This window comes from Paenibacillus sp. CECT 9249 (assembly GCF_918697855.1).
Taxonomy (GTDB): Bacteria; Bacillota; Bacilli; order Paenibacillales; family Paenibacillaceae; genus MSJ-34.
In genome coordinates this window covers 1-56,885 of the sequence record NZ_CAKKLI010000031.1, presented here as the reverse complement: position 1 = coordinate 56,885, position 56,885 = coordinate 1, and the positions used below count along the sequence as shown (strand labels likewise).

General features: G+C 50.6%; 42 protein-coding genes and 1 pseudogene. 30 read left to right on the top strand and 13 right to left on the bottom strand.

The genetic code is table 11. The features are described 5' to 3' along the window. Positions 1-375: 375 nt before the first annotated feature. Both LQ229_RS19025 and LQ229_RS19020 read left to right on the top strand, forming a co-directional pair. The gene (locus tag LQ229_RS19025) at positions 376-1,875 is read left to right on the top strand and encodes a DUF3604 domain-containing protein (protein WP_230192578.1); all 1,500 of its coding nucleotides are present in this window, start codon (positions 376-378) and stop codon (positions 1,873-1,875) included. A gap of 621 nt (positions 1,876-2,496) precedes the next feature. Then, entirely contained in the window at positions 2,497-3,132 is a 636-nt protein-coding gene (locus LQ229_RS19020; protein ID WP_230192577.1) for a DUF2306 domain-containing protein, read from the top strand. A gap of 75 nt (positions 3,133-3,207) precedes the next feature. Here the strand turns inward: LQ229_RS19020 and LQ229_RS19015 are convergent, their stop codons facing one another. After that, the gene (locus LQ229_RS19015) at positions 3,208-3,621 is read right to left on the bottom strand and encodes a GNAT family N-acetyltransferase (protein ID WP_230192576.1); all 414 of its coding nucleotides are present in this window, start codon (positions 3,619-3,621) and stop codon (positions 3,208-3,210) included. 291 nt (positions 3,622-3,912) lie between these two features. Between LQ229_RS19015 and LQ229_RS19010 the strand changes: the two genes are divergently transcribed. Continuing rightward, positions 3,913-4,122, top strand: a complete 210-nt coding sequence (locus LQ229_RS19010) for a hypothetical protein (RefSeq protein ID WP_216540198.1) — start codon at positions 3,913-3,915, stop codon at positions 4,120-4,122. Between the two features lie 787 nt (positions 4,123-4,909). Continuing rightward, positions 4,910-12,535 carry a pullulanase gene (locus tag LQ229_RS19005; protein WP_230192580.1) on the top strand — a complete coding sequence of 2,542 codons (7,626 nt, stop codon included), beginning with the start codon at positions 4,910-4,912 and terminating at the stop codon, positions 12,533-12,535. Positions 12,536-13,139: 604 nt separating this feature from the next. Here LQ229_RS19005 and LQ229_RS19000 read toward each other — a convergent pair. Further along, positions 13,140-13,295, bottom strand: coding sequence for a hypothetical protein (locus LQ229_RS19000; protein WP_216540197.1), 156 nt, complete (start codon positions 13,293-13,295; stop codon positions 13,140-13,142). Between the two features lie 406 nt (positions 13,296-13,701). Between LQ229_RS19000 and speE the strand changes: the two genes are divergently transcribed. Continuing rightward, positions 13,702-14,586 (top strand): polyamine aminopropyltransferase, encoded by an 885-nt coding sequence (speE, locus tag LQ229_RS18995; RefSeq protein ID WP_230192575.1) that lies wholly within the window; start codon positions 13,702-13,704, stop codon positions 14,584-14,586. A gap of 91 nt (positions 14,587-14,677) precedes the next feature. On the opposite strand, the gene LQ229_RS18990 is transcribed toward speE, so the two are convergent. From LQ229_RS18990 to LQ229_RS18980, 3 genes are all read right to left on the bottom strand, one after another. Then, positions 14,678-15,289 carry a DUF1648 domain-containing protein gene (locus tag LQ229_RS18990; RefSeq protein ID WP_216540195.1) on the bottom strand — a complete coding sequence of 204 codons (612 nt, stop codon included), beginning with the start codon at positions 15,287-15,289 and terminating at the stop codon, positions 14,678-14,680. 6 nt (positions 15,290-15,295) lie between these two features. Further along, the gene (locus tag LQ229_RS18985; RefSeq protein WP_230192574.1) at positions 15,296-15,565 is read right to left on the bottom strand and encodes an autorepressor SdpR family transcription factor; all 270 of its coding nucleotides are present in this window, start codon (positions 15,563-15,565) and stop codon (positions 15,296-15,298) included. 161 nt (positions 15,566-15,726) lie between these two features. Beyond that, positions 15,727-17,295 (bottom strand): NAD(P)H-hydrate dehydratase, encoded by a 1,569-nt coding sequence (locus LQ229_RS18980; RefSeq protein ID WP_230192579.1) that lies wholly within the window; start codon positions 17,293-17,295, stop codon positions 15,727-15,729. A 538-nt stretch (positions 17,296-17,833) separates the two neighbouring features. On the opposite strand from LQ229_RS18980, the gene LQ229_RS18975 reads away from it, so the two are divergent. The 25 genes and pseudogenes from LQ229_RS18975 to LQ229_RS18855 all read left to right on the top strand — a co-directional run bounded on the left by LQ229_RS18975 (position 17,834) and on the right by LQ229_RS18855 (position 46,144). Continuing rightward, positions 17,834-20,065, top strand: a complete 2,232-nt coding sequence (locus tag LQ229_RS18975; RefSeq protein WP_230192573.1) for an AraC family transcriptional regulator — start codon at positions 17,834-17,836, stop codon at positions 20,063-20,065. 236 nt (positions 20,066-20,301) lie between these two features. After that, positions 20,302-21,669: a sugar ABC transporter substrate-binding protein gene (locus tag LQ229_RS18970; RefSeq protein ID WP_230192572.1), complete on the top strand. Its 1,368-nt coding sequence runs from the start codon at positions 20,302-20,304 to the stop codon at positions 21,667-21,669. Between the two features lie 65 nt (positions 21,670-21,734). Beyond that, the gene (locus tag LQ229_RS18965; protein ID WP_216541353.1) at positions 21,735-22,655 is read left to right on the top strand and encodes a sugar ABC transporter permease; all 921 of its coding nucleotides are present in this window, start codon (positions 21,735-21,737) and stop codon (positions 22,653-22,655) included. After that, positions 22,652-23,479 carry a carbohydrate ABC transporter permease gene (locus LQ229_RS18960; RefSeq protein ID WP_216541354.1) on the top strand — a complete coding sequence of 276 codons (828 nt, stop codon included), beginning with the start codon at positions 22,652-22,654 and terminating at the stop codon, positions 23,477-23,479. Before LQ229_RS18965 ends, LQ229_RS18960 begins: the two co-directional genes overlap by 4 nt. 26 nt (positions 23,480-23,505) lie before the next feature. Continuing rightward, complete coding sequence (locus tag LQ229_RS18955; protein WP_230192571.1) at positions 23,506-24,507, top strand: Gfo/Idh/MocA family oxidoreductase; 1,002 nt, start codon at positions 23,506-23,508, stop codon at positions 24,505-24,507. 10 nt (positions 24,508-24,517) lie between these two features. Continuing rightward, positions 24,518-25,540, top strand: a complete 1,023-nt coding sequence (locus tag LQ229_RS18950; RefSeq protein WP_230192570.1) for an aldose 1-epimerase — start codon at positions 24,518-24,520, stop codon at positions 25,538-25,540. A gap of 718 nt (positions 25,541-26,258) precedes the next feature. Next, the gene (locus LQ229_RS18945) at positions 26,259-27,362 is read left to right on the top strand and encodes a hypothetical protein (RefSeq protein WP_230192569.1); all 1,104 of its coding nucleotides are present in this window, start codon (positions 26,259-26,261) and stop codon (positions 27,360-27,362) included. Between the two features lie 20 nt (positions 27,363-27,382). Beyond that, positions 27,383-27,859, top strand: a complete 477-nt coding sequence (locus LQ229_RS18940; protein ID WP_230192568.1) for a carbohydrate-binding protein — start codon at positions 27,383-27,385, stop codon at positions 27,857-27,859. A gap of 54 nt (positions 27,860-27,913) precedes the next feature. Further along, a complete protein-coding gene (locus tag LQ229_RS18935) occupies positions 27,914-28,477 on the top strand; it encodes a prepilin-type N-terminal cleavage/methylation domain-containing protein (protein WP_230192567.1) in 564 nt (187 codons plus the stop codon). A gap of 47 nt (positions 28,478-28,524) precedes the next feature. Further along, on the top strand, positions 28,525-30,186 hold the full coding sequence (locus tag LQ229_RS18930; protein WP_230192566.1) for a type II/IV secretion system protein: 1,662 nt from the start codon (positions 28,525-28,527) through the stop codon (positions 30,184-30,186). Positions 30,187-30,201: 15 nt separating this feature from the next. Next, positions 30,202-31,236 carry a type IV pilus twitching motility protein PilT gene (locus LQ229_RS18925; RefSeq protein WP_216540751.1) on the top strand — a complete coding sequence of 345 codons (1,035 nt, stop codon included), beginning with the start codon at positions 30,202-30,204 and terminating at the stop codon, positions 31,234-31,236. After that, positions 31,236-32,444: a type II secretion system F family protein gene (locus tag LQ229_RS18920; protein WP_216540750.1), complete on the top strand. Its 1,209-nt coding sequence runs from the start codon at positions 31,236-31,238 to the stop codon at positions 32,442-32,444. Before LQ229_RS18925 ends, LQ229_RS18920 begins: the two co-directional genes overlap by 1 nt. 69 nt (positions 32,445-32,513) lie before the next feature. Beyond that, a complete protein-coding gene (locus LQ229_RS18915; RefSeq protein WP_216540749.1) occupies positions 32,514-32,957 on the top strand; it encodes a prepilin-type N-terminal cleavage/methylation domain-containing protein in 444 nt (147 codons plus the stop codon). A 33-nt stretch (positions 32,958-32,990) separates the two neighbouring features. Further along, positions 32,991-33,512, top strand: a complete 522-nt coding sequence (locus LQ229_RS18910) for a type II secretion system protein (RefSeq protein WP_216540748.1) — start codon at positions 32,991-32,993, stop codon at positions 33,510-33,512. A 47-nt stretch (positions 33,513-33,559) separates the two neighbouring features. Continuing rightward, positions 33,560-34,318, top strand: coding sequence for an A24 family peptidase (locus LQ229_RS18905; RefSeq protein ID WP_230192565.1), 759 nt, complete (start codon positions 33,560-33,562; stop codon positions 34,316-34,318). A 13-nt stretch (positions 34,319-34,331) separates the two neighbouring features. Further along, positions 34,332-35,348, top strand: coding sequence for a pilus assembly protein PilM (gene pilM / locus LQ229_RS18900; protein ID WP_230192564.1), 1,017 nt, complete (start codon positions 34,332-34,334; stop codon positions 35,346-35,348). Continuing rightward, positions 35,349-35,915 carry a hypothetical protein gene (locus LQ229_RS18895; protein WP_230192563.1) on the top strand — a complete coding sequence of 189 codons (567 nt, stop codon included), beginning with the start codon at positions 35,349-35,351 and terminating at the stop codon, positions 35,913-35,915. Then, complete coding sequence (locus tag LQ229_RS18890) at positions 35,912-36,598, top strand: hypothetical protein (RefSeq protein WP_216540744.1); 687 nt, start codon at positions 35,912-35,914, stop codon at positions 36,596-36,598. Before LQ229_RS18895 ends, LQ229_RS18890 begins: the two co-directional genes overlap by 4 nt. 38 nt (positions 36,599-36,636) lie before the next feature. Further along, positions 36,637-36,984 (top strand): annotated as a pseudogene (locus LQ229_RS18885) (response regulator); the annotation flags it as partial. A 1,225-nt stretch (positions 36,985-38,209) separates the two neighbouring features. Next, positions 38,210-39,565, top strand: a complete 1,356-nt coding sequence (locus LQ229_RS18880) for a dipeptidase (protein WP_230192562.1) — start codon at positions 38,210-38,212, stop codon at positions 39,563-39,565. A gap of 554 nt (positions 39,566-40,119) precedes the next feature. After that, the gene (locus LQ229_RS18875) at positions 40,120-41,460 is read left to right on the top strand and encodes a sugar ABC transporter substrate-binding protein (protein WP_230192561.1); all 1,341 of its coding nucleotides are present in this window, start codon (positions 40,120-40,122) and stop codon (positions 41,458-41,460) included. Between the two features lie 19 nt (positions 41,461-41,479). Then, the gene (locus tag LQ229_RS18870) at positions 41,480-42,442 is read left to right on the top strand and encodes a sugar ABC transporter permease (RefSeq protein ID WP_230192560.1); all 963 of its coding nucleotides are present in this window, start codon (positions 41,480-41,482) and stop codon (positions 42,440-42,442) included. Further along, positions 42,439-43,275 carry a carbohydrate ABC transporter permease gene (locus tag LQ229_RS18865; RefSeq protein ID WP_230192559.1) on the top strand — a complete coding sequence of 279 codons (837 nt, stop codon included), beginning with the start codon at positions 42,439-42,441 and terminating at the stop codon, positions 43,273-43,275. The genes LQ229_RS18870 and LQ229_RS18865 overlap by 4 nt, the downstream gene beginning before the upstream one ends. A 35-nt stretch (positions 43,276-43,310) precedes the next feature. Continuing rightward, a complete protein-coding gene (locus LQ229_RS18860) occupies positions 43,311-45,680 on the top strand; it encodes a helix-turn-helix domain-containing protein (protein WP_230192558.1) in 2,370 nt (789 codons plus the stop codon). A 335-nt stretch (positions 45,681-46,015) separates the two neighbouring features. Continuing rightward, the gene (locus tag LQ229_RS18855) at positions 46,016-46,144 is read left to right on the top strand and encodes an ester cyclase (protein WP_230192557.1); all 129 of its coding nucleotides are present in this window, start codon (positions 46,016-46,018) and stop codon (positions 46,142-46,144) included. Positions 46,145-46,556: 412 nt separating this feature from the next. Here the strand turns inward: LQ229_RS18855 and LQ229_RS18850 are convergent, their stop codons facing one another. From LQ229_RS18850 to LQ229_RS18815, 8 genes are all read right to left on the bottom strand, one after another. Further along, entirely contained in the window at positions 46,557-46,754 is a 198-nt protein-coding gene (locus LQ229_RS18850) for a hypothetical protein (protein WP_230192556.1), read from the bottom strand. After that, positions 46,747-48,138 (bottom strand): sulfatase-like hydrolase/transferase, encoded by a 1,392-nt coding sequence (locus LQ229_RS18845; RefSeq protein WP_230192555.1) that lies wholly within the window; start codon positions 48,136-48,138, stop codon positions 46,747-46,749. The genes LQ229_RS18850 and LQ229_RS18845 overlap by 8 nt, the downstream gene beginning before the upstream one ends. Before the next feature lie 4 nt (positions 48,139-48,142). After that, positions 48,143-49,633: a sulfatase gene (locus LQ229_RS18840; RefSeq protein WP_230192554.1), complete on the bottom strand. Its 1,491-nt coding sequence runs from the start codon at positions 49,631-49,633 to the stop codon at positions 48,143-48,145. A gap of 25 nt (positions 49,634-49,658) precedes the next feature. After that, a complete protein-coding gene (locus LQ229_RS18835) occupies positions 49,659-50,525 on the bottom strand; it encodes a carbohydrate ABC transporter permease (protein ID WP_230192553.1) in 867 nt (288 codons plus the stop codon). A 20-nt stretch (positions 50,526-50,545) separates the two neighbouring features. Continuing rightward, positions 50,546-51,415: a sugar ABC transporter permease gene (locus LQ229_RS18830; RefSeq protein WP_230192552.1), complete on the bottom strand. Its 870-nt coding sequence runs from the start codon at positions 51,413-51,415 to the stop codon at positions 50,546-50,548. 91 nt (positions 51,416-51,506) lie between these two features. Next, the gene (locus tag LQ229_RS18825; RefSeq protein WP_230192551.1) at positions 51,507-52,793 is read right to left on the bottom strand and encodes an ABC transporter substrate-binding protein; all 1,287 of its coding nucleotides are present in this window, start codon (positions 52,791-52,793) and stop codon (positions 51,507-51,509) included. Between the two features lie 203 nt (positions 52,794-52,996). Continuing rightward, positions 52,997-55,240, bottom strand: a complete 2,244-nt coding sequence (locus tag LQ229_RS18820) for a helix-turn-helix domain-containing protein (protein WP_230192550.1) — start codon at positions 55,238-55,240, stop codon at positions 52,997-52,999. 43 nt (positions 55,241-55,283) lie between these two features. Continuing rightward, entirely contained in the window at positions 55,284-55,532 is a 249-nt protein-coding gene (locus tag LQ229_RS18815; RefSeq protein ID WP_230192549.1) for a hypothetical protein, read from the bottom strand. Positions 55,533-56,885: the final 1,353 nt, after the last annotated feature.

Below are 56,885 nucleotides of genomic sequence, written 5' to 3'. Positions count from 1 at the left end.
AAGTAGAGCTACGTGAGATAGTCCCAGCATAACTGTAACTTTATGGATATTAATGTTGCTTAGGAAACCTTTTCGGTCCAAGGGACTTTAGCGCTTTAATGTTAAATAGTTTATTTTCGTACAAAACGATCGGCGCATGAGTTGAGTCCTTCGATTATGTTCGAGATTTCATACAAAAGTCGCGGTTTGTGATGCCAAAACCGGATTTCGTTTCATCATTGCATTTATTTTGTCGCAGGTCCGCGGCGACGTCCGTTGCAACGGGAACGGGGAGCGACTGCGCTGCGCAAAGCAAAACTACCGGTACACGAGATGGCACAAACAGGGGCTTGGCATTGGGAAGGCTTTTAGAAGAGTTAAAGGAGAGTATCATAGATGAAACTGTTCTGGGGAGACCTGCATAATCATTGCGGTATTACTTACGGATTCGGGGCGCTGGAAAACGCGTTGGAGGCGGCGAGAGGACAACTCGATTTTTGCGCGATTATCGGCCACGCGATGTGGCCGGATATACCGGAGCGGACCGAGGAGACGGCGTTCCTCGTCGATTTCCACAAGGAAGGGTTTGCGAAATTGCAGGCGGATTGGGAAGCCGTCCGTGCCAAAGTCCGGGAAGCGAATATTCCGCATGAATTCGTGACGTTTCAAGGGTACGAGATTCATTCCAGCGAATTCGGGGATCATCATATTGTATCGCCGAGCGACGAACTTCCGCTCGTCTACGCGGCTTCTCCGCAGGAGCTCGCCGAGAAGCTCGCGGCTTACGGGGCGATTGCCGTTCCGCATCATATCGGGTATACGCCCGGCTATCGCGGGACGAATTGGGACGCCTTCCGTTCCGATCTATCGCCAATCGTCGAGGTGTTCTCCAAGCATGGCTCCGGCATGTCGGACGGAAGCGCCTATCCTTACTATCATACGATGGGGCCGAGAGACTCGCGCAATACGGTGTTTGCGGGGTTGCGCCAAGGCAAGAAATTCAGTTTTGCCGGTTCGACCGACCATCATGCCGGCTATCCGGGATCGTACGGCGACGGGCGCGTAGCGGTATGGGCGGAGGAGAAAACGCGCGAATCGATCTGGGAAGCGATCAAGGCCGGCCGCACCTATGCGGTTACGGGGGACAAGATCGAATGCCGGTTTACGTTGAACGGGGCCTTCATGGGCAGCGAGGTCGAAGTCGCAGGCGTCAGGAAACTGGTATTGGATTCGGTATGTGCTGACTATATCGACAAAATTACGGTATTTAAAAACGCGAAGCCATGGCAAGTTGTCGCGGGGGACAACATCTCGTCAGCCTTGCGCGGCGTCGCCCGGAAATACAAGATCAGAGTGGAATTGGGGTGGGGCGAGTCGAAGCAAGGCTATCGCTGGAAGGCGGAAGCCGGGGTGAGAAACGGCAGGCTGCTCGGCGCGGACAGCTGCTTCCGCGGCCAAAGCGTGCTCGCGCCCGAGCCCGGCATGAGGCAGAATCCGGACATCAATAAGCTCGATAATCGGATCGTGGAGCGCACTGAGCATTCCCTCGCCTGGACCTGTACGACGTTCCAGAATCCGTCGACGCTCCATCCCGCTACGGCGGCGGTCGTGCTGGAGGTGGAGGGAGACGAGGCGACTACGCTTGTCGTGGAGGCGAACGGAATTCGCATGGAAACCAGTGTGGCCGAACTGCTGGAGGGGTCGCGTTCTACGCATGTGAAACCGTACAGTTCGGAGGCGATCCTGATTCACCGCGCCGTACCGGAAACGGCTTACCGCGTTCATCTGGAATGGAACGATACGGAGCGGGAACAGGATACGGATGCGTATCATGTGGAAATACGCCAAGCCAACCATCAGTTTGCTTGGATTTCGCCTATTTTTGTTAGGTCGTAGTACGCTGCGCAAGGACAAAGACAAGGATAAGGACATCCGTGGAGGGTGTCCTTGTTCCTTTCGTTCCTTTCGCTATCCCCCTCGTGTTTCGCCCATTGGAATCTATACAACGGAAATTCCTGTTAGATTGGCTCAAGGGGCTTTTCATTGGAATTTATCCAATGAAATCCTCCTAAATTCGGCCGAAAGGCGATAATTGGGGAGGTCCATTGGATGTTTTCCAATGGAGGTGTGCCTGAATTCCTAAAACTGTAAACTTCATTGGATGTTTTCCAACGGACAAGGAAAGACGTGAAAGGAAAACCGGATCTGCGCTCGCAGACACGCAAGTGAAATCCTTCCAAATGGCATAGGGTGGAACCACGAGCTGAACACACTCGTCCCTTGGCGCCCGATAAAGTGACGGAAGCGATACGCGAATTTTTTGCCAATTAACGGCGCCGTTATATCGGCATCGGTTCCGAATAAAACCGCATTCGCTTTCGGTTCGCAGGGCGATCTTCTTTCATAAGAAGGTCGCTCTTTTTCATATTTTATATTTTATTTAGAATTCATTTAGAGGTCATTTAGACTTGAAGTCTATGATGATAGATATCGAATAAAATAAGGGGTGAACCGTACGTGACATCGTATAAAAAATGGTGGTGGTTATTGGTCATCGTCTCTTTGGGCGTGACGATTCCTTTTGCCGCCCCCTATTTTACATTGAATCCGGCCTTAAGCCGCGTGCCCGTTGCGTCGACAGCCATACATTTTCCTTTATTGATCGCTCATATTATGTTTGCTTGCCTTGCCCTGGTATCGGGTTTCTTCCAATTTATCGATCGCATTCGCACGAAGTCGCCCAACGTTCATCGTTATCTCGGAAGGGTTTATGTCGGCAGCGTCTTTTTGAGCGGATTGTGCGCTTTGGCAATCGTCGTCTATATAGAAAACTTCACAAAAGCAATTTCTTTTCTCGCTTTATCGCTCGTATGGTTGTTTACTTGTTGGAAAGGATATCGCGCCGCCGTTCGGAAGTCATTCGACGAACATCGCAAATGGATGATCCGCAGTTTCGGCGTAACGCTGGCGGCCGTTAGCGGGCGCGTTGCGGTGCCCGTATTGCTGCTAATCTATTTTGCATTGCATGGATTAACCTTGCCTGAAGGAAGAGAAAAAATGATTGAAGAAGCATTGAATGTCAATATTTGGGCCGCTCTCTTGCTTAATTTCATGATCGTCGAATGGAAGCTGCTCGCATCCAAGCGTAAATGAAGCGCAAGAAGACAGGTCAGCCGGGAAGCGTCCGCCCGTGCCCGTGCTCCCCGGCGATACGGTCTTGCAAAGTTCCTATCGCTTTCTGGACATGCCGTATAATTCCGGATAGATAAGCTTAAAGCCATATTTTTGATAAAATGCAATTTGCGGCAAATCCGTTATTAGCGTCACATCGGCGTCTTTTGGGACATTTTTGTCCGCATATTCCAGCAACTCGCGCATGATAATGTCGCCGATCTCATGATCTTGGTGAGCGGGATTGACAATGACATCGACAATTTGAACGTAACAACCTCCATCGCCAATCATTCTTCCCATGCCGATAAGCTCCGAATTCTCATTCCTGACAGCCACCGATAAGATCGAGCGGCCCAAAGCCGTTTGTACCGCTGAGTCGTCTTTCGAACTTAGGCCTGCAGTTAACCGCAAAGCAATGTATTCCTGTGAGCTTGGAATTTCATGCAGCACATTCACTCGATTTTCCATGAGCATCCTCCTTTTATCGTCGCGGTCGCTCCCTTTTACCGGGAGAACCATTCTTCACCACCCATTGTACAACACTAATGCAAGTGAGAAAGTAGGATATCAGAAACCTTGAATAGACATGAATTCATTACGAAAAAGTTTATCTCAGCATGTTAACGTTTTACTATATTGTTTTCTAAGGATCAAATACATCTGTTGCGATCGAAAATACTTCTTTAATCCGGAGTTGCTCCATCCTTTACAATATAGGAAAGATCCGCCCGCGTATTTGAAAGCAAAGGGGAGAAGGCAATGCTTTTTTGGAAAAAAGCAGCAGGTTCGATCCGGGGAGCCTTTCGCTTCGCCGGCACGGGGCTTACTTTGCGGCGGAAATGGCGGCTGGCGCTGCCCGGGCCGATTCTGTCGGTCGGTGGCGTTCTCATCCGTAATGTGTTCATCAAATACTATACCGATCTGATCGGTCTCAGTCCGCAATATGTAGGCTGGGTGTACATCATCTAAGGTGGCAGGTTGAAGTCAGTAAGTCGTAAGTTGGTGGTCGTAAGCGGTAAGTGAGTAGAAGATAAGCGGAAAAAAAAGGAGCGTCCGCCCGTCGGATAGGCGCTGTTGCCGGCAGTTCGCATCCTGATCGTATAAGTTCGGGATGCGAAGGAGGCCGGTCTGAGTCGGTATGGTTTTCGCACCGCGCGCAGTTCCCGGCGCTCGGTGTTTCGCCCCATGTCGGCGTCGGTCGACTACATGGCATAGACCGAGAAGCTCCGGTTTCTATATGAACGGGAAAAACTGGCGCTAAATTGTTCGTTTTATGCCTTTCGGGGCGTTTAGCGGGATATTCCGGCGTTATTTTTCAGGATATCTTTTCTTGGTAGGCAACATACCGGATTAGCGCCGGAAATTGGCGGTAATTCGAGGGAAACGATAAAAGGGGGAAAAATAGCGGTAGGTTTTGGCGTTACTGATACAGACGGACATCGTTCAGTCTTTTGGATCAAGGTATAGTAGTCCGTAAATCTACCGTTTTCGTTAAACAGTAATCTATTCGCACGGCACACCTATCAAAAAAACAGGGTTGACGAGTGAGCGAAGCAAGAATAAAATGAAAATGCAAACGTTTCCACAACAAACGCTTTTCAAGTCAAGAGACTGACTCGGAAAATGACGAAAATTGCCGTGTTTACGGAATGTGCCGTTTGAATTGAAAAGAGTAAACTCATCGATTTTGTGCAAACGTTTGCACAGAAAAAACATGTATGAAGCATAAATTTTATTAAAGGAGGTTCCAATGAACATGAGGTGGATTGCAAGCTGTAAAAGGTTTTGGTCGCTCGTATCGATCGTCGCTCTCATTATTTCCCTTGTCGGCATTCCTCCCGCGGAAGCGAATGCGAATTCCGCCCAGGGCAAGGTTGTTCTTGCGGGCGATCTGCAAACGGAGCTTGGCGCCGCCGCCGACTGGGATCCGGGCGCTACCGCCACGGAAATGATCCCTCTGGGCGATGGCTATTATGAATTTACGGGAAGACTCCCGGCAGGAACGTATGAATACAAAGTTGCTATAGACGGCAAGTGGAATGAGAGTTACGGATATGGCAACTATTCCAATCCTGACGGAAAGGGTAAAGGCGACAACATTCAGATTACTTTGCCTTACGATTCCGATGTGACGTTCTATTATCATCATGGAACTCACCGGATTGCAGACTCCACATTTTATATCCCGATTGAACCGGACAAGCTTCCAAGAATCATCGGCAGCTTCCAGACCGGCATCGGCGAGCCGGCTGACTGGTCTCCCGCGAATTCGCGGATGGTTTTGACGGATGCCGATTATGACAACGTGTATACGGTAACCGTCAGCGTATACGCCGGAAATCACGAATTCCAGGTCATTTTGGGAACCGATGAGGCAAGCGACCCGGTTTATCCAGCGGGTAGAGAGGAGCTAGGGCTTCCCGAAGACTCGAATGTGACATTTACATACGATGCGACAACCAACGCTGTTGCCGCCGAGTATAGCGTGCCGACAGGCGACGCCGGTCAAGTTCAACCGAAGGAGGCCCCTCCGGTACCTGCCGATCATTTGCGGATTCATTACCAAAGGACGGACGGAAATTACGGCAATATGGGGCTGTGGATCTTCGACGATGTCGCGGCTCCTTCCGACAATTGGCCGTCGGGAGCCACTCCTTTTCCAACCGGACAAGTTGACGAATATGGCGCTTTTGTAGATATCAAACTGACCGATTCGCCTCAGAAGGTCGGCATCGTTGTCGTCAATCGCGTCAGCGGCGAGAAAGACGGCGGGGACAAAAAATTTGCCATCGTCTCCCCGGACATGAACGAAGTATGGCTGAAGCAAGGATCGGACACAGTATATCAATTCGAACCGGCCGATCTTCCGGACGACACGATCCGGGTTCATTACGCGCGAGAAGATGATAACCATAGCGACTACGCCCTGTGGTTGTGGGGAGATGTTGCCGAGCCGTCGACGGATTGGCCTGTAGGCGCAACGAAGTTTCCCGCCGGCCAAAAGGATCGGTATGGCGCTTATGTCGATATTAAAATGAAAGCGGATGCGCAAAAAATTAACTTCCTCGTTGTGGATCCGTCCAAAGGGGATTCCGGCAAGGACGGCGGCGATAAAAGCTTCGGTCTGCCGGACCGCTACCGCCATTTGTTCATCAAACAGGAAGACGACAATGTTTATATTTCTCCGTATAACGAACTGGCGATCGGTCTCGTCTCAGCCGAGATTTTATCACCCGGTAAACTTCGGCTTGGCTTTACGATGACGGCAGGGCTGGAAGCGGATTCGTTGCGTAACGAGCTGCAAATTAAAGATAAAAACGGGGATTCCGTGCCGATCGACAATGTTGAGATTACCGGGGCAACAATAGTAGAGGTGAAGGCCCAATTTGGGTTGGATTCTGCTCCGCTAAACGTAACGTATTCCGGGAAAACGGTCTCGGCTTCCACCGGTTGGAGAATGCTTGACGAGATGTATTACTATGGCGGGGACGATCTTGGAGCGACATACCGGGCGGGCGGTGCCACGTTGAAATTATGGGCTCCGCTGGCTGAGAAGGTAGCCGCAAACTTTTATGACAAAGACGATGCAACGAAGCAGATCGGAACATTGGAGTTGGCCAAAGGCGAGCAAGGCGTCTGGTCGATCGATGTAGAACCCGGCGATCTTGGCGTACAAGACTTTAGAGGGTATTACTATCAGTATGAGGTTACGAATCAAGGCGTAACAAAGAAAGTGCTGGATCCATATGCGAAGTCAATGGCGGAGTTCAGAGTCGATACGAAAGGCGAGGCAGTGGGGCCGGACGGCGATACGGTCGGCAAAGCGGCGATCGTGGATCTTAGCGGGACCGATCCCGCCGCAGACTACGGCTTTGCGAATATTCCGGGATACGAGAAACGGGAAGATGCGATTATATGGGAAATCCATGTGAGAGACTTTACTTCCGATCCGTCGATCCAGGACGACTTACACACTTCAACCTGGGGAACCTTCGACGCTTTCAAATCCAAGCTGGATTACATCAAATCTCTCGGTGTGACGCATGTTCAACTGTTGCCGGTCATGGCCTGGTATTATGGGGACGAAGCGGCGATGAAAGAGAGGGAACTGGAATATTCGGCCAAAGACAATGAATACAACTGGGGCTACGACCCGCACAATTATTTCTCGCCGGACGGCGCTTATTCCGAAAATCCTCGAGATCCGGAACTGAGAATTAGAGAATTGAAAGCGATGATTCATGCCATCCATGAGGCTGACATGGGAGTAATCCTTGACGTCGTGTATACGCATATGGCGAAAGCAGACTTCCTGAACGACATCGTGCCGAATTATTATGCGTTTCAGGATGCGAACGGGAACTTCATCGGAGGCTTCGGAAACAATCTGGCCACCAATCGTAAAATGGCCGAGAAATTGATGATAGATTCCGTTACCTATTGGTTCGACGAATACAAAATCGACGGCATGCGGTGGGATATGATGGGCGACGCCACCTACGAAGCCGTGCAGAACGCCTATAACGCCGCAGCCGCGATTCATCCTAACGCCTTGTTTATCGGCGAAGGCTGGAGAACGTTTGGCGGACATTTATCCGATCCTTCCCTGGAGGGACAAGGAGCGGATCAAGATTGGATGGACCAAACCGATGATGTCGGCGTTTTCTCCGACGAGTTCCGCAACGAATTGAAATCCGGCTTCGGCAGCGAAGGGGAGCCGAGATTTATAACGGGCGGCGCGCGCGATATCGGGGTTATTTTCAATAATATAAAAGCCCAACCGGGCAATACGCCGGCGGATAGTCCGGGCGATATGGTGCAGTACATTGAGGCTCATGACAATTTGACGTTGTACGACGTGATCGCGCAATCGATCAAGAAGGACCCGGCCGTTCCGGCAAACGATCTTGAAATTCACAAACGGATTCGGCTCGGCAACCTGCTGACGTTAACCTCCCAAGGAACCGCCTTTCTTCACGCCGGGCAAGAATACGGCAGGACAAAGCAGTGGAAGGGAGAAGGGGTGCCGGAGCAAAAATATCATAAGTTGATGGACGAGGCAGGCAAGCCGTTCGGCTATTTTATCCATGATTCCTATGATTCCTCCGATGCGGTCAACATGTTTGATTGGGAAAAGGCTGCCAATGAGGATCGATATCCGGTCAACGCTGCAACTAGAGAGTACACCGCCGGGTTAATCGAACTAAGAAAATCTACCGACGCATTCCGTTTGGGCGATCAAACGTTGGTGAACAGCAACGTGACGCTTATGCCGATTCCGGAGATCCAATCGCAGGATCTGGTCATCGCATACGAGAATAGAGCGACGGATGGAACCGGCATCTATTATGTATTCGTCAATGCCGATCATAGAGAAAGGACGCTGACTCTAGACCATGATCTGACGAAAGGCGCTGTATTGGTCGATAACGATGAAGCCGGTACAGCCGAGGTATCCGTTAAATCCGGGTTTGTTCTAACCCCCGGGTCGATCACGCTTGATCCTTTAACTGCGGTGGTCATTAAGCTGGATGCGCCTCCGTCTGTTTTGGAGTCTTTAACGGCCGACAAGGACAATTATTTGCTGCAAGTCGGCACAACGCATCAAACCGCGATCTATGCGAATTATGACGACGGAAGCATAAGAAACGTTACAAAACGAGCTGCGTATGCTTCGAGCAATCCGCACGTAGCTGCGGTTACGGCAACAGGCTTGGTGCAAGCGGTCGCGGAAGGGACGGCGGTCATACAGGTTTCTTATGGCGGCATTCGTACGGACATTTCCGTTACGGTTACTGCCGATCCTGTAGACGACAAACGGTATCTGCAATTCAACTATATTCGTCCGGATCGGGATTATACGGACTGGAATATATGGGTATGGAATACGGGGGTGAAGAACGACCAAATCGATTTCACCGGCTTTGAGAACGGCATTGCTACCGCTTTAATCGAAGTAGCGCCGGAAACGACAAGCGTCGGATTTGTTCTCCGCAAAGGGAAGGATTGGGCCACGGGCAAGCAGGACGTCCCGGATGATCGCATCATTCCGTTGACGCCGGGAGAGTCCTTTACGAAAGTAAACGTCACCAGTATGGTGCGAGAGTTGGATATTTTGCCAAGCATTCAAGGGCCTGAATTAGCGGACGGCAATATTACGTTCCTGTATAGGGACGATAAGCTGTTCCGAATCGGGAAGATGGATAGCATCACCAATGTACAAGTAAAAATTAACGGCAAACTGCATGCAATGAGCTACGATCCGGCGAAGGAATGGTTCGGCTATACGCTGCCCGATGTGCAAAGCGGAACATATGTATATACATTTATCGTAACCCGCAACGGGGAAACCGTCGAAATAACCGACCCTAAGAACACGGTGAACGGCGTTTCGCAGGTCGTATACCATAGGCCGACGGTTGATATCGAAGCGGCAGTGAATCCGGGCGCTATCGCGCACAATGAGAACGCGGTTGTTACGATTCGCGCTTCCTCGGCGGAGCCTGTCGCATTCAGGGAAGCTTATATAGATCTGACCGAACTGGGCGGACCGGCGAAGGTGAAGCTTGACAACGAATTAATGGAACAGTCCATTGCGGTAAAAGAACCTGTTGCTGCGGGAAGCAAGACGATTGCGATTACGCTGGTAGATCAGTACGGCAATCAGCATAAAGGCAGCGCTGCCGTAACCGTTAAAGCGAGAAACTACGGCGGCAAGCTTGATTTCGACTGGGACGAAGCGCGGATTTACTTCGTTCTTACCGATCGCTTCATGGACGGCGACGAATCCAACAACTTCAATGTGGACAAGAGCCATCCGGAAGCTTATCATGGCGGCGATTTCAGAGGCTTGATTGACAAACTGGACTACATTCAAGATTTGGGCGTCAATACGCTGTGGATTACGCCGATCGTCGACAATATCGACTTTAACAAAGGCGCCGACTTTAACGGCAAGCAGTACGGGTATCACGGCTATTGGGCGAAAGATTTTACGAAGATCGACGAGCATTTAGGGGATCTTGACACGTTCAAGGAACTTATCGACAAAGCCCATGACAGAGGCATCAAAATTATGGTTGACATTGTCTTGAACCATACGGGCTACGGCCTGAAACCTGGCGACAACCGGCCCGGCATTACACAGGAAGACAAGGACCGTTTCGCCGGCATGCTCCGTACCGACGAAATCTCGGCGGACGTAGATCCGATCAAAGGCGAATTGGCAGGACTCCCCGATTTTATAACCGAGAATCCGGACGTTCGCCGGCAAATTATCGATTGGCAAGCGGGCTGGTTGGAACGGGCAAGGACCAAGCGCGGGGATACGATCGATTACTTCCGGGTGGATACGGTGAAGCATGTGGAGGACACGACCTGGAAGGCGTTCAAAAATACGCTGACCCAAATCGATCCTAAATTCAAATTGATCGGCGAATATTTCGGCGCAACCGTCGATAGCGACGGTGGAACGCTGCAAAGCGGTCAAATGGACAGCTTGCTGGATTTCGGCTTCAAGGGCAGAGCCAGAGATTTTGTGAACGGGGATGTGGAATCGGTCGAAGCGTATTTGGCCGACCGCGAAGCGAAGCTGGACAATACCAGAATGATGGGCCAATTTCTGAGCAGTCATGACGAGGACGGTTTCCTCTCCCATTACGTCAATGGAGACAAGGCGAAGCTGATGGCGGCGGCCGCGCTGCAAATTACGTCCAAGGGGCAACCGGTCATTTATTATGGCGAGGAACTCGGGCGTTCCGGCAAGAATGCGGGCGACATGAGCAAAGGAGAATTCAGCGAAAACCGGGGAGACATGCCGTGGGATCGACTGGATGCCGAGCGGAAATTGCATAGCCACTATAAAAAATTGCTGAACATTCGAGCCCAATATTCCAAAGTGTTTTCCAAAGGAACGCGAACGACGATCGCCGCTTCGAATGACAAAGGATATTTGGCGTTCGGCAAGCGGTATGAAGGACAAAATGCCGTTACGGCGATCAATGTGAAAAACGCGGAACAAACCGTAACGATGACGGTTCCGTTTGCAGCCGGCAGCAAAGTGAAAGACGTGTATAGCGGCAAAGATTATCGCGTAGCGAGCGATCGAAACGTAACGATCGTCTTGCCGGCGATGGCGGACGGCGGAACCGCGGTTCTCGTCTCGGCCGAGTCCGAAGGAGGCGGCGGGGGAGACGGCTCCGGCTCTAGCGGACGTTCGGAAAACTCCGGAAAGAGCGGCATGAAGGACAAGGCGATTGAAGCGAATCCCGGCCAGAAATTCATTATTGAAGAGACGTTGAGAAGCGGAGAAGGAGAAAAAGTGTCCGTAGATCTTGAAGCCGACGTAAATGAGGTGCTGTTGCCGCTTCGAGCCGCGGAAATGCTCGGATCGAAGTTTCTTGAACTCAAGAAGGGCGGTCTCACGATCATGATTCCGTCGGCACTGCTTAAAGATTTGCAGCACTTGATTGGCGACGATCAAGCCTCCGGTACGCTCATTTCTTTCAAGGTGAATGAAGTGTCGTCGGCTTCCGCCTTATCGTTGTTGGCTAAAGCGAAAGCGGTTGAGAAGGCGAGGCTGAACTTGGCAGGCAAGATGTTCGATATCGACTTATCGGCAATTGCAAAGGATGGCAAGGAATATCGGCTCGACCGCTTTGCCGCGCCGATGACGCTGAGGTTTGATTTAGAAGCTGGAATGAATGCCAAGTGGACGAGCGTTTACTTTGTCGCCGATAGCGGCAAACTGGAATACGCCGGCGGCAAGCGGGCAAACGGCAAGCTGATAGCGGAAGTGTTCCATCTCGGCAAGTATGCTGCGCTGGAATACGACAAAACGTTCGCCGATATGGAAGGGCACTGGGCAGAGTCTGCCGTGAAGGAGCTTGCCGCCATGCAAGTAGTGAACGGTACGGGCGATGGCAAGTTTAGTCCCGGACAACGCTTGACTCGCGCGGAGTTTGCTGCGATGCTCGTACGGGCGATGGCGTTGAACTTGAGCGATGAAGAAAGCGCGGAGTTTGCGGACGTTGATAGCGACGCTTGGTATGCGTCTTACGTTGCGGCGGCTTACCGTCACGGTCTGGTTCATGGCAAGGGCGGAAACCTCTTTGCTCCGCACGCAACCATTACCCGCGAGGAAATGGCAGTTATGCTCGTGCGGGCCTGCCGGATCATAGGCGAGGTGGAACTAGCGGGTGGCGAAGCTGCGTCCATCGCGGATGTGGAACAAATCGCATCCTGGGCTGCACAAGACGTTCATGAAGCTGTGTCCAACGGCTTGATGAGAGGCCGGGGCCAAGGCCAATTCGCGCCAAAAGCCGCCACAACCCGCGCCGAAAGCGCGCAAGCGGTATTGAATTTGCTGCATAAACTTCAATAAAAGGGCTTTCGCTCGAACAAGGGCGTTGTTGGCTATCTCGGGGCTGTCCGCAAGGTCTGAAATGGACCTTGGGCGGCCCTTTTTTATTAGGCGGGCTCTAGAAACTGTTGGGGCAATGCGCACTTGTTGGCTATGGTTGGCTATGTTTTTGGACTGTATGCCTGGCGGACCCTGATTCCGTTACATTGGCCAAATGTGCGAATTTTGAGCGATTGATGGACAGACGTTCCGCTATTTGCCCAGAAATGGGCTCAAATTAGGCGATTTGTCACAGATAGCGCACTAGTGTTGCATCGAGAAGTTGATAGCTTCGAAAACCCGCAATTGGAGTCTGCTTCACATTCGCCACCGTTGATGGTACTGGCTTTATTGCGCATATAGAAGGGGATACCTCTTTGCATTTCGAGTGCGATCGCGCGGACCTACGCTCCTTGTTTGGCGCTAACGAAACTGGTAATTCTTATTAGGCTCAAAATGAAGGAGTTCCCATTTTTAACGAAAGAACGTATCGTTATTCATTGGAAATAGACCGTTTTACCGCCTTTTTTCTCTCATTAGCGTGTTGTAGTTTCGTTACACCGGCAACAAGGTCATTTACAGGCGATTAGCGTGTATCAGTTTCGTTAGCCCGCTCGGGCGGATCGTCAGCCGCCAGCGATATGATGAAGTGGACTCTGATCGCAGGCTTTACGCTTGCCAGCACGCTGTGCAGCTTCCATAACCTCTGCGGCAAATGATCGTTCAGGACTGCATGCAGCAATCCAATCCCGCTCCGTATGTAATAAACCCTGGCTTTCTAGCATCTGAACGAGGGGGATTTACACAGAGGGTCGACAAAACGCTTCCTCGGGCTTGAAGAGCAGCAATACGCTCGATGCAACGCTAATGCAGATAGCGTATTCTCTGTCCGCTGACATGTAACAAAGAGTACTGTCGAACAAAGTCTCTATCCGCAAAATGTTAAAAGGGGGATATTCTCTGTGCGCGTTGCGAATTCAAGCGATGGTACGGCCCGCAAATGGAGAAACGACGATCATACGGTCGACGAGACAACAAGCCGGGATGCATAAGGCCGCGATCGGATTAGCGTTTTGCCCGCTTAAACGGGACTAGCGCGGACTTCTTTGGTACAATGGTAGGGATCATGTAAATATGGGAGGTAGAAAATGAAACGGTTGCCAAGTTATATTCATAGTTCACAGGGTAAACTGTGGCTGACCGAGGACGAAAGAGATAATCTGAAAATCAGTTATCGTATCAAAGATGTTTTGTTTGAAGAAACAAGTCCTTTTCAGCATGTCATGGTTTTGGATTCGTACGATTTTGGTCCGATGCTTGTATTGGACGGGGTTGTGCAAACGACCTCCATGGACGGGTATATCTATAATGAGATGATTGCCCATGTCCCGATGTCTATCCATCCGCATCCGCGCAACGTGTTAATTATCGGTGGCGGAGATTGCGGAGCTGCGAAAGAAGTTGCGAAATACGACTGCGTCGAGCTCATCGATCTGGTGGAAATCGACGAGGCGGTCGTCCGGGCGAGCAAGCGTTATATGCCGGAAGTGTCCGGCAATTTGTCCGATCCCCGGGTTCAATATCATTATGAGGACGGCGTGAAATTCGCGAAACAAGCCCGGAATCGATACGATGTCATCATCGTCGATTCGTCCGACCCGGTCGGACCGGCGCAGCAGTTGTTCGAGATTGATTTTTACAGGGATTTGCATAGCGCCTTGAAGGAAGACGGCATGATGGTCTGCCAAAGCCAGTCGCCGATTTTTCATCAAGCGGTGATGCTGCAAACCTATGAGCATATCGGAGAATTATTCACCGATCGCAAGTTGTTCACGGCCGTCATTCCGACCTATCCGGGAGGATTGTGGAGCTTCACGATCGGCTCGAAGCGCGCCCTGCCCGAACCGAACCGCATTCGCTTCGACAAGCAGGCAAGCTATGCCAATGAAGAAGCGCTGCGAAGTTGCTTCTCCTTGCCCACATTCGTGCAGGAGTTGCTGAAGCGGAAAGAAACCGCGCCATCCGCGCGTTAAACGATAAGAAACCCGGCCCTCTTACGGCCGGGTTTTCCTAATGCTTGCTGCGTTGGCAGCCTTCAAAGATGCGAAATCGCGCAGCGCAACCTCATGTCCGAGCATACCCGATCCATCTGCCGATCGTAACGAGAGCGAAGAAGGCGATAGTGACCAAAAATGCGGGGAGAATGTAATGACCGGGCAACAACCCCAACAGGACAAATACGATCCCCATGACGACCATAAGGCGGCCTTGGAAGCGGAATGCTCTGAGCCGTATTCCTTCGGGAAGTTTCGGCCATTGCATCGTTCCTTGCGGCAAGCGGGGGATGATGTTCCCCACAATCAGGAAAAGGATTCCGACGATCACCGTGGCAAAGGTTGCCGCACTTAATTCGTATCCGAGATTGTAGGCGAGAATAAACCCGTGAACCGCGAAAAGAGCGGCGGCAATTGTGGCGACCATCGAACCGAGGCTCGCTTCCACACGGCGGCGTTTATTTTCATCCTTTTCGAACTTCGCGACGGTAATCACGAACCAGGAAGCAATAAGAATGAGGACGGGCAAGGAAAATGCGCCAAACGGCTTGCTTAGCCAGTTATCGGGCTGTTCGGCAGAACCGAAGTGGATCACCATCGTCTCGGGCAATTTGGCGTAGAAGACGAAACTGATGATGGCCGCGGCGATGGCAAACGTAGCGGGAACGATCCATTTTTTCATAGCAAATCATCCTTTCGATTGTTGTAAGTCAATCATCCATTTCATAATGTCTTGAAATACCGAAGTGTTGAGCGAATAGACGATATTTTGCCCTCTCCGCTCAACCCATACGAGTCCGGCTTGCTTTAAAAGATTGAGGTGGTTGGAAATGCTCGGCTTGGTCATATCGAAATTATCGGCGATTTCGCCGGCTGTGAGATCGCCGTTCTTCAACAAATCGAGTATTTTGCGCCGAGTCGGGTCGGACAACGCTTTAAATGCGTCATTGACAGACATGGGATCGGGATCTCCTTTCATCGAAATTTAATATTTAGAAAATTATCTAAATATATAATAATCGCATGCTTCAAGTTTTGTCAAGGGATATGCAGACAAAAAAACAGGCTGTCTCAGTTCACCTAAAGACAGCCTGTTCTGTAGCGGCAACCGCGTTCCGGTTATAAGCAATCGATGATGTCCCCGGCGATGAGCGAGCCGGGGAAGGGGCGGCTTGCGGCGGCCCGGTCGCCAGCCAGGCCGTGGAGATAGACGCCGAGGGCCGCGGCCAGGCCCGCGGCGCAGCCTTGCGCGAGCAGGCCCGCGGCGCAGCCTTGCGCGAGCAGGCCGGCGATGACGCCCGCGAGCGCGTCGCCCGCCCCGCCCGTCGCCATCCCCGGGTTGCCCGACGTGTTGACGAACACGTCGCCTTCCGAGGTGGCGGTCACGGTGCGGGCGCCCTTCAGCACGAGCGTCACGCCGTGCTGCGCGGCATAGCGGCGCGCCAGGCCGATGCGGTCGCGCTGCACCTCGCTCGCGGCCAGGCCCGCAAGGCGCGCCATCTCGCCCGGATGCGGCGTGAGGATCGCGGGATGCGTGCGCTTCGGCCATGCGCCGAAGTCGCCCGCGTCCGCGATCATGTTGAGCGCATCCGCATCGACGACGAGCGGGCATGCCGCGCCCGACCAGATGGCGCGCAGCCATGCGCCGTCGCCCGCAAAGCGGCCCATGCCCGGCCCGATCGCGAGCGCGCTCTTGCCTGCGGCCAGCCGCAGCACCTCGCCGGCCGGCACGGCCGCCCAATCGCCGCGCCCGTCGTCGGGCACGCCGTGCAGCATCGCTTCCGGCGCCCGGCCGATCATCGGCGCGAGCAGCCGTTCCGGCAGCGCCCAGCTGACGAGCCCGGCTCCCGCGCGCAGCGCCGCTCTGGCGGCCAGCAGCCCGGCGCCGCTGTACGGCAGCGTCCCGGCCGCAATGAGCGCATGCCCGTAGGTGCCTTTATGGGCATCCGCTTGGCGCGCCGGCGGAAGCTTCACGCCGAAGCGGCGCTGGAACAGGGCTTCATCCGCCCAATAGGTCCGTATGCCATGCCGTTCCGCCAACCCCTCGGGGATACCGATCGGCTTCACCGCAACCCGGCCGGCCCGTTCCGCGCCAGGGTATTGCGTCAATCCCCGTTTGAGAAATGCCAGCGCCACGGTCACATCCGCGCGAATGCAGGGATCATGGACTTCCCCGGTATCCGCGTTCAATCCGCTGGGAATATCGATCGCCACCGTCGGCAGGCCGCTGCCGTTCGCTTCCCGGATGAGCGAGGCGTACGGCTCCCGCGGAGCGCCGGCCGTTCCGGTACCGAGCAGCGCGTCCGCAATCCCGGCATACCGATCCCATTGCACATTCCCCGGGGCATACACGGAGGCGGGAATGCCCAGGTTCGCGGCGATATCCCGTTGGATCGCGGCGTCTTGCGTCAATTGCTGCGGTTCCATCGCATACAGCAGCTCCGCCTCGACGCCCAATTCCCGCAAATGCCTTGCCGCGGCGATGCCGTCGCCGCCGTTATTTCCTTTGCCGACCAACATAAGCCACGGCTTGCCCGCCCCAACGGTTCCCCCAGCATGCGCCAATGCGGCAATTTCCTCCGCCACGGCCCGGCTTGCGTTTTCCATGAGAACGAGCGCGGGTATCCCGATCTTCTCGATTGTATATTGATCCAGCAATCGCATTTCATGCGCGGTTACAATATGCATCATCCGTCCGCCTTTCCCACTTATTTGCTCAATTATATCACGCTCGCGCCTCGTTTTTCCCATCCCATGACCCTTATGTGATCGACCGTCCCCCGTCACGCAGCGGAACACCGCGCGCCGGGAGCCGCTTGCGGCACGAAAGGCGGGTTGAGCGGCCATTGTCCGCCGACGCAATGGCGTTGCATTGAGGAATTGCTATCCGGACCGTACGGCCGTTATTTTGCGTCAAACTTGCTTTTTCGCTGTTTAGGCGGACAGTGGTTCCGTTATCTGTTCGTCGGAGGGCTTATTTCTACGCAAGGCGATTGCAGCGGTTCACCCTGCGCCATGGACGCCGATCCTGTCGGCCGTTATTGCCGTCAATTTTCGCAACGCTTCTTTCCAGTCCGGTTCAACCGCCACATACTGCATGCCGATCACTCTTGCCAACGTTTCCTTCCCGTTTGGCAGTGTCGAAATTTCGTCAAATAGTGTAGAATGATGTCGAAAGGTTGAAAGGGCATTCAATCAAAACTCAGAACCGGGTGGGGAGCGATATATGACGAAATCTTGGCTATCTCGGACGCTATTGTCGTATATTCCGTTATTTTTCTTCGTCACGTCTTTTTTATTTTTTATTTTCATCTTTACATTGAACGAGCAAAATCAAAAGGAAACGGCAAGGGCCAATCATTTCCTGGCCGAGCAGGCCGTACGGATGGTCGATCACTCGCTCAAGTCCATCGATCAGAAAGTGACCGTCGAAATGCTGAGAAACGACAACGTTTTGCAATATTACGAGTTTGGGCAGGAGAACAATCTATATACGGATGTCAAAGTGCTTCGCATCTTGCAAGACTGGATGATCGCCAATCCGTTGATCGATTCCATCTATTTGGTTCGTTACAGCGACGAGACGGTGCTTACCGGGAGCACGACCTATCCCTTGCAAACGTTTGCGGACAAAGAATATGTGGGGAGCATGAAGGATACGCCGAACAGCCGATGGTCGAACGTCAGGTTGTATCGGGAGTCGGGGTGGGAGAAACCGAAATCGGTCGTCACGCTGTCCAGAGCGGTCTCGATCTTCTCGAAGGATAAAGGAATGCTGGTGCTTAACGTTCGCACCGACTCGCTAAGAACGTATCTTAGCGAGATGTACAATCCGCAAGTCAGTTATCTGGATTTCTTCGACGGGGCCGGACAAAACGTCTTGTTCCCGGAAGAAGAACAGGCCGGAACGAACGAACGGATGCGGCAGCTGTCGCAGATTCATTCGGATTACACGGGGTGGGAAGCGAAAAGCGGCATGATTCAGACCGGCTTTGTGAGCTTCATTCTAAGCGTTTACAACGTTTGGTTTACGGTTGGCATCATCGTCATGATCGGTGCGGTCGGGTGGATGATTTATGTAACGAGGAAAAATTACCAGCCGATCAAATCGATTGTAGAGCAGATTCAGCAGCGCGCCTCCGGTCAAGCCGCGGACTCTAAAAACGGGACAAGGCCAAACAACGAATTTAAGCTGATCGAATCGACGATCAATACTATGTTTCATCAATTTAATCAATACGAGCTGCAGTTTGAGCAAGATTTGCACATTAAGCGCAATTTCTTCATGTTCGAACTGTTGGAAGGGACCCGTTACATCGGAATGGAGCAATGGAAAGAGGAAGCGGCCAAATATAATTTGCCGGAGCATTTCGGGAACCAGTTGGTGCTCATGATCGAAATCGATAACTACGATAAATTCAGCAAGGATTACAACCAACGGGACCAAGGGCTGCTCAAGCTTGCGCTCGACATGGCGCTCAAGGAAAATTTCGAAATGGGGGGCTTCCGGGTCGTTACGCTTTGGAACGCCTCCAATCAATTGACGGTGATGTTGGGCGACGATTTTGAAATAAGCGATTCCTGCGGCAATCTGGATTCGGCGCTGCACAAGATTCGGGATTGGATCGGCGAATACTTGAAATTTACCGTTACGTTCGGCATCGGCGAATGGGTCGCGGAGCCTTCGGCGCTGCGCGATTCCTACAGGAAGGCGGGCGACGCGCTGCAATTCAAGTCGATTTATGGAGAAAACAGCTTTATTAAATACGATAAAAGCTTGCAATTGCAAGGCAACGTATACGAGTATTTGCATACGCTCAAATCGATTGCCGACGCTCTCGCCTCGTCCAAGGAACAATGGAAGGAAGAGCTTGCGGCATTATTCGAACGAATTCGCACGGAGAAAATGTCCAAGAGCGATATTATCCGATTAATCAGCCAATTGACGCTGCAATTGGATCGAAGCTTGTCCGGCCTCAGTGCGGATATCCAAAAAATTTGGAAGACCGACACGGTCCGATCGTTGCACGCTGCGGTGCAATCTTTCGAGAGCCTGGCCGAACTGGAGGATATTTATATAAAAAGTTTGGCAGAGTTCGATCGGCAAGCGGAAGCGCTGCGCGAGTCGAGAAATCATCATATGCTGATGAATGAAGTGAAGCTGTTTATCGATAAAAATTTCATGGATGCGAACCTTTCCTTGGAAACGCTGAGCGACCGGTTCGGGCTAAACGGCAAATACGTTTCGAAGTTGTTTAAAGAGCAATTCGGCATGAAATTCGTCGATTACTTGATTCATTTGCGCATTGAACAAGCGAAGCGGATGCTGACCGAGACCGACGAGCCGATCCAGACGATTGCGCTGCAATTGGGATATTCGAGCCCGATCTCGTTTTCGCGCACGTTTAAGAAGTCTTCCGGGCTGTCCCCGGGCGATTACCGCAAGGAAACAAGATAAAAGTTTGGTTGCGAAAATAGTTTGTTTTGCGGCTGGATAAAATAAGCAATGAAATTGCCGGAACGCAGCAACGAAGGAGGCTGCCGTCCGGTTTTTTTCTTCTAAGTTTGGCGTTTGAAAAGTGTTTATTGTGAGATTTGTCACGGTCATGCTTAAATAAAACCACGCCTCGCGGCGGGATCGGATAAAGCGGCGGGCGAAATACAACATACATTTACATGAAGGGGTGTTGATTCATGAATCGCAAATCATTACGAAAGAGTTCCCTCTCATTGGCCGCTCTTGTGCTAATGCTCACCACCGTACTTTCCGCATGCTCGGGCGGGGGCAGTACGTCGGCCGGCAGCGGCGATTCCGGCGACTCGTCCAAAGGCGGAAAAGTGACGCTTACGTTTGAAACTTCGGTCTACGCCGAAGAGCCGCACAAAAAGGCTATTGACGCATTAATCGCCAAATACAACGAAATCAATCCGAACGTAGAAATTAAAGTGCACGGAACCGACTACGAAAATTTCTGGGACAAGCTGACGACGGAAGTCATCGCAGGCCAGCAAGGCGACATCGTGCAAGTGTACCCGGAGAACATTAATACTTACAATTCGCTCGTCGAAGGCGGAGCATTCGTTAATTTGGACGAATATATCAAAGGGAAAGATCTTGAAACCGATTTAGTAGGCCAGGAATTAACCCAAATCGACGGATCGTATTATGCCGTATCCAATTACGCATGGGGAACGACGGGGATTTTTTACCGCAAATCGTTGTTCGAACAAGCGGGCATCAATCCCGATGACGTGAAAACATTGGAAGATTTCAAAGAAGCGGCGGTCAAGCTCGGCAAAGACAATCAATACGGGTTTGCCAGCGTCGTCGGATCCCATCCGTTCGTGGCGTCCGAGTGGTACCGGCTCGTAGCGAGACCGGTGTCCGGCGGAATTTACTTCGCGGACGGAGAAGCGGGACCGTATACGACGGATCGCATCAACGTCAACTCCGAGGCGAATGTATGGGCTGCGAAATGGTGGCAGGATTTTATTAACAATCCGCAAGCGACGCCTCCGGGAACAAGGGACAAAAAAGTAGGGCGCGAGATGTTCTGGAACGGACAAGCGGCCATGAATATGGACGGCCCGTGGTTTATCGGCATGACGAAGGAGCGCGACCAGGCGTTGATGGACGATCTCGGTCTGCTGCCGCAGCCGGTCGTTCAATACAACGGCCAAGATTATAAGCCGAATCCGACGATGTATCCGCTCGTCGCCATGATCTCCAAGAGCAGCAAACATGCGGATGAAGCGTGGAAATTCCTGGAGTGGATGACGACTCCGGAAGCGCAGGCCATTATTTCCGGCTCGGGCATGATTCCAAGCAGCAAAACGTACGCGAATACGGACGAGTACACGAGCGAGAATCCGCTCGCGGCCCAGTTCTTCGAGTATCAGGAAAATCTGTACGGTCCTGCGGTGATGGACCCGCCGATTCCGCAGCAAGGGGCGATGTCCAAAATTTTGGTGACGGCGGCAGAGGATATGTTCATCGGGAAAAAAGACGTGAAGGAAGTCTTGGACAAAGCCGCTACGGAAATGAAATACACGATCGAGTAAAACGGTAAGGCTATCCGGTATCTACTTGCCGGGTAGCCTTCCTTTCAAGCAAAGGAGGAGGATGTATGAGGACATCGACGAATGCCGGAACCGGCCGGAAGTCTATTTTCGGAAACAACCGGACTGCCTATCTATTTATTGCTCCTCTACTCATTTCAATTACGTTAATTTTACTGTACCCGATTGCGAAATCGGCGCTGATGAGCTTGCAATATTGGTTTGTGGCAAAGCCGATACCGGGCGGACATCCGTTTGTAGGATTGGACAACTATAAGAAAGTGCTCAACTCGGGATATTTCTATCAATCGTTATGGATTACGTTTCTCTATATTGTCGTGACGGTCGCGGCAAGATATGTGCTCGGCCTTGCGACGGCCATTTTGCTCAACATTGAGTTCAAAGGAAGGGCCTTGGTGCGGGCGCTCGTCATTATTCCGTGGGCCGTGCCTGAAGTAGTCACTTGTCTCGTCTTTATTTTGATGTTCGACTATCAATACGGCGTAATCAACGATATTTTGATGAAAATGTCGTTGCTTACCAACCCGGTGGCGTTTCTAGGGGATACGCAAACGGCATTATGGGCGGCGATGTTCGTCAACGTGTGGAAAGGGTTCCCTTTCGCCGGCATTATGCTCCTGGCCGGATTGCAAAGCATTCCGAAAGATATTTACGAAGCCGCTACGGTGGACGGCGCTTCCAAGTGGAGACAATTCAAGAGCGTGACGCTTCCGATGCTTCGTCCGATTTCCGTCGTCGTGTTCCTGTTGCTCGTTATTTGGACGATTAAGGACTTCGGAATTGTGTATGTATTGACCAAAGGCGGCCCGAGCCGCGTGACCGAAGTGTTGACCGTGTTTATTTATCAAATGGGCTTCAAAAACTTTGAATTCGGCGTCGCCGCCGCGGGAGGAATGATTCTGCTCATTCTCTCGCTCGCATTCACCGTCTTGTATATGAAAGCGACGAAAGAGGGGGAAACGACATGAAGAAACTGCCGATCTATCTTGCCGCCGTACTGCTCTCCCTGTTTGCCGTCGGCCCGTTTTTATGGATGATGATCACTTCGTTCAAGACGCAAGGGGAAATTTACAGCAACCCTGTGCAATATTTGCCCTCCGGTCTGCATCTGAACGGATACAAAAGCATGTTGAATCCGCATGCCGACGCCAATTTGAATTTTATCAATTGGTTTCTGAATACGGCGATCGTTTCGTTTCTAACGACCTTGTTTTCGTTAATTATATCCGCATTGGGCGCTTATTCGATGTCGCGATTCCGTTACAAGGGGCGGATGACGATCGGGTATCTGATCCTGGTAACCCAGATGCTTCCGGGATCGCTGCTCATTATCCCTTTATATATCATCATGAAGGATCTTCATCTGTTGAATTCGCATTTCGGGCTCGTCATCGCTTACTCGACCATGGCGATCCCGTTCTGCACATGGATGCTCAAAGGATACTTCGACAGCATTTCCGTATCGATCGACGAGGCGGCGATGGTGGACGGAGCCAATCGCTGGATGACGTTCAGCCGCATCCTGCTTCCGTTGACTTTGCCGGGACTGGTTGTGACAGGCATTTTCTCGTTTCTCACCAGTTGGAACGAATTTCTGTTCGCGCAGACGTTTATTAGCGATTATGAGAAATGGACGCTCTCGGTCGGCATTGCCAGCTTCCAAGGGCAATATGTGGTCAATTGGGATTATCTTATGGCCGGTTCGGTGTTTACAACGTTGCCGATCGTCATCGCTTTCTGGCTATTGCAAAAATATTTGGTCAGCGGCATGACGGCAGGCGCAGTCAAATAAATTTGGGACGTAAGGAGAGGTTGTTCATGATTAAAGTTGGAATCGTAGGTATGGGGATTCGCGGAAGTTTGTTCGCCGAGGCGATACGGCAAAATCCGTTTGCGGAGGTCGTTGCCGTGAGCGACGCTTTCGAGCAAACGCTGCAGCGCAGCGTCGATCAATACCAAGTACGGGGTTACGCGAACGTGGAAGACATGTTCGACAAGGAGGAGATGGATGCGGTTGTCATTGCGACTCCGGATTTCCTTCATATGAAGCCCGTTATGCTTGCTGCGGAGAAAGGCGTTCACATTATGGTGGAGAAGCCGTTTTCCACCAGCGTCGAAGAGGCCGAAGAAATGGCTGCCGCCGTTGAACGTTCCGGGGTGAAATGTCTGGTCGCATTCGAAAACCGTTGGAACTCGCCTTTTGTCGCGGTGAAAGAAGCGGTGGCGAATGGTGAAATCGGGAAAATAATTACGGTCAATTCGCGTCTGAACGATACGATTTATGTGCCTACCCAAATGTTGAAATGGTCCAAAGGCTCGACGCCGGGCTGGTTCCTGCTTCCTCATGCCACCGATATCGCATTATGGTTGAAAGAGAGCAAGCCGGTCCATGTGTACGCGGTCGGAACGAAGAAGAAGCTGGTATCGATGGGGCTCGATACGTACGATTCGATTCAGGCCGTCGTCTCCTTCGACGACGGAACGCATGCGACGTTTACGACAAGCTGGATTTTGCCGGAAACGATGCCGCTGATTTACGATTTCAAATATGAAATTATCGGCGAGAACGGAGCGCTGTATGTCGATCTGTCGGATCAAATGGTGCGCAAAGCGGCGAGCAGCTATCAGCATGTGCATACGCTTGGAACGCCGATTAACGGCGCATTGACTTCCGCGCCAAGCTATATGCTGAATTCCTTTATCGACAATATTCGCCTGAACACGACGCCTGAAAGCAATGAAGCGGCGGGCTTGCTCAACACGAAGCTGGTTCATGCGATTCATCGTTCCGTAGAGAGCGGAGCGGTGGAATACTTGTAAGGCGGTCGCCATGAGCGGATGTTCAGCAGAACGGATCGCATGGTTCGGTCACGATGGCATACTGGCCCAAACGGACGAGCTTGAGATGGTGATCGTGCCCGGCTTGGGCAGCCAGGTGACGGCGCTCCGCAGCAAGCGGTTCGGTTTGCCGCTGCTGCGCGAGCCGGCCAGCCTTCGGCAATACGCCGATTCGCCTGTATTATTCGGCATCCCGATCCTGTTCCCGCCGAACCGGATCGCGGACGGAACCTTCACCTACGGCGGGCGGACTTACCGGTTTGATATCAATGAACCGGAGAAGCATAATTTTATCCACGGTTTTGTCCACGAACGTCCCTGGGACGTTGCGGATATGCGCGTGGAAGGAGAAGCGGTTATTGTCTCTACCTTGTTCGATGCCGCGCGTTTTCCCGATGTGATGAGGCAGTTTCCGCATCCGTTTCTTATTCGGATGACGTTCCGGTTGGAAGGCGCTCGGCTTACGATGGACGCGAATATCGAAAATGCCGGTACGGAGGAATTTCCTTGGGGTCTCGGCTACCACACGACGTTTCGCTATCCGTTCCGGCCGGAAGGATCGCTGGAACGATGCAAGCTGCAGGTGTCTATAGGCGAACGATGGGAACTGGACGAGCGCTTGCTTCCGACAGGCCGCCTGGCATCTTGTGTATTGGGGGAATCGGTTCGGAAGTCCATGTTCATGGACGGGGTCGATTTGGACGATGTGTTCCTGGCCGCGCCATCGACGGAAGAGGGCGGGAATCGCGCCGTATTGACCGACTTGCACGCAGGCGTCGAAGTGGAGTACGAGTGCGACGGCCATTGGAAGCAATGGGTGCTGCATAACCGTACGGAAGGAGAACGCTACTTATGCCCCGAGCCTTATACGTGGGTAACCAATGCGCCGAATGTTCCGCTCCCTCCGGATATGACCGGATTGCAGACATTGAAACCGGGCGAAACGAAGCGTTTGCGGACGGCCATTACGGTGAAGGCTGCGTCCGGCGGGAATGTAGGGAATGTTAGTTCGTAAGCGAATATGCCGTTAAGACACCCGATGGGGGTGTCTTTTTTTATGGTGAGGTAACTGGTTTTATTGCGCATAGAAGAGGATACCTCCCTACATTTTGAAGGCGATCGGCGTAGACCTACGCTCTAGTATGGCGCTAACGAAACTCATAATCCTTATTAGGCTCAAAACGAAGGCGTTCCCAATCTAACGAAAGTACGTTTCGCTATTCATTGGAAATCGGCGGTTTTATCGCCTTTTTTCCCTCATTAGCGTCTTTCAGTTTCGTTACTCGAGCAACAAGGTGATTTACGGGCTATTAGCGTGTACACGTTTCGTTAGCCCGCCCGGCGGGTCGTCAAGCGTCCTGGTATTCCGCTTATTATGCCGCCTTCTGTCGATATCCCTTTTACTCAGAGACGTAGAAGGGCGGCGAATCATGAGTTTGTTGCCAACCCGATTGAAACGACATCGCTGCAAAACAAATTTGCCTCATTGAAAAATCGTTTTTCTGAACGAGGGGGATTTCGACAAAAGGGCGGGGGGAGTTCAATAGATCACGGCATTCCGTCAAACTCCCTTTTTTTCGAAGTTTTATCCCGATAATGCTCTTTTCAGGGGGAAAAACCTCGAATTATGGGGTAAATATTTACTAAATGATTTCAGTAATTGTATTTTTTTGCTATTATCGTTTACGCATACGGCAAATTGTTGAAATCATTGCTGGAAATGGGGTTTTCGCATGATTCGGAATGAACGCGGAGCTGCGCTCCCGCTGGTGTTTATTCTATCGACGGCGCTATTTATCATCGGTACCGCTTTGCTTGGCGTGAGCGTGAGTCAGGCCTCGCGTACGATGTTTCAAGAGAAGAAGGAGCAAGCTTTTTACATCGCAAAATCGGGAGCCGATGCGGTCGCGTCATATATGATCGACAACTATAACCCGGTGACGTTAACGGAAAAGGCCATCGACGAGTTGAACCGGAACTTCGGTCAAGAAGTTACGCTAGGCAACGGAACGTTTAGCGCCGAAATCAAAAAAGGGCCTCATGATACGATCGTCATTCATTCGCAAGGGACCGTCGGCAATATAACGAATCAAGTTTCATTGCGACTGGGATTGGACGAACCCAGGGCAAATATGGAAAATGCGATTATGGCCGAGGATTACATCGAAAACACGGGAGGTTTTATGGTGTGCTGCGGTGCCGATGTCGTTGCTCGCGAATCAATTCGTGCCGGTACTAGCAATATAGTTGGAGGAGAACTGAAACCCCAATATAAAGGCGAATTTCCTCCCAAACTCGATTTTCCTAATACTACGGACTGGCCTGAAGTACCGATTGGCGCTGTCATCAACCAATCCGGCTATTATGGGGAGTATAATACTTCCCCGGATCCGTTTACAGCTCAGCCCCCATCCCCTGAAACTTTTGCAATCCATGTTACTGACAGTAAAGATATGCATATCGTTTTTAACGATTTCAAGTCGGATAAGGATCCAACAATCACTATCGGCGGCGGCGGAACGGGGATTATTCATATCTATGCACACAATATCAAGGTGGCAGGCGCTATTACGATTAAAAACTCACAGAAGAAAAAAGTGATACTCCATGTCAGGAATTCAATCGAACTGGCAGGATCGTTCAACCTAGATGGCGTGCTCTTATATGCTCCTGAAGCGGAGTATACGTCTACGAACGGCGCGCTCATATTGACTGGCGCTATGGTTGTCAATAATCTTTCACTCAACGGAGCTAGTACGGTCACCTACGACGCCACTATCGCCAACCTGATCAACGAAACCCGCAAGTTCAAAAGAATCGAATGGAGCGGCGGATAGCCGCGAAGGAAGAAAGTGCGGTGAATAGGGTGAGGATCGACAAGCGAAGGCGGGGGAAGGAACGAGGGTTTACATTGATTGAAGTGTTGGCTTCCATCGTCCTGCTTATGATATTGGTTACCGTGCTGCTCGGTTTTTTCACGAACGGGTTTCAAGCGATCACGGCTTCCGGCGAGCGCAGCGAACGGATGCATACGACGAGGCAAACGATCGAAGCTGCGACGGCGGGGAATGATCATATTTTGAAAGTCGGCACAGGCAATGGCGCTATTACGATTCACGGCGAGTTGGTAGAAAACTTGATTGACGGAACGAAAGGAAGCTATATGACCTTGTTTATTCCAACGCCTCCTCCTTGGGAGCCGGACATTCATTATACGCTAAACGATCAAGTGCGGTACAACAAGGAAACGTATAAATGCATTCAACCTCATATATCTAACGCCGGCAATGCGCCATCGAATTCGACAAATACAAAGATGTGGGTAAAAGTATAGCCGTGCACAGTTCAACGGACTGCGGAAACGGCGTAACGGGAGGACGCATGAGCCATGCGAAAACGGAAACTGGATCAAAAGGGGATCACACTTATCGAAGTGTTGGCGGGAATGGTTCTGCTATCTTTGGTTCTCGGTCTGGCCGTATCCGCCTACGCGTTTGGGGTCGGCGCGTTCGATTCGGCGAACCGGCGCAGCGAGCTGCAAGACAACGTACGGCTTGCTTCCATGGCCCTTACCAACGAACTGCGCTATGCGGAAAAGGTTGAATTGCTTGCTGCCTGCCCCTCTAGCCTAGAGGCCCATTACAACTACATTTGTGTCGATTCCGGCGCGGCAGCCATCGTCCAGCACCGATACAACGAGTCGTCGTCGACTCACGACACCGGTCTCCTCGCAGATACTCATGCAAGCCGTCCGGCCATCTATCAATTGGAATTCAACAAGGATCTTACCGCAAACACATTGCTAACCTATACGATCAAAGCCGATAGCGACCGGAATACGTTTGAAGTGGAGACGAACATTTCGTTGCTCAATATAGAACTGCATTCCGGTTCGATCGTGGCTGCGGGTACGGCGCCGTATCAAGCGATTGCCTACAAAAAGTTGCCATAAAATCCATATTAAACGATGCGACTACTATAAATTCAAGGTGAAAAACGATGAAGAAACCGCGCAAAAAAATCGGCGAATTATTCGTTGAGTCCGGTCTCATTACGCATGAGCAGCTGCAGGCCGCTTTGACGGGGAAAAAGCCGAATCAAAAGCTGGGGGAAGCTCTGATCGAGCTAGGTTTCATTAGCGAGCAAAGACTGATGGAAGTTCTTGAATTCCAGTTGGGCATCCCCTATGTGAGCCTGTTCAAATACCCGATCGATCCGAAGCTGCTGCATATCGTGCCGAAAGAAACGGCGGAGCGAAACAAGCTTATTCCTTTGAAAAAAGAGGGGGATAAATTGTTGGTCGCAATGGCGGACCCGATGGATTTCTACGCGATCGACGATTTACGGCTCTCGACCGGCTTTCAAATTGAAGTAGCTATCGCAACGAAGGAAGATATTCAAAAATCGATTCATAAATATTACGGCTTGGCCGACGATATGGAGGATTTGCTCGGAGCCGAACTGAAGCGGCAAGAGAAGGAAGAGGACGAGGTCATCGACGAGCATTCTCCCATTGTGAAGTTAGTCAATCAACTGATCATTCAAGGTTATCAGCAAAAAGCAAGCGACATTCATATCGATCCTCATGAAAAGGAAGTGCTGGTCCGTTATCGAATCGACGGTATCCTGAGAACGGAAAGAAAGTTTCCGAGACATATGCTGAGCATGGTCGTTGCGAGAATTAAAATTTTAGCCCAACTGAACATTACGGAGTTTCGCATTCCCCAGGACGGGCGAATCAAATTGAATTTGGACGCGAATGTGATCGACCTTCGGGTATCCACCCTTCCGACAGTATACGGCGAGAAGGTCGTCATGCGGATTCTCGATCTGGGAAGCTCCGCGATCGATTTGCAGCGAATGAACTTCCACCCTATCAACTATGAACGATTTATTCAAATGATCGATAAGCCGACAGGCATCGTTCTCATTACAGGGCCGACCGGTTCCGGGAAATCGTCCACCCTCTACTCCGCACTCAATCGTTTAAATACACCCGATGTCAATATCATTACGGTAGAGGATCCGGTAGAGTATCGTCTGGAAGGCGTGAATCAAGTTCAAGTCAATACGAGCGTCGGCATGACCTTTGCCAAAGGGCTGCGGGCCATTCTGCGCCAGGATCCCAACATCGTGATGGTGGGGGAAATTCGCGATACGGAAACGGCGGAAATCGCCGTCCGCGCCTCGTTAACGGGCCATCTCGTCCTAAGCACGATTCATACGAACGATGCGATCAGCACCGTCACCAGATTAATCGATATGGGGATTGAGCCTTTTCTCGTGGCCGCATCGCTGACGGGCGTCGTGTCGCAACGGCTTGTCCGGCGAATTTGCCAAGATTGCAAGACAGCCGGGCCTCCTTCACAGCGGGAGATAGAAATTTGCGAGAAGCGAAACCTGCAAATCGAGACGGTATTCCGGGGCAAAGGTTGCGGCGTATGCAATATGACAGGTTACAAAGGAAGAATTGCCTTGCATGAAATTTTAGTTGTCGACGATGAAATCAGGCGCATGATTATGAACAATCGATCGATGGAAGAGATTCGTGAGGTCGCGGTAAGCAAAGGAACGATTTTTCTCATCGACGACGGTTTGATTAAAGTGATCGAAGGATATACGACGACGGAAGAAGTGTTGCGGGTAGCCATGAGCGAATAGAGGTGGGGTGGGGAAATGGAACGATTGGACAAGCTGCTCCGGATGGCGTTTGAGTTAGGAGCATCCGATTTGCATCTTACGGTGGGCGTGCCGCCGATCGTGAGAGTCAACGGGGAATTGAAGCAGCATGAATCGGAAAGCCTCACGTCGGATGATACCGTTATGATGGCCAAAAGCATCATGACCAAGGAACAGTGGGACATCCTGCAAGAACGGAGGGAATTGGATTTCTCCTTTGGCCTGCGAGGCTTGACCCGTTTTCGCGTCAACGTATATTACCAGCGCTCCAATATCGGCATTGCGCTTCGGCTCATTCCTTCGAACATTCCCGCGCTGGAAGATTTGCATGTGCCCTCGGAGCTGCGCCAGCTTGCCGCGAAAGCGCAAGGGCTCATTCTGGTAACCGGGCCTACCGGAAGCGGGAAATCGACGACGCTCGCCGCACTGATCGATTACATGAACAAACATATGCGCAAGCATATTATTACGCTCGAGGACCCGATCGAATATTTGCATAAACATCAATATTCCGTCATTAATCAACGCGAAATCGGCAACGATTCGCATAATTTTACGAATGGTCTGAGGGCGGCCTTGCGGCAAGATCCGGATGTCATACTCGTCGGCGAGCTTCGCGATCTGGAGACGATATCGATTGCGGTGACGGCGGCGGAGACGGGGCATCTCGTCTTAGGCACATTGCACACTCCGAACGCGCCCGCTACGATCGACCGGATTTTGGACGTCTTTCCATCCGATCAACAGCCGCAAATACGGGCTCAGCTCGCATCCGTCCTGTTGGCTATCCTGTCTCAACGGCTATTTCCCACCATCGACCATAAAGCGAGACGCGTAGCCACCGAATTGCTGATCAACACGAATGCGGTAGCGAATTTGATTCGCGAGCATAAAGTCCATCAAATTACCAATTTTATGCAAACGGGGAAGGCGTACGGCATGCATACGCTGGACATGTCGATGAACGAACTGATCAACCAAAGAGTGATATCGAGAGAAGCGGCCGAACCGTACTTTAGGGAGTTGAAGTAATGGCGCAGTTTAAATATGTGGGACGCGACCGGCTCGGCAAAACCCGCAAAGGCAAAATTGCAAGCGCCGCCAGAAAAGACGCGGTTGTCGAACTGCGCGGCAAAGGCATCGCCGTTTCGGAGATCGTCGAACTGGAAGAAGGCTTGTTTAATAAAGAAATTTCGATAGGAAGCCCTGTCAAAAATCAGGATTTCGTGATCTATCTTAGACAGTTCTCCACGTTAATTGCCGCCGGCGTCTCGGTAGCGGAAGCGACGAAAATATTAGCGCAGCAAACGCAAAGCAAAGCTCTGCGCAAAGCGCTGCTGAACGTGGAGGAGGAGCTGCGCTCGGGCAAGCCGTTGTCCGAAGCGGCGGCCAGTCATGCGAAGATCTTCCCCCCGATGTTCATCAACCTCGTTCAAGCGGGGGAAGCGTCGGGAAATCTCGACGAGACCTTGGAGCGTCTGGCCGTCTATTTCGAGAAACTGCATTATTCGATGCAGAAGGTGAAATCGGCATTGATATATCCGATTGCTATCGCGATTGTGGCGGTCGCTGTCGTCATTTATTTGTTGACGAACGTCGTGCCCACCTTCGCCTCGATGTTCGCCCAATTCAACGCCGAACTGCCGGCGATTACGAAATTCGTTTTGGCGATCAGCGATTGGCTGCAATCTTTTTGGTGGCTCTTGCTGTTGCTGTTGCTAGGCGTCGTTATCGGCGTCGCGCTAATTTTGCAAAATCCTTCGAGCAAATACTATTTGGATTACGCTTTATTGAAATTGCCCATATTCGGGAAACTGGTGCAAAAGTCGGCGATCGCCCGCATGACGCGTACTTTAAACTCTTTGTTTAAAAGCTCCGTACCGATTCTGGATGCGCTGACGATCGTGGAGAAAGTCGTCATGAACGAAGTGATGGTCGGGGTGTTAAAGGAATCGAGAGCATCGCTCGAGGGTGGGAATTCACTGTCGGAACCGATGCGACGGCATTGGATTTTCCCGCCGCTGGTGACGCAAATGATCGCGATCGGCGAACAATCCGGCTCGCTCGATTTCATGCTGGAGAAAATATCGGATTTCTACGACAAGGAAGTCGAGGCAACGGCGGATGCGTTGAAAGGCTTGATCGAACCGCTCATGATCATTTTTCTTGCCGCGATGGTCGGCGGCATCGTCCTGTCGATTATCGTTCCGATGTTCGATATTTTTAACCACGTGAAGTAATCGTCCTTACGGTTATAATGGCAACATTATAATAAACCGAATTATGTAAAATTTTAGGGAGGGATTCACATGTATCAAAAAGCGGTACAAGCAGTGAAAAATGAAAGGGGACTCACGCTAATCGAGCTCCTCGCGGTTGTCGTCATTCTCGGCATTATCGCGGCCATCGCGATTCCGGCCATCGGCGGCCTGATCGACAACAGCAAGAAGGACGCACATGTGGCTAATGCGGTGCAGATGATCAATTCGGCGAAATTGGCGGTACTTGGTGATGATGAGTTTCGTCCGGAAGCAAATGGAACCAAAACAATAACTTTAAAAGAACTTGAAGAAGGTGGCTATCTTGAACCGGTGCGTGACCCGGATGGCGGGACATACAATGTTGATGGTTCATCTGTAACTGTTACAGCTGGGACTGATGCAAGAACCTTTACGTATTCCGTTACACTTACAAATGGCACTCGCGGGATCACTGGTCCAGAAGATGAATTAAAACGTTCAGCCGTGAAATAACACTGCATATTTCATTGGAATTGGGGCCCGTATATGAAGCGTATCGTTAGAAATCAAAAGGGGCTGACCCTGATCGAACTGCTGGCCGTGGTTGTCATCCTGGGAATAATCGCGGCAATCGCCATCCCGGCCGTTGGCGGGCTGATCGACAATGCGAAGAAGGATGCCCATGCGGCGAATGCCATCCAGATGATCGATTCGGCGAAGCTTGCCGTCATCGGCCATCGGGAAGTGCGGCCGCCGGCCAGCGGGGATGTGGTATACATTCCATTGCAGTGGCTGATCGACGAAGGATACTTGGATGAAGCGAAGGATCCGGACGGAGGCCAATACGAGCCGGGCTCGGAGACGTTCGAACTGCGAATCGGAGGGGGCGGAGGACCGTCCGTTCCCGGTACGTACGTTCGGGTTGAGGCCGATGGTCCCAGCCACAAGTTCGGCGCGTTCACCGATAACGGCAAGAGAGGCGTACGCAACGCGGCCGGCAACAACGGAAGCAATGTCGGCGATTATGTCGAGGAGCACAGCATAACGCGGGCGAAAGTACAGAACTGAGCACTCCCCCCCGGACGGGGGAGTGCAATCCTATAAGGGGATGAACGATGACAGCGCTATTTAGCATATTTATATTCGCCGCAGGCCTTTGCTTAGGCTCTTTTTACAATGTCGTCGGGCTGCGGGTGCCGAGAGGCGAGTCAATAATCCGGCCGCGTTCGCATTGTACGCAGTGCCGGCGCACCTTAAGCGCGGCGGAACTGGTTCCCTTGTTTTCGTACCTGTGGCTCCGGGGAAGATGCCGCGGCTGCGGAAAGGCCATATCGCCGATCTACCCGCTCGTCGAACTCGGCACCGCGCTCCTGTTCGCCGTCACGCCTGCGTTGATCGGTTGGTCTTACGAACTGTTCGTCGCCTGGACGCTAATATCTTTGCTCGTCGTCATATGTATTACCGATTTACGCTATATGTTGATTCCCGATAAAGTGTTGCTTGTTTTCGCAATTCTTTTTCTTGTTTTGCGAATCGTTTTTCCTTTGCAGCCATGGTGGGATATGTTCGTTGGAGCGGGCCTAGGTTTTGCGCTGCTGTTTGTAATCGCTGTCGCCAGCAAAGGCGGCATGGGTGGAGGAGATATGAAATTGTTCGCCGTCCTGGGCCTTGTCTTGGGATGGAAAGGGATTTTGCTTACTTTTTTCTTCTCCACATTGTATGGAACGCTTGTCGGCGCCGTTGGAATGATGCTCGGCAAAGTTCGGAGAGGACGGCCGATGCCATTTGGCCCCTTCATCGCATTAGGCGCAATGACCGCTTATCTATGGGGAGAAGAACTGATAGCGTGGTATTTCCAGTTCCTTATGACATAGTGGGGGAGTAAATATGAAAGCAAGCCGGAAACAATCCTATAAGAAGAAAAAGATGGTGAATTTGGTCATTAAAGACCACGTCATTCGTTACGTCGATGCGAAGAAACCGAGTTTATACGGGCCGATGGCCTTCGGCGAATATCGTCTGGCACCGGATATCGTTCGCGAAGGGAAAATCGCCGAACCGGACCGGTTGCGCTTGATATTAAAAGATTGCGTGCGCAGATGGAACATTTCGAACAGGGAAGTTCAGTTCGTCATTCCCGATCCGTTCGTGATTGTCCGCAAATTCGATATTCCGCCGCATGTGGCGGACGAAGAAATCAAGGGCTACCTATACCTTGAGTTAGGTTCCAGAATTCATTTGCCGTTCGAAGATCCGATCTTCGATTTTGACTTTCTCGAAATGAACGAAGAGAAGAAAGAAATTTTGCTGTTTGCCGCGCCCGAACATATCGTTGCGCAGTACGCGCAGCTGTTGGAGAGCGCCGCTCTGAAGCCCGTCGCCGCCGACATATCTCCCTTGGCCGTATACCGGTTGTTCTATCAAGCGGGCAAGGAGCCGGGATTCGAGCTTCCCGTGGAAGCGCCGACGCTGTCCGTCCAATTCGATCTGCATACCGTCACGGCAAGCATTTTCCATAAACATAAATTGCTGCTTGTCCGCCAATTCAAAATGAACTTATCCGCCGACAGTTGGGAGACCTCCGTCGATCGAACGGGCGCCTTGACGACGGTTTGGAACGGCGACCTGACGCATTTGCAATATGAAGTCAAAGTCATCATGGAAGAAATTCAGCGATTCATCAACTTTTATTATGCTTCGATCGATCAGGGAGACGACGAGATCGAAACGATCGTCTTAACCGGGGATTACCCGTACCTTGACAATATCGCCGAACATCTGCAGCAGCATTTCGGGAAAGTTCCGTTTACCTTTTCCGGCCATTGGTCCGAGACGCAGCCGCAAGAATTATTTTCCCCGAAATATTATTTGGCATTGGGCCTGTCGTTAAAGGGGGGAGCGTAAATGCTTAGCGAAATCAACCTGCTCCCGCAGAAGGATCAGAGAAGCATTTGGTTCGCGATCGTGCTGACAATCGTGCTCGCCATCGGCTTGATTGGCGGAGGACTGCTCTATTATCAATATCTGTCTCTTGCGAAACAGAGGGATGCGAAACAAGCCGAAAGCGCCAAAATTGCGGAACAGATTGAAATCGAAACGCAGAAGCTTCAGGAAGCTGCCGCCAAATCGGATATCGAGCGGTATGTGTCGATGATTAACGCCGTTAAGCAATGGCCCGTTCAAACGGCAAGCATCCTCGACGAGCTAACAGCTGCGTTGCCGGCAAGCGGGTTTTTCAGTACGTTCGCTTATCAGGATACGGGCGCGATTTTGCTTTCCGCGCAATTTAACGGTTTGGACGATACGGCCCAGTATCTCCATCAATTAACGTACGAGGATTGGGTTCAGAGCGTGACGATCCATTCGATTGCCAGGGAAGAGGACGGCAATGCGGCGCTTTACCGGGCAGATTTCAATATTCAGTTGAAAAGAGACCGTTTTCTGCGGATGAAAGGGGATGGAACGGGATGAGCGCGAGGCAAGTCAGAATTTTGATCCTGACGGCGTTGTCCGTTCTTATCGTTGCCGCCCTGCTCTTTACATACTGGAAAGCGGTCAGTCCGGTGAAGGAAGAAGTGGACAAGCTAACGGCGAAGATCGAAGCGGACATGAAAATGCTGGAGGCGATCGGCAGTCAAATCAACGAACAAATAAAGTTAAGCACAGAGGAAAGCTTGCAAATGCAGCGTCAAGTGCCGCTTGAATCTTTTGTCGACCAACTGATCGTAAATGTGAGATCGGTGGAACAATCGTCAGGCAATACGATCGACAGTATCGGCGTAAGCTATTCGGAGATTTCGTTCGATGATTGGAACAAAACCATTGGCACGGCAGATGCGGCCGCGGCCGAAGAAAGCAAGACGGATTCGCTCCCATTGTACAAAGTGTCGCTGGGGATGGCGGTACAATCGCCGTCATATGAACGGATGCGGCAATTCATCATGGACCTGGAAGGTTTGGAACGCATCGTGAACGTGGATTCTTTATCGTTTGACAGTGCTGCAGACGTTTATCAACTAACGGTTTCCGTTTTTTACGCGCCTCAGCTTGACGGGATCGAGGATCGGCTTCCAAAGGCTGTTTTTCCCGGTCCTGCGGCCAAGACGAATCCTATCAAAATAGATAAGAAGCAAATCGAAGAAACGAGCGAATAATGCTGCGACTAGAACGTGAAAGCGAAGGTGAAAAGGCGATGACGCTACGAATTCTTATCGTTGACGATACAAGATTTTTGCGCATTATGTTAACGGATATATTAACGAAATCGGGTCATGAGGTGGTCGGCGAAGCGGAGAACGGTTTGATCGGCGTTGAGAAGTTTAAAGAACTGCGGCCCGATATTGTCATGATGGATATTTCCATGCCCGAGATGGACGGCATCGAGGCGCTGCAGGAGATTCGGACCATCGATCCGAAGGCGATCGTGCTCATTTGCTCGGCCATGAGTCAGAGAGATTTAATTTCCAAGGCGTTAAAAGCCGGGGCGAATAATTACGTCACGAAGCCTTTCGACTCGGACCGCATCAATGAGCTGATCAAGAACGTGCTTCCGTTAGTCGAGCGGGCGAAGCCGGAAGACGCTCCCGTGAGCGAAAACGGAATGTTAAGAGAATATTCCGTGGAAGACCGCTCCTACGCCCCTTTCCGTTTCGCCGAGCCTAAGCCGTTTCAACAAGAGGAACGGTCGATCGTGAACGCTGCGAAAGAAGAAGAGCCCGATCACTTTGGGATCATTCTCAAAGCTTATGCCGACGCCGAAGCCGCGAGCGAAGCTGAGACGGAGCCGGAGGCAGCGTCGATGGCAGTGCCGGAAGCGCAAGCAGTCGCGGCAACCGCTCCGCACAACGTCCCGGAAGCGATCGTGCCTTATGCGATATCCGCAGTAGAACTGGCTGCAATGTCGCAACCGGTACCGCAGGCGGAATTGCAATCCGTATTGCAGAACGCGCCACAGCCGGTGCCGCAAACCGTGATGCGGGCCGAGCCGGAAGCGCCTGTAGCGCTTTCTAGCGAATTTTACGCGGAAGCGGCGCTTGAACAGGAAATCGCAAGCGCAGCGGAAGTCGCGGCAATCGCTGAGATCGAAGGATTAGACGAGGGGAGGAAGGAGGCGGAGGCGGCCATGATGAATCGGCATGACAACATCGAAGAAACCGGAAAGTTACCGGAAGTTCCTCCAGCGGAGCATCCGGTCGATGTCGCAGTTCCCAATGGGGGAGCTCTGCCCAAGGCGGAGCCCAGAAGAAAAAACATGAAAAACTTTGTAAGCAGCATCATGTTCAATTGGACTGAAGTTTTGGACGATCAAGAGGTTAGCCATTTTGTTGTTTATAACGAACATGACAAAACGATCCAGATCGACGTAATCGCCGCGGACGAACAAAGGCAGCGCATCCTGCTGTCCTTGGATAGCTTCTCCTATCTCATCGCATGTCTGGAAGAGAAGGGCGTATCCATCGATCCGAACCTATAGCTGATGTTGTTCGCTGCCGAACGACATCCTCCTGCACCGCTCCGAGCGGTGTTTTTTATTGAAGAGAGGATGCCGCGCTTAAGAGGGGTCGGGACGGAACGAAGGTTTCTTTAATGAAACGACTGGTGTAAAATACAACTATAGTTGAGGATACTTCGATTGCCGAAGGGAATAATAATGGCGATGGGAAAAGTTGGGTAATGGGGCAGGGTTGTCAGGGCACAGGGTACAGGGCCGGGATCGTGGATCGGTTCATCGGAATTAATACATAGTTTACGTCGGGAGGATCAATATGGACTATCAAGCTTATTTCGAACAGCACAGAGTCGAGCATTTGAACGAACTGAAGGAATGGATCTCCATTCCGAGCGTTTCGGCCTTGTCCGAGCATAAGGAGGATATGAACAGGGCGGCGAATTGGCTGGTCGACGCGCTGCGGCGGGCGGGGCTGGAAAACGTGGAAATTCACCAAACCGCGGGCCATCCGATCGTGTATGCGGATTATATGCACGCGCCCGGCAAGCCGACTGTCTTAGTATACGGCCATTATGACGTGCAGCCGGTCGATCCGCTCCATCTGTGGGAAACCCCGCCGTTCGAGCCGACGATTCGCGATAACAAGCTTTATGCGAGAGGGGCTACGGACGACAAAGGGCAGCTGTTCCTGCACATTAAGGCGCTGGAAGCCATTCTGAAGCAGGAAGGCACGCTTCCGGTCAACGTCAAAGTATGCATCGAAGGCGAAGAAGAAATTACGAGCGCCAACTTATATCCTTTCTTGGAGAAGAACAAGGACAAATTGGCGACCGATGCGGTGCTTATCTCCGACACGGAGCTGCTGGGACCGGGCAAGCCGGCCATATGCACAGGATTGCGCGGGCTTTGCTCGCTGGATGTATCGGTACATACGGCCAACACGGATCTTCATTCGGGGACGTACGGCGGCGGCGTGCCCAATGCGCTTCACGCGCTGGTCTCCTTGCTGGCGTCGTTCCATGACGATCAAGGCCGCATAGCCGTCGACGGCTTCTATGACGGCGTGCCGGAACTGACGGCTGAAATGAGGGAAGAGTTGGCGAAGAAAGGCTTCGACGAGGAGCAGTTGAAGCAGAGACTCGGGCTGGATGCGCTGTACGGCGAAGAAGGCTATTCGTTTGTGGAGCGGGTCGGCGTCCGACCGACGCTGGAAATGAACGGCATGTACGGCGGATTTCAAGGCGAGGGGACCAAGACGGTCATTCCTTGCGAAGCCCATGCGAAGATTACGTGCCGCCTCGTAGGGCAGCAGGACCCGCAGGACATTCTGGACAAAATCGAACGTCACATTCGGAGTTATACCCCGGCCGGGGCGAAGGTAACGGTCGTGCAGCGGGAGAAAGGCAATCCGTTCACGATCGATCCGCAGACCCCGCTGCTGCAAACGGCGGCGGACGCTTACGAGCAAGTGTACGGAGTTCGTCCCGTGTTCACCAAAGACGGGGGCTCGATCCCGATCGTCGAAGCGTTTGCCCGGGAATTGTCCGCACCGGTTGTGCTGATGGGCTTCGGCTTGCCGACGGAAAACTTGCACGCGCCGAACGAACATTTCCATTTGGAAAACTTCGATAAAGGGCTGTTGACGATCGTTGAATTTTTGAAGCGAATCTGATCGTTGCGTTAGAGGGGGTAGGCGGATCCGTCTGCGGCCCGGGAATCCCATTCCATACTCCGCAAAGACACCTAAACAGGTGTCTTTTTTCATAGGCTGCCGGATGCTTCGCTACGGATCGATCGGCCAGATGATCCGCGTCCAATTGGATTTAGTGGTAAATTGTACCGTTAAATATGCCAAAAAAACGTGCACGCTCATATTAGCGGAAATTTCTGGAGCTAATTACGGCACCGGCGGCAAAATGGGAATTTGGGCGAAATTAGCGGTAGGAAATCCATCTAAAGTCCCCACTCAAGGCAAGTCTATGAAATTACCGCCAGTTTTTGGAGCTAATGCACGAGGATCAAGTTTTTGGAGGTGTTTTTACAGCCGAAACTTCGCCCCCATCATAAATTACATACTCCCGTTTCAATCTGCATACCGCAAAGTTAGATAATGTAGACGAACCTTAGAAAGGGTAAATATACAGCAAACTGTCCCGAAATATATAATCGTAGCTTGAAAGGAACGTATCGCTTTCGAAAATGACTGATCATGAAAGGGGAGTCTATATGAAAAAAGTGTTATCTATCGGCATGATCGCCGTGATGCTGCTCATGCTGCTTGCGGGATGCGGCAGCGGGAAGGAAGCGGGAACGGATCAAACGTCCCAACAGGAAAATGCGGGGGAAAGCGCCGCGCCCAATGCGGAACCGGGCGAATCGGTCACATTGACGTTTGCAAGCTGGAGCATTACGGAGGAAGCGACGAAAGACGCATTGGAGCAAATGGTTGAAATGTACAAACAGATCAAGCCTAATGTGACGATCGAATTTATCGGCATTCCGTTCGGCGATATTAAACAACAAACGTTTGTCATGGCTTCGTCGAACAATACGCCTGATATTATTCAAACCATCAGCCCCACGTTCCCAACATATGCGACTTCGGATATTATTACGCCGCTGGACAATTTGCTTGGGCAGGATTATATCGACGACCTCATGCCTTCCATGGTCGCGGATTATTCGTATAACGGCCAATTAATGGGAGTGCCGTGGGCACCGTCGCCGTATGTGCTCTACTATAATAAGGAATTGTTTAAGCAAGCCGGATTGGAAGACCGGCCGCCGGCCACCTACGATGAAATGATTGAAATGGCCAAGGCGATCAGCCAACTGAAAACCGACAGCGGGGAACCGATTTACGGTTTCGGCGAAGCGACCGATAAATTGCCGATCAACGGCATGATCTCCTTGCGGAATATTTATAGCTTCGGCGGATCGATCTTCGACGAGAACGGCCAAGTAAACGTGAATACGCCGCAAGTTGTGGAAACGCTTCAGTTCTATCAAGATTTGGTGAGCAATAACATCTCTCCGCAAGGCGCCAAGTTGAAGGATTTGCGTAATCTGTTCTCGATCGGCCGCCTCGGCATGTACATGGACGGATATTACGGCAAAGCGGTATTCCGTTCGTTAAGCGGGAAGGGGGAGGAGTTCGACAAGGAATGGGGCGTAGCGCTCGTACCGAAGAATAAGACGGATCAATCCGTTTCGATTGCGGAGGCTCACGGCTTGGTCATCGCGGCAGATTCGAAGCATAAGCAGGAGGCGGCCGATTTCATCAAATTTTTAACCGATAAAGACGCCATCTCGCTGTACCATCAAAAAAGCGACGCCCTTACCTCGAGAATATCGCTCAGCGAATCGCCTGAATTCAACGCTTCGGAATTTGACAAAGTGTTAATCGAACAGTTGCAGACGGCGAAGTCGTTGCCGGCCAACAATCCGGGTCTGGAACAGGCATACCTGGATATGTCGGAAGCCGTGCAGAGAGTTAGCGTCGCGAAGGAAGATCCTGCGAAAGTTGCGGCCGACTTAAACGCGAAGCTGCAACAAATTTTAAAATAGCGAAGAAGGGATGTTCGGCATGAATCGACATAACGGAACAGCGGCTCCCGTTCCGGTCAAAGCTAGCCGGAAATGGCTTACCGAGAAGCAGCGGGACCGTTGGTTTACTCTCATTATCCTTTCTCCGGCGTTGATCGTATTGCTGTTTACGATAGGCATTCCCATCGTAAAGTCTATTCATATGAGTTTCTTCGACGTTACTTTGCTGAAGATGAAGGAATTCACATGGAACAGCTTCGGGAACTACCAGAAAATGATAGCGGATTCGCAATTTGCAAGTTCTTTGTGGACGACGGTAACGTATGTATCCGGTGTAGTGGCCGTACAGTTTGTGTTGGGAATAGGACTCGCTCTTATTCTCAATACGAACATGCGGTTTCGCAAAGTGGCAAGAACGTTGATCCTCATACCGTGGATCATCCCGACCATTGTAACGTCATTGCTATGGATGTGGCTGTATCAGCCGCAATACGGCGTGATCAACTACATTCTAAAAAGCTTGCATTTGATCGATGAGCCGTACCAGTGGTTGTCCAGCGTTCATCTCGCGCTGCCGGCCGTCATGATCGCCGCGTTGTGGAAACAGCTGCCGTTTATGACAACGATGCTGCTGGCAGGCATGCAGGGGATACCCGAAGATATGTACGAAGCCGGCAAAATTGACGGAGCGAACGGGAGACAGATGTTTTTTTACATTACGCTTCCTTTCCTGAAACATACGATCAAGACGGTAACGCTTATCTCGATCATCGAAAATTTCAAGATGTTCCCGCTGTTCTGGGTGATGACGGGGGGAGGGCCCATTAACGCCACGACAACGCTTGCGATCTTGAGCTACAAGAGCGCGTTTATCGAGCTTGATCTTGGGAAAGGGGCCGCGATCGGAACCGTATGGTTAATCATCATGCTGCTGCTCTCTTGGTTCTATAATCGATTGTTCGCAATCGGGGAAGAGCGGCCGAGAAAGGCGGGGGCATATTGAAAAGAAACGCAATCATTCAATTCGCGGTTTCCAGGGCGGGCTTCATATTTTATCTTATTTTCTTGTTTTTCCCGTTATATTGGATGCTTGTCACCTCGTTCAAAACGAATGACGTCTTGTTCAAGCTGCCGCCGGAGTGGCTTCCGTTCACTCCTACTTTTCAGCATTATGTTAAGTTGTTCAGCAATAACGCGTTTCTCATCTATTATAAGAACAGCTTGATCGTCAGCGCGGGGACGACCGTGATTACGCTGCTTGTTGCGGTATCGGCCGGCTACGCCTTTTCCAGATTTCGCTTCAAATTCAAGGAATTGCTGATGTTCTTGATTTTATCGACGCAAATGCTTCCCATCGTCGCTCTGCTCATTGCGTTGTATTCGATGTATAATATGTATGGGCTGTTGAACTCGCATATCGGATTGATGTTGGCGTTAACGACATCTTCGCTCCCTTTTTCGATCTGGATGATCAAAGTGTTCTTCGACAATATTTCCGGCAGTCTGGAGGAAGCGGCCAAAATCGACGGATTAGGGCGATGGGGGATTCTGTTCCGCATCGTGATGCCTTTGTCCAAACCCGGTATTTTCGCGGTGGGAATCTATACGTTCATCCTGTCGTGGGACGATTTCCTCTACTCGTTAACCTTGATTAACAAAGATACGCTGCGCACGCTTAATCCGGGGATATCGATCCGTTATATGGGAGAAGTGTCTTACGACTGGGCCAACATTATGACCGTTTGCGTGACGGCCGTATTGCCGATTGTCATTTTGTTTATGTTTTTTCAAAAATATATGGTTTCCGGGTTGACGGCGGGGGCTGTCAAAGAATAGCGTCATTGAATTTATAGCGATGGGAGCAAAAAGCGATGAAATTGAAATTACGAGGTGGGTTGGCGAGCAAAATCCGTTTTAACAGGCTGTTCACCGTATATTTCATCTCTTTTTCTCTCGTTATTATTTTGCCTGTTTATATTGTTGGAATCGCTTCCTATCAGTTCGTATTAGGCAAGATGGAAGAACAATTAAGCCAATCGCAATTGATCGAATTGAAGCAAATGAGCATTTCCTTGAACCAGACTTTGCACGATATACATAACTTGTCCACGGTGGTGGCTTTGGACGGGAATATATACGGCTATTTGCAGAACGAAGACGATCAGTACGCTTCGAACAATATTCGGGATACGGTGAAAACGCTGGCTTCCACCAACGAGTTCATTCAAGGCATTAGCATATACAAATCGAATTCGCGCCAAATCATCTCGAGCAACGAACTTACCAGGCGCTACGCGGGCGAGGAGCGGGACAAGTGGATCGAGGGTATTCAAGGGGCGGACGCGGCGAATGTATGGATCTTCGCTCCCGACACGCCCAATATTAAAAACCGGGACGGAAGCAAGGAAAATATTATTACGTTCGCGCGCAAATTTCCTTTCGTTTCCGGCGAGGATTACGGTTATATCGCGATTCATGTTTATGAGAAAGAAATTTCCGCCCTGATCTCCAAGCTGCAGATGAATCCGTTTACGAATATTTATGTCGTTAACGATCAAGGCGAGACGTTGGCCTCGCATATGTCCCGGCAAACCGACGGGGGAATGACCGCCGAACGCATCAACCGTTTGCCCGGTTCGGATCAAGAGGGATATTTTGTAGATAGCGGCAACGGTCCGAACACACTGATCGGTTACTCGAAATCGTTCCGCAACGGATGGGTGATCGTTTCCGAGACGCCTTTGGATTATTTGTTGGACAAGCTGTCGCCCATCCGCAATATGACGATCGGAATTTGCCTGCTGCTTACATTTGCCGGTTTGGCAACCGCCTACCTGCTTTCCAGATCCATCTATAATCCGATTAAAATGATTATCGATAAGTCGAAAAACATTATCCATCATTTAGGAGGCGGCGCCGGGTTCGAGCAGGGAAACGAGTTTCAGTTCGTAACCGGGGTGCTCGATTCCGTGTTTCTGCAGAACAAGCAATTGATCGAGTCGTTTCGCGACAGCATTCCTGCGCAGGCGGACCGGTTTCTTTTCAGCTTATTGCATAACAATGTCGGTTCGATCCGGGAAGCCGAAGATAGAATCAATTTTCTGCAATTGGATTTGTCGACGTCTCAATCCGTCATCGTCGTGATTGAAATCGATCAATATACGGATCTGCTCAAAAATTATTCGATCCGCGACGTCAATTTGTTTAAATTCGCCGTTCGCAACATAGCGGAAGAGGTGATCAGAGCGCAGTACACATGCTTGTCTGCCGAAGTAAGCGAGAACCAGATTGCGGTATTGGCCAATCCGGAGACGGAGTGGGAACTTGCCAAACCGCAAATCAACTTGCTTTGCGAACAAATACAAGAATCCGTGCATCGGCTGTTGAAACTGCGCGTCTACATCTCGGTCGGACAATCGTACGATCATATTTTGCTGGCCTATCTGTCCTTTACGGAAGCGACGGACGTTCTGAAGTACAAATTGCATTTGGGAGAACGGCAAATTTTGTTTTTCGAAGACGTTCAGGCGGATCGCGACATCGATTATTACTATCCGTTGCAGTTGGAGAAACAATTATGCAACTGCATTTTGACCGGCAATGCGTCCGGCATGCACGAATGCCTGGAGCAATTGGAGCGCGATATTACGGAAAGGGAACATCTATCTTACGAAAATTTATATCGAATCTACACGCGTTTATTGGATGCGGCGATCGCCATTCTTGTCGACTCCGGGGGATCGATTAAACAATTGTTCGGCGAACAATACCATATCTATAAGGAACTGGCCGGTTGCGAATCGCTGCATGAAATTCATTCGTGGATCGGAAGCGTATTCGATCGAATCGCGAATTATGTGTCGCAAATCCCTAGGGCCAACAAAACGATAGAGAGAGTGCTGCAATACATTGAAGATCATTACGGAGATTTCGCCTTGTCGGTCGAGGCGATTGCCGATGTTGTCGATTTGCATCCCAATTATTTAAGCAGATTGTTCAAGCAGGAATACGGCAAGACGATGGTGGAGTATATCGGGCTGCGCCGATTGGAGGCCAGCAAGCAATTGCTGGCGGACTCCGGCCTGAGCGTGCAAGAGATCGCCAGAAAAGTCGGTTATAACAATATTAACAGTTATATTCGTTTCTTTAAGAAGAACGAGGGGATTACCCCCGGCGAGTTCCGGAAAATTAACGGCATCAACGGGAGGGAGAACGAACTATCGTTGAAATCGGGCGTATAATCGCATGGCTATCGTGCCTTGCGGTTTTTTCTCTTGTTGGGAAGTTGCACATCAGCATCTTGGTCCGCTTCCCGCCTATTGGAATTTATCCAACGAATCTTCCTTTTAAGCTCCGTCATTCGACTCTTATTGGAATTTATCCAATGAAATGTTCGCCAATACGGTTAAAAAACGAATCTGCCTTGGATTGGTTGGATATTTTCCAACGGCGACCCGCGTTTAACATAAAATTTTCCAGTTTAATTGGATATACTCCAATGATCGATCGGCGTTATCTGGGACAAGGCCATTTATGCGGCTAAACAGCGCTCTACGGAAACGGTAAATTTCCCCGAATGACGGTAGAAGCGGGGCCGATCGCGGAAGATCCTTGCGTAACGGCGCGCTGGAAGTTTACCGGTACGATAACGGGAAGATGTCGGGAGCGCAGGCAGAAGCGGGGGAAGCGATATTTTTCTTATTGAAGAAGGAAAAATCAAAGCTTATTGGGTTAGCTCCAACGGCATGGATTTGATGGAACAGTTTGGGATGTTGCGTAACGGATCGGTCGATTGATTCGTATCCGTCGGGACTTTCAATTAGCGGGAAAAACTACAGCTAAATCTATGGAAGGACCGGGCAAATTTATTTTAGCGGTAATTTCTGGAGCTAATTATGGCAACCGCGGAAAAATCGCGGATTTGGGTGAGATTAGCGGTAGGAATTCCATCTAAAGTCGCCGTTGGGGGCAAATCTGTGAAATTAGCGCCAGTTTTTGGAGGTAATGCTTGAGGATGCCTTGCGAATAGGGGGACGGCGCTCAATTATCGGCCCGGAAGGCGGGAACCGGCAAGATCGCGCCATGGAGGCTGGAGGCCGGCGGTATGAAACCCGCCGTCACCCGCCATCGCCGCGCTGTCGCGGGCAGCGCGATCGTCGCACCGACGCGGTCGGCCCATCGCAGACTCCCGCGGACAGCGTCACCGCCGCGGACAGCGTCACCGCCGCGGACAGCGTCACCGCCGCATCTCCGCCGACGAACAGCGCCGCCACCGCAGTCCCGCCGAAACGGAAACGGGCCGCCGCTTCACTCAAAAGCTTGACGCCCGCGTCCCGCCAAGCCCGACAGCCCGGTCTGGCCCCCTCCGGCGACCGGTTCGCGCGCCCCGTCCTTGGCCGGGTCGACATATTGATGGAACCAATCGTCAAGCATGGCGCGCATCGAGCGCAGTACATCCTCTTTCGATTGGTCATCGATCAGATTGTCGCGTTCGCCCGGATCGGAAACCAGATCGTACAATTCATGCGGACCGTACGGATAACGATGAATGTATTTCCACGTTTTCGTCCTGACCATGCGCACAGGCCCGTATTCGTCGTAGATAACGACCCCTTCCCGGCCTTCGGACGGTTGTCCCAGCAGGAGCGGGAGGAAGCTTCTTCCCGGCAGCCGCTCGGATTCCGGATAATCGAATCCAAGATAATCGAGCAGCGTCGGCATAAAGTCGTAGCCGCTCAACAATTCGTCGCAAACGAGGCCTTCAGGAATGCGGCCCGGATGGCTCATGATCGCGGGTACGCGCACGGACGAATCGAACATATTCAAAGGGAACGTGCCGTTGCCTTTCCCCCAGATGCCGCGCTGGCCGCAGCTGAAACCGTTGTCGCTCAGGAAACAGACCAGCGTATGATCCGTTAAGTCCAGCGAGTCCAAGCGGTCTAGAATGCGTCCGATATGATCGTCCATCGCCGTAATCGCGGCATAATATCCCTTTAGATGCTCCCGAGGCTCTGTAAACACCGTCGGCTCGAGTTGATCGAATGTGCTCCACGGATGTTTCGGCTCTTGCGGACAAGAGTCGAACGGGCAGTTCTCGTATAGATCCACGTAATGTTGGGGATGCTGGCCGATCCATGGCGAATGCGGCGCCGTATAATGGACGCTTACATAAAACGGTCGGTCCTCCTTGGCCCGTTCCTCGATATATTCCAATGCATCGTCCGTAATAACATCCGTAATATATCCCGGTTCTTCGACCAACTGCCCGTTGCGGATCATCGGCGCGTTAACATACGGGCTCCCGCCCGACTGATGAACGAACCAATGCGAGAATCCTTTCTGCGGCAGCGCGCTATGCCCCAGATGCCACTTGCCGCTCATTCCGCAATGATAACCGTTGGCGGCCAATATTTCCGTATACGCGGTATGACCCGCTAAATATTCCACAGGCCGTTCGCCGACATTGCCGTCTTTGATCCAGTCATGCACTCCATGCTGGGAAGGGATCTTTCCGGTTAATAACGACGCTCGCGCAGGAGAGCAAACGGGCGAAGTGCAGAAGAAATTGCCGAAACGTACGCCCCGGGCGGCCAGCCTGTCCAGATTGGGCGTACGGATTTCCGTATTGCCATAGCATCCGAGCGCCCAAGCGCCTTGATCGTCGCTTAAAATAAATACAACATTCGGTTGATTGCTCACTTGCTTACGCCTCCTTCGTCAGGCCCAATCGGATAAATTGCTCGTCCGGCGCATCGAGTTCTTCCATCCGTTCGATGAGCAGCCGTGTCATTCTCTTTTCCAATTCGGGCGAATCGATCGGTCTTTGCTGGCGTGGGTCTTCGTTTACTTCGAACAGCAAATTTCCTGTAAACAAATCATGATGGGCTTCGGGATCGACAAATCCTCTCGATGCGATTCGCAGCAAGGGACAACCTTTCGTGAAAGAGAACGGCTCGACCAGTTCCGCCGTCCGCAATTCGTCCGGCGAGAACGGGGCTTTCATATGCGTCGGCATCAAGGTATATTCGTACAATTGCTCATTATATGGATAGACAGGCTGCCTCATATAGACGTACTGACCGTCCGTACAGTTGACATGCCCGCCGAATACGCCGAACAAACAGGCCTCGCGGATCGGGCGTTCGAAAGCGATCGTATCCTTCAAAGGTTTGCCTGTCATATCGCCCGGAACGGGAACGCCGAAGAAGTCGAGCAGCGTCGGCGCGAGATCGATCGTTTGCACCAGGCATCCGTTTCGCTCCCCGCGTTTCCCGGATCTTGGATCCCATATAAATAACGGAGTATGAACAATTTCATTGTAAAAAGGCTGCACAACCTTGCCCCACCAGTCATGTTCACCTAGCAGGAAGCCGTGATCCGTATTAACGATGAGCATCGTATCTTCCCACAGATTGCAGTCGTCCATGAGATCGAGCACTCTTCCCAACTGTTCGTCGCACATTGTGACAAGCGCATAGTATTCCATCCTGCAATGTTCGACCTGCTCGGGCGTTTCCGTTACTTTTTTGTAATCCGGCCAATCGAAATGCGGGCCGTTGTATTCGTGCTTATAGTATGTTTTATACTTTTCATGCGTGAAAAACGGTTCGTGCGGATCGAATGTTTCGATTTGAAGGAACCAACGGTCCTGATCGCGATTCGTTTGAATGAATTCAAGCCCAAGCTTGAACGTTTCCAACTGCGGATGAGTGTCGTTGCGCAGCGAATAGCCGCGGTTAATCCAATCCTGCCTGACAAAGTTCGCGTTCAACGCAGCCCTTCCGATCGCGGCGGGAACGGCCGGGTCGCGGACTTCGCCTTTCCAGGCGTCTCCCTCTTGCCCGCGCACCATTTCCCACGTATTATACCGGGTATGGTACGTGCTTCCGCCATCCTCCCAATAATGATAATGATCGCTGATTAAATGCGTATAGACACCGTTCTTTTTCAGCAATTCGGGCATCGAATCGTCGAACGGCTCCATCGGCCCCCAACTCCGATGCAAAAATTGCGGTCTACCCGTATGCAAATCCCGTCTCGCCGGCATACAGGGGAGGGAAGCGGCGTAACTTCGGTCGAAAGTGACGCTTTTTGCGGCAAGCCGGTCAAAATTCGGCGTATGAATACGTCTGGCCCCATACGGCGAGAGCATATGCCTGTTTAACGAGTCGAACATCACCATGATGGCTTTCATCGTCTATTCCTCCTTTGGCAATCGATTATCCCTTGACGCTTGACGAGATTAAGCTTTGCACGAAATATTTCTGGAACAGAAAGAACATGGCCATTAACGGAAGCGAGACGACCAGCGTAGCGGCCATAAGCAGATTGAATTTGATTTGAGCTTCCCCGTTAAAGGCTTGAAGCCCAAGTTGCACGGTCCGCATCGTTTCGGAATTGGTATAAATAAGCGGATGGAAGAAGTCGTTCCATACCGAGACGGTCTTGAGAATACCCATCGATGCGATCAACGGACCGCTGAGCGGCAGGTAGATTCGAACAAACGTTTTGAACATGCCCGCCCCGTCGATATTGGCGGCATCGTCCAACGCTTTCGGAAACGAAAGGTAGAATTGGCGCGCCAGGAAAATGCCGAACGAACCGGACAACTCCGGAACAATCAAGGCGTAATACGTATCCAGCCATCCGGTGCCCCCGTTGCCGAACCAATCATTGCCTCCGAATAAAGGCATCGCTTTTAGAATCAGAAACTGGGGAATAACCGTGACTTGCGCCGGAACCATCATCCCGATCAGAAGACAGACGAAAATGACGTCGCGTCCCTTAAACGCAAGGCGCGCAAACGTATATCCCGCCAATGAATTAAAGAAGATGCTGCCGAAGACGGCGATCAACGTCACAATCAGCGAATTTTTGAAATAGAGCGGCCAATTCACCATCGTCATCGCGGTATAATAATTCGAAACATTCCATTGCTGCGGCAATAACGTCACAACGCCCGCGTTCAACTCCGCATCGCTCTTCAAAGAGGTGAAGAGCGCGATTAGCAGCGGCAAGATCATGACGAATGCAATAACTATAAGCGCCGCATAGACGAGCGCCTGTTTCGTATACTTGAGTGTCATCCGAACCCATCCTTTTATGCTTAATCGAAATCGCTCGAAGAAGACGTGAAATAATAATTAATCATCGTAATGATGAAGGTGATTAATAAAAGGAAAATGCCTTGGGTCGCAGCGTATCCCATGTTGTATTCGCCGAACCCGTTTTTAATAATTTCGTTGACGATCGTGGTCGTTTTATTAGCCGGCCCGCCGCTCGTCAAAATGTATACCAGGTCGAACACCTGGAAGGAACGAATAGTCGTCGTTATAAAGATAAAGAAAGTAATCGGTTTCAAGAGCGGGAACGTAATCATAACGAACTGTTTGAATCCCGTCGCCCCGTCGAGCCTGGCCGCTTCGTACAGATGATCCGGAATTCCTTGCAGTCCGGCCAAGTAAATAATCATGCAGAAACCGATGCCTGCCCAAATGCTTACCATAATAATCGACATCAGCGCGACGGAAGGATCGTGAAGCCAATTCTGCCCTGTTAGCCCTATTTTCTCCAACATGCCGTTGATCGGCCCGCCGATCGGATCGTACAGCCAAAGCCAAGTCATGGCGACGGCGACGGAGGAAATGACGCCGGGCAGGTAAATGCTCCCGCGGAACAAGGAAACGGCTCTAATTTTCAAATTTAATAAATTGGCAATGATTAGTCCAAAAGCCATCGTCGGAACGACGGTACAGACCCAGAAAATAAACGTATTGACGATGGCCTTGGTGAAGGCTTCGTCGCGGAACATGCGAGCGTAGTTTTTAAGCCCCGCCCATTCGCCCGCGTTAAGGATGCTGAAATCCGTAAAGCTTAAATAAAGAACCCATAGAATAGGGATAAAGATAAACACAACGTATAGCGTCACGTTAGGCAGAATAAACAGGTAAGGCAATATACTCCATTTCGATCTCATGCAAATCCCCCTTTACTTCATCGTCTCGAAGCGGAAATCTTCCCCCGCGCTTCATAAAGCGCTGCAGGGGAAGATTAGCAGCGGTTGTTCGTTACAGATCCTTCAGCTCTTCGCGTGCCTTTGCGGCGTTGCTCTTCAACGCTTCTTCCGCAGACTTGATCCCGTTGAACGCTTCTTCCAACGCGAGGCGCAAATATTTAATGTTTGCATTCCAGGCCGGAGAAGGAATGTAGCTTGCCGAATCGTTCATCGCTTCGAACAGCAGCTCGTTTTCAGGACTGATCTTCACGAATTCCTCTTTCAAAGACTGTCTGGTCGGCAGCAAACCGGTCGCTTGGGAGAACTCCAGCATTTGTTCCTTCGAAAACATGAATTCGATAAATCTCCATGCCTCCTCCGGATGCTTTGTCGATTTGGACATCGATATAAAATTGCCGAGCATCAACGAAGTTTGTTTGCCCGTCGGCCCTTTAGGCGGTAAGGCGTAGCCTAACTTGTCCAGCCCGACCGTATCTTTTAATGTATTCAAGTCCATCGTGTTCAGGAAGGACATCGCCGCCAGTCCGTTAGTAAACGGCAAGCCGTTCAATTGCTGCTGGTTGGCCGCCATGATGGCTCCGTCGTTATACAATTCAACCAGTTTCGTCAGCAGCTCGATCGATTCCGGCGAGTCGAACAGCGGATTGCCGTCTTTATCGTAAATTTCCTGTCCCAACAATAGCAGCAACGAGAAGTAAGACTGCTCGCCGTTGCTCGTTTGAATGTCGATGCCGCTGCGAACCGTTTTTCCGTTTTCGACAACTTTGACTTTATTAGCGAATTCAAACAGTTCGTCCAATGTGCGCGGAGGCGTATTCGGATCGAGCCCGGCCTCCTGGAAGAAATCTTTGCGCCAGAACAAAGGGCGCGCCGCAGGCATAATCAAACCGTACTGCCCGCCGTTCCACTGTCCGGATTGCAGACTGCTCGGAATAATATCCTGTTCCCCGTCCCATTGATGCTCTTTAATAAACCTGTTCAAGTCCATATATTGATCTTGATCGACCGTAGACACCAATTGCCCATGACCCAGACCGTGAATGTCCGGCGCGATGCCGCCGGCGTAAGAGACGGATAGCTTTTGGAAAAATTCTTTCCATGGAATTGCGCTGTATTCGATTTTAATATCCGGATTTTCTTGTTCGAAATCTGCAATTAGTTTGTTGACCGCGTCGACAACGTACGTTTCATGGCCGGGATACCAGAACTTTAACGTCACTTTCCCTTCATTCCCGCCTAAAGCTTGCTTGTTGTTCGCGCCGTTGTTCTGGCCGCATGCGGATACGAATACGATCACCGCCATCATGAGAGTCAATAGGATCCATTTCGATGTTTTCAAATTCGAACACTCCTTTACCGTTTGTTTGGGTTTTCGATTGCAAAATTCATTATGAAAAAATCGGCAATGAAAAGAAATGGCTTATTTCTGACACTATCTAACCTTTTGGAATAGAGCGGTTACATAGGGCCCGAAATAAGCCTGTTTTGAAACGATATGGACGATTTCTGACACAATGTGCATTTGTTGACCGGAGCTTGAAATCAGTACAATTCATTGACGTCTAACGCTTTGCGGTGATAAGCGTCCTTATATTGTCCGGGTGTGACGCCTTCATATTTTTTGAAGATTCGAATAAAACTGTGCGTATTCTCGTAACCGACGCTTCTGCCGACATCGGCCACCGTATTCTTCGTCGTGATTAACAACTCCTTCGCGCGTTTAATTCTCAGGCTGAGGAGATATTCCATAAAATTCACGCCGGATTCGTTTTTAAAGAGGCGGCTGACATAGGAAGGGTCCAGCCCTAGTTGGTCGGCGATGCCGCCAAGCGAAATCTCTTTATCATAATTGTTATCGATGTATTCGACGATCTGCTGTACGACATCCGCCGATTTCGCGTTCTCTTCCATAGGCGCCATGGAGTTGGAAATGCCTTGGAGAGTCTCTTCGAACCATGCCATAATGTGGTCGCATGTTTCCATCTCCATGATTTTATCGTACATTTCCGTTATATTGACGGCCTCCGGACGCGCTCCCAATTCCGCCGAGCGGTGAATGATGACAAGCAGCAGTTCCCAGAACGTATGTTGAATGAGGCCGAGCGAATACCCTTCAGGCTGTTCCAGGGCATTTTTCAGTTCGACGAGGGAAGAACAGGCCTTGATCTCGCTCTTTGTTTTCATCGCTTTGAGCAGTTCTGGTTCCGCTTTCTTCCTAATATCGAACAGTTTCGTGTGCAGCGGTTTTTGCGGAGGCAATTCCCAGCAAGGGATGACCGCGCGAAATCCTTTCACAAACCTCGATTCGAGCGCGAGCAGAGCTTGGCGGTAGGAGACGTATATTTGCGAAGCGTCGGTCCCGACGTCGCCAATTCCGACGCTGGTCGTTATACTTAAGTTTTGCTCGACATAATGATTGATTCTGTCCACAAGCGCCAAAGCTTTGATTCGAAATTCGTTTTGGTCCAGCGGCCCGGCCGGACTGCATAGTACAACGACATCGCGGCTGTTCGAATTATAAGTCATCGCCCGGAACGATTCGGATGCGAGTTCTTCAATCGTTTTATCCAGGAAGTAAATGATTAGCCCCTGATCGAAATCGGAATACTTTCTCGAGAAATTGACAAAATCGTCGATACGAAACACGATGACCAGCAGGCCTTCTTCCGAAATGTCCATGCCGAAATATCGAAATTGATGCACCAATTGCTGTTTATTCAGCTTTTTGTCATTAAGCACCTGATACAAGAAGCTTTCTTTCATGAAAGGGTAGTTTTTCTGTATCCGCTCGGATAACTCCAAATCCTTCTCCATGATGGAGCGGTATATATTTCTGCCGGTCCAGTACATATACAACGCGGTGCCGATCGTAAAGAGAATCATCACGGCGGCAACCATCATATCCAACGGCCCCTTCACGACGCGAACCGAACTATTCTCGACCGCATACACGTATTTCCATCCCGATATAGGCGATATCGATTGCCTGAAGCTGTATTTGGAATCGTCCATCGTAAGCGCGAAGGATTCTTTTCCTTTACGCAATTGTTCGGATACAAGCTGGAACCGATCCGTCGGGATCGGGTTGCCCGTATCCGTTTCGAAACCGTAGTTGCCGTCCGGACTTACGATCCACACTTGCTCTCCGTCCTGCTGAACGAGCGGAACCTCGAATAGCATTTTACTGTTCAAATTGACGATAATCGCGCCGTCGACGCTATTGCCGAGCAGCGGAATCGGTTGGATTAAGCTAACGATAGGGGGCTGCGCGCCATTGACCGGGGTGCTGATAAACCAATTCTTCGCGATCGGATTTTGTTGGATCGCTGTCAACCAGTCCACATTTTCGAGCTCGTCCAACGTTTTTACGCCGATAATGGGGGATTGGATCATGCCGATCGTTTTATAATAGACGTAAATCGAATCGATGCTGTAGGAAGATACATACACTTCAAGCAAGCGGTTGCCGATCTGTTCGAACCGGTCGGACATCGCGTCGATATCTTTCAATTGCACGGTTTCCGACATTTTTTTATTATTGGCCAAAGCGATCGTCAAGGAATGGATGTCGTTCAATAGCGTGTCCATAAAACGGCGCGTTTCGTCGATGTTTTGATAAGCCAAACGGTCGATTTCCTTGTCCAGCAAATATTGATTGGATATGCTTTTGATCAGCAATATCGCCGCGCTTTGCAGCAGAACCAGAATGAGAATGGAGACGATAAAACGAATAAATTGCGTATGAAGAAAAATCCGGGATACGGCCCGTTTTATGAGATCCATCATAGACAAAACTCCTTGAAGTATGGTGCATGAAAGCGTTTTATAATTATACATGAAGTGTTCTATGACGGCAATTGGTTTTCGGCAGCATCGGGCCGCGTCGTCGCGGGATCGCTTGCGGCGCGCCGATCGCGAGCATGTCGCCGACGGCGAATACGGTTGTCGGAGGCTCGTCAAGATGAAGAAGCGTTCTCATCGTCTGCAGCCCGTGATCGTAGTTGAGGTCGCTGTAGCAAATATATTGCCGCTGGACCGGTATGCCGGCTTCCTCAGCGGCGTCTTGAATGATAACCATAAGAGCATCAACGTAACCGAGGACCCCAGCGGGAAATTAATATCGCCTTTATGAATGAATTGTACATGATTTTCTGCGAGGTCATTCATACGAAAGCGGTTTTGCAGGCATCTAGCACCGAATGGAATTTATGAACATTATACATGGCCTTATTGGAGGACATTGCAGCGAAATCGTACCTTATAAAGCGGAAACGGATTCTTAAACATTTAGGGGATAGAGAGTTCAATTTTAATTATATCCAAATATTACCTTGCGGTAGAGTATATGCGCTTTCATTTAGCTAGTAAGCACCGTATCGGATAATGAAATAGCTCGCTAAACCAGCTAAAAAGACTAGCTAAACAAATGTGTAGTAACTTACATTATCCTGAATCTTTATACGAATTAGATTGAAAGCATTGGACTTATGACTATCAGCGGTTCGTGTACCGAAACCAAAACAATTTATACAAAGGACGCTTGAACAAACATTGCTGAGTAAAATAAGTGACAAGATAGAAAGTTTGCGGGGACCAAGTACGCGATCCCATGCTTGCCAAAAACTTTTGCCAAAAACGTGGCAAGTAAATTAGAATGACATATTGTTGTAGTTATGACAATGGCTTTATGGGAACATATTTCGATTTCTGATAACATAATGTCTTTGCTCTTATGTTATCAGAAATGTTAAATGGACTTTTATAATCAGCATTAGCCTTAACGAAGGTAAAAGTTAACTCGGGTAGAGTACTATAAATATTATTCTAATATAGTTATTATAGTGTCTATCGTATAGAATAAAGAGTTGGATAATGTTTTTAATAAATGAAATACTTTGCACCCCAAAATTTAGAAAGGAAAGTTATTTATGAAATTTTTAAGGTTTCTTGCTGAATGGATTGTTAATATAGTTTTATTAATAATCTCCCTAATTCTACTAGGTTCCATAGAATATGAGATCGGAATATTTAACAAAGAAGAAAATAATATTTTATTGCTTATTTTGTTTGTTCTATCTAACTTTTTAATTATCTATGTTGTATACAGGAATTACGTAGTTCAAAAACTACCTTTTATATTTGTTATTAAAAAGAAACTGTCAAGAAACAAAACGGTTTTTCTATTCTCAATAGCAGTTATTGTATTGATAACTCTAACAGTATATCAAAATGTATAACTTGTTAATTACCTTAATTTTGCTTTTTTCGTACAAGATTATTAGTTCCTATTAGGTCAAGTTCAAATTTGTACGAAAATAAACTCTTTAACATTAAAGCGCTAAAGTCCCTTGGACCGAAAAGGTTTCCTAAGCAACATTAATATCCATAAAGTTACAGTTATGCTGGGACTATCTCACGTAGCTCTACTTCA

What these genes read in the sequence shown, in the direction of transcription:
- LQ229_RS19025 (WP_230192578.1), top strand. Translation starts at nt 376, where the DNA reads ATGAAACTGTTCTGGGGAGACCTGCATAATCATTGCGGTATTACTTAC.
- LQ229_RS19015 (WP_230192576.1), bottom strand. Translation starts at nt 3,621, where the DNA reads ATGGAAAATCGAGTGAATGTGCTGCATGAAATTCCAAGCTCACAGGAA.
- LQ229_RS19010 (WP_216540198.1), top strand. Translation starts at nt 3,913, where the DNA reads ATGCTTTTTTGGAAAAAAGCAGCAGGTTCGATCCGGGGAGCCTTTCGC.
- LQ229_RS19005 (WP_230192580.1), top strand. Translation starts at nt 4,910, where the DNA reads ATGAGGTGGATTGCAAGCTGTAAAAGGTTTTGGTCGCTCGTATCGATC.
- speE (WP_230192575.1), top strand. Translation starts at nt 13,702, where the DNA reads ATGAAACGGTTGCCAAGTTATATTCATAGTTCACAGGGTAAACTGTGG.
- LQ229_RS18990 (WP_216540195.1), bottom strand. Translation starts at nt 15,289, where the DNA reads ATGAAAAAATGGATCGTTCCCGCTACGTTTGCCATCGCCGCGGCCATC.
- LQ229_RS18985 (WP_230192574.1), bottom strand. Translation starts at nt 15,565, where the DNA reads ATGTCTGTCAATGACGCATTTAAAGCGTTGTCCGACCCGACTCGGCGC.
- LQ229_RS18980 (WP_230192579.1), bottom strand. Translation starts at nt 17,295, where the DNA reads ATGCATATTGTAACCGCGCATGAAATGCGATTGCTGGATCAATATACA.
- LQ229_RS18975 (WP_230192573.1), top strand. Translation starts at nt 17,834, where the DNA reads ATGACGAAATCTTGGCTATCTCGGACGCTATTGTCGTATATTCCGTTA.
- LQ229_RS18970 (WP_230192572.1), top strand. Translation starts at nt 20,302, where the DNA reads ATGAATCGCAAATCATTACGAAAGAGTTCCCTCTCATTGGCCGCTCTT.
- LQ229_RS18965 (WP_216541353.1), top strand. Translation starts at nt 21,735, where the DNA reads ATGAGGACATCGACGAATGCCGGAACCGGCCGGAAGTCTATTTTCGGA.
- LQ229_RS18960 (WP_216541354.1), top strand. Translation starts at nt 22,652, where the DNA reads ATGAAGAAACTGCCGATCTATCTTGCCGCCGTACTGCTCTCCCTGTTT.
- LQ229_RS18955 (WP_230192571.1), top strand. Translation starts at nt 23,506, where the DNA reads ATGATTAAAGTTGGAATCGTAGGTATGGGGATTCGCGGAAGTTTGTTC.
- LQ229_RS18950 (WP_230192570.1), top strand. Translation starts at nt 24,518, where the DNA reads ATGAGCGGATGTTCAGCAGAACGGATCGCATGGTTCGGTCACGATGGC.
- LQ229_RS18945 (WP_230192569.1), top strand. Translation starts at nt 26,259, where the DNA reads ATGATTCGGAATGAACGCGGAGCTGCGCTCCCGCTGGTGTTTATTCTA.
- LQ229_RS18935 (WP_230192567.1), top strand. Translation starts at nt 27,914, where the DNA reads ATGCGAAAACGGAAACTGGATCAAAAGGGGATCACACTTATCGAAGTG.
- LQ229_RS18930 (WP_230192566.1), top strand. Translation starts at nt 28,525, where the DNA reads ATGAAGAAACCGCGCAAAAAAATCGGCGAATTATTCGTTGAGTCCGGT.
- LQ229_RS18925 (WP_216540751.1), top strand. Translation starts at nt 30,202, where the DNA reads ATGGAACGATTGGACAAGCTGCTCCGGATGGCGTTTGAGTTAGGAGCA.
- LQ229_RS18920 (WP_216540750.1), top strand. Translation starts at nt 31,236, where the DNA reads ATGGCGCAGTTTAAATATGTGGGACGCGACCGGCTCGGCAAAACCCGC.
- LQ229_RS18915 (WP_216540749.1), top strand. Translation starts at nt 32,514, where the DNA reads ATGTATCAAAAAGCGGTACAAGCAGTGAAAAATGAAAGGGGACTCACG.
- LQ229_RS18910 (WP_216540748.1), top strand. Translation starts at nt 32,991, where the DNA reads ATGAAGCGTATCGTTAGAAATCAAAAGGGGCTGACCCTGATCGAACTG.
- LQ229_RS18905 (WP_230192565.1), top strand. Translation starts at nt 33,560, where the DNA reads ATGACAGCGCTATTTAGCATATTTATATTCGCCGCAGGCCTTTGCTTA.
- pilM (WP_230192564.1), top strand. Translation starts at nt 34,332, where the DNA reads ATGAAAGCAAGCCGGAAACAATCCTATAAGAAGAAAAAGATGGTGAAT.
- LQ229_RS18895 (WP_230192563.1), top strand. Translation starts at nt 35,349, where the DNA reads ATGCTTAGCGAAATCAACCTGCTCCCGCAGAAGGATCAGAGAAGCATT.
- LQ229_RS18890 (WP_216540744.1), top strand. Translation starts at nt 35,912, where the DNA reads ATGAGCGCGAGGCAAGTCAGAATTTTGATCCTGACGGCGTTGTCCGTT.
- LQ229_RS18880 (WP_230192562.1), top strand. Translation starts at nt 38,210, where the DNA reads ATGGACTATCAAGCTTATTTCGAACAGCACAGAGTCGAGCATTTGAAC.
- LQ229_RS18875 (WP_230192561.1), top strand. Translation starts at nt 40,120, where the DNA reads ATGAAAAAAGTGTTATCTATCGGCATGATCGCCGTGATGCTGCTCATG.
- LQ229_RS18870 (WP_230192560.1), top strand. Translation starts at nt 41,480, where the DNA reads ATGAATCGACATAACGGAACAGCGGCTCCCGTTCCGGTCAAAGCTAGC.
- LQ229_RS18860 (WP_230192558.1), top strand. Translation starts at nt 43,311, where the DNA reads ATGAAATTGAAATTACGAGGTGGGTTGGCGAGCAAAATCCGTTTTAAC.
- LQ229_RS18855 (WP_230192557.1), top strand. Translation starts at nt 46,016, where the DNA reads ATGACGGTAGAAGCGGGGCCGATCGCGGAAGATCCTTGCGTAACGGCG.
- LQ229_RS18840 (WP_230192554.1), bottom strand. Translation starts at nt 49,633, where the DNA reads ATGAAAGCCATCATGGTGATGTTCGACTCGTTAAACAGGCATATGCTC.
- LQ229_RS18835 (WP_230192553.1), bottom strand. Translation starts at nt 50,525, where the DNA reads ATGACACTCAAGTATACGAAACAGGCGCTCGTCTATGCGGCGCTTATA.
- LQ229_RS18830 (WP_230192552.1), bottom strand. Translation starts at nt 51,415, where the DNA reads ATGAGATCGAAATGGAGTATATTGCCTTACCTGTTTATTCTGCCTAAC.
- LQ229_RS18820 (WP_230192550.1), bottom strand. Translation starts at nt 55,240, where the DNA reads ATGATGGATCTCATAAAACGGGCCGTATCCCGGATTTTTCTTCATACG.
- LQ229_RS18815 (WP_230192549.1), bottom strand. Translation starts at nt 55,532, where the DNA reads ATGGTTATCATTCAAGACGCCGCTGAGGAAGCCGGCATACCGGTCCAG.